48 protein-coding genes (2 of these 48 only partly in view) are annotated in these 57,400 nt (G+C 63.4%); 17 read left to right on the top strand and 31 right to left on the bottom strand.

The genetic code is table 11. The annotated features are described in order from the left end of the window. The 3 genes from BGC09_RS07280 to BGC09_RS07265 form a co-directional block, all read left to right on the top strand. On the top strand, positions 1-113 hold part of the coding region annotated (locus BGC09_RS07280) for a carbohydrate ABC transporter permease (protein ID WP_141727674.1) (this coding region is incomplete at its 5' end). The annotated region extends 305 nt beyond the left edge of the window; 113 of 418 annotated nt are visible. Positions 114-177: 64 nt separating this feature from the next. Further along, entirely contained in the window at positions 178-2,871 is a 2,694-nt protein-coding gene (locus BGC09_RS07275; RefSeq protein ID WP_084658088.1) for a glycoside hydrolase family 78 protein, read from the top strand. 347 nt (positions 2,872-3,218) lie between these two features. Further along, positions 3,219-4,124 (top strand): class I SAM-dependent methyltransferase, encoded by a 906-nt coding sequence (locus BGC09_RS07265; RefSeq protein WP_069803225.1) that lies wholly within the window; start codon positions 3,219-3,221, stop codon positions 4,122-4,124. Positions 4,125-4,203: 79 nt separating this feature from the next. On the opposite strand, the gene uidA is transcribed toward BGC09_RS07265, so the two are convergent. Both uidA and BGC09_RS07255 read right to left on the bottom strand, forming a co-directional pair. Further along, the gene (gene uidA, locus BGC09_RS07260) at positions 4,204-6,036 is read right to left on the bottom strand and encodes a beta-glucuronidase (RefSeq protein ID WP_069803224.1); all 1,833 of its coding nucleotides are present in this window, start codon (positions 6,034-6,036) and stop codon (positions 4,204-4,206) included. A gap of 129 nt (positions 6,037-6,165) precedes the next feature. Further along, entirely contained in the window at positions 6,166-7,044 is an 879-nt protein-coding gene (locus tag BGC09_RS07255) for a class I SAM-dependent methyltransferase (RefSeq protein ID WP_069803223.1), read from the bottom strand. 425 nt (positions 7,045-7,469) lie between these two features. On the opposite strand from BGC09_RS07255, the gene BGC09_RS07250 reads away from it, so the two are divergent. Together BGC09_RS07250 and BGC09_RS07245 are read left to right on the top strand one after the other, a co-directional pair. Beyond that, positions 7,470-8,891, top strand: a complete 1,422-nt coding sequence (locus BGC09_RS07250) for a sensor histidine kinase (RefSeq protein WP_069803222.1) — start codon at positions 7,470-7,472, stop codon at positions 8,889-8,891. Positions 8,892-9,041: 150 nt separating this feature from the next. Then, positions 9,042-9,761, top strand: a complete 720-nt coding sequence (locus tag BGC09_RS07245; RefSeq protein WP_069803221.1) for a response regulator transcription factor — start codon at positions 9,042-9,044, stop codon at positions 9,759-9,761. 125 nt (positions 9,762-9,886) lie between these two features. Here BGC09_RS07245 and BGC09_RS07240 read toward each other — a convergent pair whose 3' ends face one another. After that, complete coding sequence (locus tag BGC09_RS07240) at positions 9,887-10,549, bottom strand: DoxX family membrane protein (protein WP_069803220.1); 663 nt, start codon at positions 10,547-10,549, stop codon at positions 9,887-9,889. A 693-nt stretch (positions 10,550-11,242) separates the two neighbouring features. Here BGC09_RS07240 and BGC09_RS07235 point away from each other — a divergent pair. After that, positions 11,243-12,541 (top strand): multicopper oxidase family protein, encoded by a 1,299-nt coding sequence (locus BGC09_RS07235; RefSeq protein ID WP_084658084.1) that lies wholly within the window; start codon positions 11,243-11,245, stop codon positions 12,539-12,541. A 162-nt stretch (positions 12,542-12,703) separates the two neighbouring features. Here BGC09_RS07235 and BGC09_RS07230 read toward each other — a convergent pair whose 3' ends face one another. The 3 genes from BGC09_RS07230 to BGC09_RS07220 all read right to left on the bottom strand — a co-directional run bounded on the left by BGC09_RS07230 (position 12,704) and on the right by BGC09_RS07220 (position 17,604). Continuing rightward, the gene (locus BGC09_RS07230; protein WP_069803219.1) at positions 12,704-14,785 is read right to left on the bottom strand and encodes a PAS domain-containing sensor histidine kinase; all 2,082 of its coding nucleotides are present in this window, start codon (positions 14,783-14,785) and stop codon (positions 12,704-12,706) included. A gap of 168 nt (positions 14,786-14,953) precedes the next feature. Next, the gene (locus tag BGC09_RS07225) at positions 14,954-16,885 is read right to left on the bottom strand and encodes a chloride channel protein (RefSeq protein WP_069803218.1); all 1,932 of its coding nucleotides are present in this window, start codon (positions 16,883-16,885) and stop codon (positions 14,954-14,956) included. Between the two features lie 89 nt (positions 16,886-16,974). Further along, complete coding sequence (locus BGC09_RS07220; RefSeq protein ID WP_069803217.1) at positions 16,975-17,604, bottom strand: TetR/AcrR family transcriptional regulator; 630 nt, start codon at positions 17,602-17,604, stop codon at positions 16,975-16,977. Between the two features lie 851 nt (positions 17,605-18,455). On the opposite strand from BGC09_RS07220, the gene BGC09_RS07215 reads away from it, so the two are divergent. After that, entirely contained in the window at positions 18,456-19,166 is a 711-nt protein-coding gene (locus tag BGC09_RS07215; RefSeq protein WP_069803216.1) for an HD domain-containing protein, read from the top strand. Between the two features lie 46 nt (positions 19,167-19,212). On the opposite strand, the gene BGC09_RS07210 is transcribed toward BGC09_RS07215, so the two are convergent. Continuing rightward, positions 19,213-19,443, bottom strand: a complete 231-nt coding sequence (locus BGC09_RS07210; protein WP_052889598.1) for a tautomerase family protein — start codon at positions 19,441-19,443, stop codon at positions 19,213-19,215. Between the two features lie 140 nt (positions 19,444-19,583). Here BGC09_RS07210 and BGC09_RS07205 point away from each other — a divergent pair, with 140 nt between their 5' ends. Next, positions 19,584-19,943, top strand: a complete 360-nt coding sequence (locus BGC09_RS07205) for a tautomerase family protein (RefSeq protein WP_439959663.1) — start codon at positions 19,584-19,586, stop codon at positions 19,941-19,943. Between the two features lie 103 nt (positions 19,944-20,046). Here BGC09_RS07205 and BGC09_RS07200 read toward each other — a convergent pair whose 3' ends face one another. Then, the gene (locus BGC09_RS07200; protein ID WP_069803215.1) at positions 20,047-21,102 is read right to left on the bottom strand and encodes a hypothetical protein; all 1,056 of its coding nucleotides are present in this window, start codon (positions 21,100-21,102) and stop codon (positions 20,047-20,049) included. Positions 21,103-21,147: 45 nt separating this feature from the next. Then, positions 21,148-23,301 carry an AfsR/SARP family transcriptional regulator gene (locus BGC09_RS07195; RefSeq protein ID WP_069803214.1) on the bottom strand — a complete coding sequence of 718 codons (2,154 nt, stop codon included), beginning with the start codon at positions 23,299-23,301 and terminating at the stop codon, positions 21,148-21,150. A gap of 582 nt (positions 23,302-23,883) precedes the next feature. Between BGC09_RS07195 and BGC09_RS07190 the strand changes: the two genes are divergently transcribed. From BGC09_RS07190 to BGC09_RS07170, 5 genes are all read left to right on the top strand, one after another. After that, positions 23,884-24,405, top strand: coding sequence for a response regulator (locus BGC09_RS07190; RefSeq protein WP_069803213.1), 522 nt, complete (start codon positions 23,884-23,886; stop codon positions 24,403-24,405). Positions 24,406-24,493: 88 nt separating this feature from the next. Continuing rightward, on the top strand, positions 24,494-24,907 hold the full coding sequence (locus tag BGC09_RS07185) for a response regulator transcription factor (RefSeq protein ID WP_069803212.1): 414 nt from the start codon (positions 24,494-24,496) through the stop codon (positions 24,905-24,907). Positions 24,908-25,139: 232 nt separating this feature from the next. Further along, positions 25,140-26,021 (top strand): class I SAM-dependent methyltransferase, encoded by an 882-nt coding sequence (locus BGC09_RS07180; protein ID WP_069803211.1) that lies wholly within the window; start codon positions 25,140-25,142, stop codon positions 26,019-26,021. 105 nt (positions 26,022-26,126) lie between these two features. Further along, on the top strand, positions 26,127-27,026 hold the full coding sequence (locus BGC09_RS07175; protein ID WP_069803210.1) for a class I SAM-dependent methyltransferase: 900 nt from the start codon (positions 26,127-26,129) through the stop codon (positions 27,024-27,026). A gap of 137 nt (positions 27,027-27,163) precedes the next feature. Then, positions 27,164-28,048 (top strand): class I SAM-dependent methyltransferase, encoded by an 885-nt coding sequence (locus BGC09_RS07170; protein ID WP_069803209.1) that lies wholly within the window; start codon positions 27,164-27,166, stop codon positions 28,046-28,048. 202 nt (positions 28,049-28,250) lie between these two features. On the opposite strand, the gene BGC09_RS07165 is transcribed toward BGC09_RS07170, so the two are convergent. From BGC09_RS07165 to BGC09_RS07140, 7 genes are all read right to left on the bottom strand, one after another. After that, a complete protein-coding gene (locus tag BGC09_RS07165) occupies positions 28,251-29,135 on the bottom strand; it encodes a TIGR03560 family F420-dependent LLM class oxidoreductase (RefSeq protein ID WP_069803208.1) in 885 nt (294 codons plus the stop codon). 21 nt (positions 29,136-29,156) lie between these two features. Further along, positions 29,157-29,315 carry a hypothetical protein gene (locus BGC09_RS22805; RefSeq protein ID WP_176728867.1) on the bottom strand — a complete coding sequence of 53 codons (159 nt, stop codon included), beginning with the start codon at positions 29,313-29,315 and terminating at the stop codon, positions 29,157-29,159. Between the two features lie 159 nt (positions 29,316-29,474). Continuing rightward, on the bottom strand, positions 29,475-30,395 hold the full coding sequence (locus BGC09_RS07160) for a carbohydrate ABC transporter permease (protein WP_084658082.1): 921 nt from the start codon (positions 30,393-30,395) through the stop codon (positions 29,475-29,477). After that, entirely contained in the window at positions 30,392-31,315 is a 924-nt protein-coding gene (locus tag BGC09_RS07155; RefSeq protein WP_084658080.1) for a carbohydrate ABC transporter permease, read from the bottom strand. Before BGC09_RS07155 ends, BGC09_RS07160 begins: the two co-directional genes overlap by 4 nt. Before the next feature lie 399 nt (positions 31,316-31,714). Beyond that, a complete protein-coding gene (locus BGC09_RS07150; protein ID WP_069803207.1) occupies positions 31,715-33,121 on the bottom strand; it encodes an ABC transporter substrate-binding protein in 1,407 nt (468 codons plus the stop codon). A 770-nt stretch (positions 33,122-33,891) separates the two neighbouring features. Beyond that, positions 33,892-35,238, bottom strand: a complete 1,347-nt coding sequence (locus BGC09_RS07145) for an ROK family transcriptional regulator (protein ID WP_069803206.1) — start codon at positions 35,236-35,238, stop codon at positions 33,892-33,894. 237 nt (positions 35,239-35,475) lie between these two features. Further along, positions 35,476-38,811 carry a lectin gene (locus BGC09_RS07140; RefSeq protein ID WP_084658077.1) on the bottom strand — a complete coding sequence of 1,112 codons (3,336 nt, stop codon included), beginning with the start codon at positions 38,809-38,811 and terminating at the stop codon, positions 35,476-35,478. 741 nt (positions 38,812-39,552) lie between these two features. Between BGC09_RS07140 and iolB the strand changes: the two genes are divergently transcribed. Next, the gene (gene iolB, locus BGC09_RS07135) at positions 39,553-40,422 is read left to right on the top strand and encodes a 5-deoxy-glucuronate isomerase (protein ID WP_069803205.1); all 870 of its coding nucleotides are present in this window, start codon (positions 39,553-39,555) and stop codon (positions 40,420-40,422) included. 5 nt (positions 40,423-40,427) lie between these two features. Here iolB and BGC09_RS07130 read toward each other — a convergent pair whose 3' ends face one another. The 12 genes from BGC09_RS07130 to BGC09_RS07080 all read right to left on the bottom strand — a co-directional run bounded on the left by BGC09_RS07130 (position 40,428) and on the right by BGC09_RS07080 (position 53,135). Then, a complete protein-coding gene (locus BGC09_RS07130) occupies positions 40,428-41,315 on the bottom strand; it encodes a class I SAM-dependent methyltransferase (RefSeq protein WP_069803204.1) in 888 nt (295 codons plus the stop codon). 235 nt (positions 41,316-41,550) lie between these two features. Then, positions 41,551-42,600: a branched-chain amino acid ABC transporter permease gene (locus BGC09_RS07125; RefSeq protein ID WP_176728866.1), complete on the bottom strand. Its 1,050-nt coding sequence runs from the start codon at positions 42,598-42,600 to the stop codon at positions 41,551-41,553. Between the two features lie 98 nt (positions 42,601-42,698). Then, positions 42,699-43,589: a branched-chain amino acid ABC transporter permease gene (locus BGC09_RS07120; RefSeq protein ID WP_069803203.1), complete on the bottom strand. Its 891-nt coding sequence runs from the start codon at positions 43,587-43,589 to the stop codon at positions 42,699-42,701. A 30-nt stretch (positions 43,590-43,619) separates the two neighbouring features. After that, positions 43,620-44,411, bottom strand: coding sequence for an ABC transporter ATP-binding protein (locus BGC09_RS07115; protein WP_084658073.1), 792 nt, complete (start codon positions 44,409-44,411; stop codon positions 43,620-43,622). Continuing rightward, positions 44,408-45,217, bottom strand: a complete 810-nt coding sequence (locus tag BGC09_RS07110) for an ABC transporter ATP-binding protein (RefSeq protein ID WP_069803202.1) — start codon at positions 45,215-45,217, stop codon at positions 44,408-44,410. The genes BGC09_RS07115 and BGC09_RS07110 overlap by 4 nt, the downstream gene beginning before the upstream one ends. A 60-nt stretch (positions 45,218-45,277) precedes the next feature. Next, complete coding sequence (locus BGC09_RS07105) at positions 45,278-46,513, bottom strand: amino acid ABC transporter substrate-binding protein (RefSeq protein ID WP_069803201.1); 1,236 nt, start codon at positions 46,511-46,513, stop codon at positions 45,278-45,280. A gap of 403 nt (positions 46,514-46,916) precedes the next feature. After that, a complete protein-coding gene (locus BGC09_RS07100; protein ID WP_069803200.1) occupies positions 46,917-48,356 on the bottom strand; it encodes a dihydrolipoamide acetyltransferase family protein in 1,440 nt (479 codons plus the stop codon). A gap of 172 nt (positions 48,357-48,528) precedes the next feature. Next, positions 48,529-49,881 carry a M24 family metallopeptidase gene (locus BGC09_RS07095; RefSeq protein ID WP_069803199.1) on the bottom strand — a complete coding sequence of 451 codons (1,353 nt, stop codon included), beginning with the start codon at positions 49,879-49,881 and terminating at the stop codon, positions 48,529-48,531. Further along, a complete protein-coding gene (locus BGC09_RS22520) occupies positions 49,871-50,080 on the bottom strand; it encodes a hypothetical protein (protein WP_141727673.1) in 210 nt (69 codons plus the stop codon). Before BGC09_RS22520 ends, BGC09_RS07095 begins: the two co-directional genes overlap by 11 nt. A gap of 39 nt (positions 50,081-50,119) precedes the next feature. Further along, complete coding sequence (locus BGC09_RS07090) at positions 50,120-51,154, bottom strand: alpha-ketoacid dehydrogenase subunit beta (protein ID WP_275935498.1); 1,035 nt, start codon at positions 51,152-51,154, stop codon at positions 50,120-50,122. After that, on the bottom strand, positions 51,141-52,166 hold the full coding sequence (locus BGC09_RS07085) for a thiamine pyrophosphate-dependent dehydrogenase E1 component subunit alpha (RefSeq protein WP_084658071.1): 1,026 nt from the start codon (positions 52,164-52,166) through the stop codon (positions 51,141-51,143). Before BGC09_RS07085 ends, BGC09_RS07090 begins: the two co-directional genes overlap by 14 nt. A 270-nt stretch (positions 52,167-52,436) precedes the next feature. After that, complete coding sequence (locus BGC09_RS07080) at positions 52,437-53,135, bottom strand: FadR/GntR family transcriptional regulator (RefSeq protein WP_069803197.1); 699 nt, start codon at positions 53,133-53,135, stop codon at positions 52,437-52,439. Positions 53,136-53,397: 262 nt separating this feature from the next. On the opposite strand from BGC09_RS07080, the gene BGC09_RS07075 reads away from it, so the two are divergent. After that, entirely contained in the window at positions 53,398-54,351 is a 954-nt protein-coding gene (locus BGC09_RS07075) for an NAD(P)-dependent oxidoreductase (protein ID WP_069803196.1), read from the top strand. 214 nt (positions 54,352-54,565) lie between these two features. Here BGC09_RS07075 and BGC09_RS07070 read toward each other — a convergent pair whose 3' ends face one another. Then, a complete protein-coding gene (locus BGC09_RS07070; RefSeq protein WP_069803195.1) occupies positions 54,566-55,084 on the bottom strand; it encodes a molybdopterin-dependent oxidoreductase in 519 nt (172 codons plus the stop codon). Positions 55,085-55,341: 257 nt separating this feature from the next. On the opposite strand from BGC09_RS07070, the gene BGC09_RS07065 reads away from it, so the two are divergent. Continuing rightward, positions 55,342-56,163, top strand: a complete 822-nt coding sequence (locus BGC09_RS07065; RefSeq protein WP_141727672.1) for a hypothetical protein — start codon at positions 55,342-55,344, stop codon at positions 56,161-56,163. Continuing rightward, positions 56,132-56,323 (top strand): hypothetical protein, encoded by a 192-nt coding sequence (locus BGC09_RS07060; protein ID WP_069803194.1) that lies wholly within the window; start codon positions 56,132-56,134, stop codon positions 56,321-56,323. The genes BGC09_RS07065 and BGC09_RS07060 overlap by 32 nt, the downstream gene beginning before the upstream one ends. A 71-nt stretch (positions 56,324-56,394) precedes the next feature. Here the strand turns inward: BGC09_RS07060 and BGC09_RS07055 are convergent, their stop codons facing one another. Then, a complete protein-coding gene (locus BGC09_RS07055; protein WP_069803193.1) occupies positions 56,395-57,150 on the bottom strand; it encodes a DsbA family oxidoreductase in 756 nt (251 codons plus the stop codon). 105 nt (positions 57,151-57,255) lie between these two features. Further along, positions 57,256-57,400, bottom strand: the 3' end of a protein-coding gene (locus BGC09_RS07050; RefSeq protein WP_069803192.1) for a DoxX family protein. It continues 374 nt past the right edge of the window; only the last 145 of its 519 coding nucleotides appear in the window; the start codon falls outside the window, past its right edge; it ends in the stop codon at positions 57,256-57,258.

The following is a 57,400-nucleotide window of genomic DNA, read 5'->3' as shown; positions in this document are numbered from 1 at the left end:
GGGGACCGACTTTCGCTGCGGTGAGTCTGGCGGTCTTCCCAACCCTGTTGCTCTACCTGCTGCTCAATCAGCGTGTAATCAAGGGGCTGACCGCTGGCGCGCTCAAGGGCTAAGCCGCGAGTGAGCAGGCGAAGAGTTTGCTGGTGGCTGCAGTCTCTCTGTCTCTAAGGAGCAAGCATGACCGATCACGAGGGACATCAGTATGAGCGCGACCAGGTGCTGGCCGCCGGCGCCGAGGTCGGAGCAGAGAGAGGGGCGGTGATAGCTGTCCGCCGCCTCCGTATCGAATATCACCAGGAGGCGGTGGTGCTTGGCCTGGGCGTCGAGCGCCCTCGCCTCAGTTGGATTGTTGAGACGGATCGTTCCGCCTGGCACCAGGCGGGCTATGAGGTCGAGGCCTATGATGCCGCTGGTCAGCTTTGGGCGAGCAGCGGCCTGCTCCGCTCGTCTGAGTCGGTGCTGGTGCCCTGGCCCTTCGCTCCCTTGCATTCGCGGCAGCGTCTGCGCGTGCGGGTGCGCGTCGAGGGGCAGGATGGCAGCCGCTCGCCCTGGAGCACGCCAGTCATGGTCGAGGCCGGCCTGTTGCAGCCCTCCGACTGGGAGGCACGCTTTATTACCCCCGACTGGGATGAGGATACGACACGCCCGCAGCCGGCGCCTTTGCTGCGTCGCGAGTTTATGGTGGCGGCAGGGTTGCAAGCGGCACGTCTCTACATTACGGCTCTCGGCGTTTACGAGGTTCAGCTGAATGGGCGGGTCGTTGGCGACCAGGTGCTGGCCCCCGGCTGGACCAGCTATGATCAGCGCCTGCTTTATCAAACCTTTGATGTGACCGCGCTCTTGCACGAGGGGCGCAATGCCATTGGGGCGATCGTGGGCGACGGCTGGTTTCGCGGACGCCTGGGCTTTCATGGGGGACGGCGCAACCTTTATGGCGAGCGCCTGGGGCTGCTGGCCCAGTTAGAGCTGTTCTACGCTGATGGGCACTGCGAGCGGGTGGTGACCGATCTGAGCTGGCGCGCCAGCACTGGCCCGATCCGCGCCAGCGATCTCTATGATGGCGAGGAGTATGATGCGCGCCTGGAAGAGGATGGCTGGTCTGAGCCGGGCTACGACGATCGCGCCTGGCACGGTGTGCGCCTGGTGGAATGGGACCTGACACGGCTGGCCGCTCCCGAGGCCCCACCAGTGCGGCGCATCGCCCTCATGACTCCGCAGGCTATCCTGACTTCTCCCAGTGGGCGTACGATTCTTGACTTCGGGCAGAATCTGGTTGGGCGCCTGCGCCTGCGGGTGCGCGGCGAGGCGGGGCGGCAGATTACGCTGCGCCATGCCGAGGTGTTGGAGCAGGGCGAGCTGTGTACGCGCCCGCTGCGCACCGCCCGGGCTACTGATCGCTACATCTTGCGTGGCAGCGGTATTGAAACCTGGGAGCCGCGCTTTACTTTCCACGGTTTCCGCTATGCCGAGGTCGAGGGCTGGCCCGGCCCGTTGCAAGCCGACGATATCCAGGCCGTGGTCTGCCAGTCCGATCTGGAGCGCACCGGCTGGTTTAGCTGCTCCGAGCCGTTGCTCAATCGCTTCCACGAGAATGTGGTCTGGAGCATGCGCGGCAACTTCGTGTCTATTCCAACCGACTGCCCTCAGCGCGACGAGCGCCTTGGTTGGACAGGCGACATTCAGGTTTTTGCGCCGACGGCCTGTTTTCTGTATGACTGCGCCGGCTTTCTCTCTTCCTGGTTGCGCGATCTGGCCTGCGAGCAGACACCCGAGGGCGTCGTTCCTTTCGTGGTGCCCGATATTCTGCGGCGCATTGCCGGTCTACCTGGAGAGCAGCCGTTGCCGGCGGCGGCCTGGGGCGACGCTGCTGTGCTGGTGCCGTGGACGCTCTACCAGCGCTATGGCGATGTCGCGCTGCTGGCGCGGCAATTTAGCAGTATGCGGGCCTGGGTCGATCTGCTCGATCGGCTGGCCGGGGAGGAACATCTGTGGCGCGCGGGCTTCCAGTTCGGCGACTGGCTTGATCCTGCAGCGCCTCCGGAAGAGCCGGCAGCAGCGCGCGCAGCGCCGGAGGTTATAGCGACGGCCTATTTTGCTCGTTCGGCAGAGGTTGTCTCGCTGGCAGCGGGTGTGCTGGGCCGCCGTGAGGAGGAGGCCCACTATCGGGATCTGGCCGCCCAGGTACGTGCCGCTTTCCGGCGGGCCTACGTCGGGGCCGATGGGCGCATCTTTAGCGATGCCCCCACCGTCTACGCGCTGGCGCTGCAGTTCAATTTGCTGGAGGAGGAGGAGCTGCGCCAGGCGGCGGGCCGGCGCCTGGTGGAGCTGGTGCAGGCTGAGGGCTATCATCTGTGTACCGGCTTCGTCGGCACGCCCGTGCTCTGCGATGCCCTCTGCAGCGTTGGAGCTTCCGAGGTCGCTTTCCGCCTGCTCCTGCAGCGCGAGTGTCCTTCCTGGCTCTATCCGGTGACAATGGGAGCGACGACCATCTGGGAACGCTGGGACAGCCTGCTGCCCGATGGTTCGGTCAACCCCGGCGAGATGACTTCTTTTAACCACTACGCCCTCGGCTCGGTCGCCGACTGGCTGCAGCGCACGGTGGCCGGTCTGGCACCCGCGGCAGCGGGCTACCGGCGGCTGGCGGTGCGCCCGCTGCCGGGCGGCGGCCTGACCAGGGCCGAGGCCCGCCTGCGGACTCCCTACGGCCTGGCGGCGGTGCATTGGCAGCTTGCCGGGGGCATCTTTGAGCTGACGGTCGTGGTGCCACCGAATACGACGGCCAGCATTGTTTTGCCAGGCAGTGACCAGCCCTACGCCGAGGTGGGGAGCGGTACCCACCGTTGGCGCTGCCCGTACCCCGCCAGCTCCTAGGCTCCTGGATTCCACCCAGACCAGGCCGGATGATGAGGCTGCTGGCGGCCCGGCCCGGCCTGGCCTGGTCCCGCTTCGTCGCTCACTCAAAGGAAGAGACTCTTACCCAGCCTCGTCTCTTTCTTCTTCTGCAGCCAGTGAGAGCCTGCCCACTGCTACGTCATACCCTGCGGCATCTGACGGTCCTTTCGGTAGATAAGAGTCGTCGAGCAGCTCTGCTTGCCAGCCGTGCAGCAGCATGCTACTATGAAGGCATCTCTCGAAAAATCCGCTATCGCCCCTAGAGGATAGCCACTCAGGCTCGTTGACAAACGAGCCTTGTTGGCCCCAGAGGAGGTAAAGCAGAGATGAGCAAGCCCAGCGAGGGTATCCCACCTTCAACCTACGTCATCGATCCCGAGCAGGCCGCCGAACTGGCACGCCTGATGCAACAGGAGCGTGTGGTGACCGAAGGAATGGGGGGTCTCTTTCCCGAAGGACAGGAGTTGCCCGAAGATGGGCGGGTGCTGGATCTCGCGTGCGGCCCCGGCGGCTGGGCGCTGGAACTGGCGTTCGCTTATCCCCAGCTGAGCGTCTACGGTGTCGACATCAGCGCTTCCATTATCGAGTATGCCCAAGCGCAAGCCCAGGCGCGCCGCCTGGAGAACGTACACTTCCGCACGATGAACATCATGCAGCCGCTGGCCTTTCCCGATGGCTTCTTTGACCTGATCAACGCGCGCTTCATCGCCTGGTTTATGACGCCGGCGGCCTGGCCCCGCTTGCTGGCAGAATGCCGGCGCCTGCTCAAGCCCGGCGGGGTGCTCCGCCTGACCGAGGGGGAGCCACCGCTGACGACCAGCGCCGCCTTCGAAGCGCTGATGGACCTGGCGACTCGCGCGCTCCAGCGGGCCGGCCAGAGCTTCTCACCAGACGGGCGCCATGTTGGCATCACGCCCATGCTGCCCCGTCTGCTGCGCCAGGCCGGCTTTGAAGAGGTGCGCCTGCGCGCCAGTGCCATCGAATGGTCGAGCGGTACCCCAGCCCATTACGGCTTTTTCAAGGACTTCTTGATCGCCTTTGAGATCGGGCGTCCCTTCTCGGTGAAACTGGGCCTGGCCACCCTGGAGGAGCTAGAGCGACTGAGCCAGCAGGCCGTGGCCGAGATGCAGCAAGATGAGTTCTGCGCCGTGAGTGTGCTGCTGACGGTCTGGGGCCGCCAACCTGCCACAGCGCCGGCCAGCACCAGCGAGCAGGAGGGGCAGCCTGGCTGAGATGAGGCCAGCCGCTGTGGCGCCCGTCCTGCGCACTCGCCGGGAAGATGGCTGGCGGGACGGGCACCAGGCCATCGCCTCACTCCCGAGAGGAAGGCAGGAGCTTGTAGCCAAAATCGGGAATGGCCCGCCAGCGCTCCCGCAGCAGGTGGGCCGCCAGCTTGGGCCGCCGGTCCCGGGTAAAGATCCCCTTGCGATTGCCCTGCACGCGCGTGATGCCCTGCTCCGTCTGGAAATCGGCAAAGTTCCAGACATGCTCACCGATAACGGCGGGGCAGGCATCCAAGACCTCATGATAGCTCTGCAGCAGCGCCGCCTGGTACTCTTCTGAGAACATGGTCGGCGGCTCGTCATGCATGCCGGCAATAGCATCGGCCCCGTATTCGCTCAAGAGGATTGGCTTGCCCGGCAGACGCTTCATCCACTCCCTCAGCTCGGCCTGCAACAAGGCTCGCGCCGCTTCCAGACGCCCACCGTGGACATACCAGCCATAGTAGCGGTTCAGGGCAATGACGTCGAGCAGGTCAGCCACGGTATCGCTGGCCGGCGTGGCCAGCATTTGTAAGGCGATGGTCAGCGGACGACGTTGCGGATCAAGCTGACGCGCCAGGCGCAGCAACGGCTCAAAGTAGGCACGGGCGCCTTCCTCTTCAGTGGCCGGTTCGTTGGCCACCGACCACATGACAACGCAAGCATGGTTTTTGTCGCGGGCGATCAGCTCGCGCAGGGCCTGCTCATGCTGTGCCGCCGTTGTCAGCTCGCGCCAGGTCTGACGCCGCGCGCCACCCGGGCCAGAACCAAGGTTGAGATGGAGGCCAACCGCCGGCACTTCGTCGATGACGACCAGGCCCAGACGGTCGGCCAGACGCATCAGCTCCTCGGCATAGGGATAGTGCGAGGTGCGGAAAGAATTGGCCCCGAGCCAGCGCAAGAGGTTGAGGTCCTTGACGCACACGGCCTCATCGAGGCCACGCCCGTGAATCGGGAAATCTTCGTGCTTGCCGCAGCCCTTGAAATAAAAGGGCTTGCCGTTGAGCAGGAACTGCCCATCTTCGACGGCCACCGTGCGCACCCCAAACGGCTCCTCATAGCTGTCCAGAGGCTCGCTCCTCCCGCCATCGTCCCAGAGTTCAACCAGGCAGGTGTAGAGATAGGGCTGACCTGGCTCCCACGGCTGCACATCTTTGATGCGTAGCTGGCCTTCCGTTCCTTGACCACTGGCCACCGTTCGGCCCTCGGCATCCAGGAGCCTCACATGCACAGCGACCACCTGGCGCCCAACTCCATCGATGGCCACGCGGTAGGTGACCAGGCCATCGGCACCGTCGAGGGCGCTGGTGAGCACAATGTCGCGGATGTAAGTGGCGGGCGTCGTGTAGAGACGGACCGGGCGATGGATGCCGGCATAGTTGAAGAAGTCGAAGTTGGGGATGTCCGTGACCAGCCGGCTGCCGTCGGGAAGCTGCTCCTCGCGATAGTGGGCGACGGGCAGGGTGCTGTAGTCAAGGGTGTTGTCGACCAGGACGGTCAGGCGGTTCTTGCCCGGTTGGGCCAGAGCATTGATTTCGGCTTCGAAAGGTGTGAAGCCACCGCGGTGGGCGACCAGCGGCTGCCCGTTGAGGTAGACCTGCGCAGCATGGGCTACGGCGCCAAAGCGCAAGACCAGGCGCCGCTCCAGCAGGCGGCGAGGAATGACCAGTTCGCGCTCGTACCAGATCCGCCCGACGTGCTCGCGATCGCCGGCTGCCGTGCTCAGTTCATTAAAGGAGGCCGGCACCGGCATGGGCACGCTTTCGCGCAGAGGCCGCTCATACCAGCGCTCGGCCTGCCCCTGACCTGAGTCGAGACGGAACTGCCAGATGCCGCTGAGGTCAAAGACCTCCCGCGTGGCGGTCATCATCGGATAGAGCATCGCGCGCTTTCATCTCCTTCCCCTTAGCTGCTCACAATCGAGATGGATGACCCTGTCTGCTCGCTGCTTCCCCCTCTATTGTAGTCTCAGAGCAGCCGCAGCCACACCCGGTCAGCAAGCCAGTCGCGTTCACGTTTCCCTCTCGTCTGGCTTGCGTCCCCAGACGGTGAGGAAATTCCAGACAGCGCAGAACTCTTCCTGCTGCATCTCAGCGACCGCCTGCTGATAGAGGCGCGCCAGCTCTTCGCGGGTGGCCACGCCCGCGCGTACCATGAACGGCTGAATGAGTTCCAGAAAGACCAGGTAGTCCTTGAAGAAAGGATAGTGATAGGGGGTATCCGCCGACCACTCGATGGCAGAGGGACGCAGGCGCACATCGACAAAACCGGCCCGACGCACCAGGCGCGGCAGGACAGGCGTGATGCCGAAGTGGCGCCCGTCGGGCGAAAAGCTTAGCCCCGCGCGCTTCATGGCCAGCGCCCCCAGGGCGGCAAAGTGCTCAAAGGCCGGGCTGGTCGTCAGTACTGGCTCCATCTCGGTCAGGCGGATGATTCCACCAGGCTTGAGCAGGCGCCGGCACTCCGCCAGCAGCCGGGGCCAGGCCTCGGGTCGCATGAAGCCGCACATCAGGCGTCCGTTGACCAGATCGAAGGAGGAGTCGGGGAAAGCGAGCGGCTCCATGACATTCATGACGCGAAAGTGGACATTGGCAAGGCGACGCGACCAGGCTTGCGCGTTGGCGTACTCGACAATCGGGGGGCTGATGTCGATCCCGATGATCTCAGCATGGGGATAGGCGAAAGCGACCTCCAGGGTCCAGCCCCCAGGGCCACAGGCCAGATCGAGCAGGCGCCCATCTTCGGCTAGCTGCAGCCCTTCCGGGAAGAGTCCCCCCAGGGCCTCCGTCAAGATGCGATCCTGCTGCATGAGGCGCGCCAGCTCAGCAGCCTGCTCCGAGTCGATGACGTAGGTGTTCTCGCCCGGCTGCGCCTCATTGCGCTCATCCATGCGCTCCCTCCTTCTTCTCATCTCATCTCAGTCGGCTGGCCCACAATCAGCCAACTGGTGTGCGCGCATTGTGCTATCGCGCCTGATGGGCATGGTACCATACCTGTAACAAGGGCGCAAGTCTATTCCAATCTACAGATGCAAGGACAGGAGATAGAGGGCTTCCTGACGCAGAAAGCCGGCCCGGCGGGCGCGACGACGGCGAGCAGCAGCGAGGTTGTGATCTCTTTGTGAGGGTGAAAGCACCGGGCGTGATGAGGTGGTGATTCTCTCTCTGCTAGAATGAAGGAAATCCGCTCTGGACAGGACAGAACAGGAGAGCACTGGGCCGCTTGTTCAACTGGTAGAGGCGCGCCTCCCGCCCCCTGAGCAGAGGGGCAGAGCGCCCAGCGGGGAAGGGAGTCAGGAGAGGGAGAGGAGCCGCTATGAGCTATCGTGATCGCTCTTTGTTTGCTGACGAAACCACGCCGGCGGAGCGGGCCGCGGCTCTGCAGAGGGAGCTGCTGACCCTGCTGCCGGCCCTGACAACGGCGCCACCGGCGGAGGTAGCCGCGGCTTTGCTGCAGGCCCTGCGCGAGGTAACAGCCGCCGAACATGGCGCCTTCTTCTTGCACTGGGATGCCTCCCACCCAGCCAGAGAGGTCCCGGGACTGGTGGAGCGGCTGCAGCTGCTGGCCGCGCAGCGCCTCGACGAGGAACAGGCCCGGGCCCTCGTCAGTGTGGCCGGCGCTGGCAGTCTCCTCACGGCGACCAGCTCCGACGCTGGCGAGCTGCCCCTGCGCCGGAGCCAGGTGCAGACCGCCGAGACCGTCTGGCTGCTGCTGAGTCTACCGCTAGTGCCGGCGCGCCCAGAGACAGGAGCTGGCCACGCTCTGGCCAGTCCAGCCCTGGTGGTGCTGCTAGGGCACGCCAGCCAGCCAGCCTCGTTGGCTGGCTGGCTGGCGAAGAGCACGGCGATTGTCGCCGCCAATCAGCCGCTGCTGGCCGCGCTACTGCGCCAGGCGCTGCTCACGGAGCTGCTGGCCGGGGCTGGGACCGGGGCCGGGCTGGGGCCGCCTGCTTCCGCGAGCCTGGCCGCACCGACTGGCCCTCACAGCGAGCTGCTGGCCACGCTTAGCCATGAGCTGCGCAGCCCTTTGGCGGTGATTCGCACTTCCGTCTCTACCCTGCTGCGCCACGAGCGTCGCCTCCCCCTGGCCGAGCGCCGCCTGCTCTTGGAAAGCGTTCAGGAGGCCGGCGAGCGTCTGATCCAGCTCTGCGACCGCTTTCTGGAGTTGAGCGAGCTGGAGGCCGGGCTGCTGCACCTGGAGCCGACCGCTGTCGACCCGCTCAGCGTGGTGCAGGAGGCCCTGCTGGCTGCTGAGCAGCGGCTGCCCCCCGAACAGGCGGACGCCTTTGCCTTCCAGGTGGTGCAGCTCGACGCCAGCGGCTCGCCAACAGAGGGCGTTCCTCCGGTGCTGGCCGATCGTCGCCGTCTGCGCGAGATCCTCGACCATCTGCTGGAGAACGCTGTCCGCTTCTCTCCCGCGGGCGGCGAGATCCGCGTGATCCTGCGCCCGCAGGCCATCCCTGCGCCTGCGACTGGAGTGGCTCAGCCGGCACCGGCGGTGGAGATCTGCGTCAGTGACCAGGGGCGGGGCATTCCGCCGGAACAGCTTCCGCAGATTTTCCAGCGCTTCTATCGCGGCGATAGCGGCCTGGCACGCCAGACCAGCGGCCTGGGGCTGGGCCTGACGCTCTGCAGGTATCTGGTCGAGTTGCAGGGCGGCCAGATCTGGGCTGAGAGCGAGCCGGAACAGGGCAGTACCTTTCATCTGCTCCTGCCGGCCCTCACGTCGGCAGTCTGAGCTTCCTGGCACGGGGCCGGGCCGGACCCAACCCCGTCAGTCGCGCCAGCACGCCTGACGATCGCCGGCCCCCAGGTCCCTGACTGCAACCCGTTCGACCCGACCCAACCCAACCCGACAACGCGCTCATCAGAGGAGGATGACAGGAGCATGGTGCGTAAGATAACCATCTTGTGCGTCGATGACGATCCCCACCTCTTGCGCCTGGTCTCGCGCAATCTGGAGCTGGAAGGCTACGCCGTCCTGACAGCCAGCGACGGCGAGCAGGCCCTGGCCGTCTTCAAGGAGCAGCAGCCGGACCTGATCCTGCTCGATGTGATGATGCCCCGCCTGGATGGGTTCAGCGTCTGCCAGCGCGTGCGCGAGCATTCCGGCGTGCCCATTATTCTGCTGACGGCTCGCGGCCAGGATCAGGATAAGGTGCGCGGCCTGGACCTGGGTGCCGACGATTACTTGACCAAGCCGTTCAGTATTGAGGAGCTGCTGGCCCGCGTGCGCGCCGTGCTGCGTCGCGCTCAGTTCAGCAGCGGCGAGCGCGTGAGCGGCCTGCGTTCGATCATCACGGTCGGCGATTTGACCATCGATGATACGCGCCATCGGGTGACGCGGGCCGGGCGCGAGATCGCCCTGACGCCAACCGAGTACCGGCTGCTGGCCTACCTGGCCCAGCATGCCGGACGAGTAGTCACCCAGGACCTGCTCTTAGAGCGCGTTTGGGGGGCGGAGTATGTCGGCGAGAGCCATATGCTGCAGGTCAATATCAATCGTCTGCGACGCAAGCTGGAGGATGATCCGGCTCACCCGCGCTATATCCGTACGAAGGTCGGCGTTGGCTACATGCTGGCCGCTCCCGACGACCTCGCTTCGTAACGTACGCCAGCCTCAACACTGGCCGGAGCAGACAAAAAGAGAGAGCCAGGCGTGTTGATGCCTGGCTCCCTTGCCGCAGTACCACCAGCAGCGAGGGCGGCTGCACTGCCTACCATCAGCCCCGGCTAGCGACCACCAGCCCCAGCTTCCAGCGGTTGCGTGCGCTGCGCCCGCAGACGGCTCAGGAGCGAGCCGGTCCAGGGCGTGCCCAGCAGCGGCAGCAGGATGCTATCCAGTCCGTAGTAGCCGGCGATGCGCCAGGCCAGCATCAGGAGCAGGCCAAGGGTGCCCAGCACCGGGTTAATGCTGACTGCCCCAGCAAGCATAAAGTTCAGGTTCATGAAGACGCCGAAGAAGGCGGCGATGCCCGTCAGGGCGCCGAAGATCAGCCCCAGGCCGACCAGGACCTCGCCAAAGGTCACCAGGTAGGCGAAGAGACCGGCGTTCGGCAGGACAACCTGCTGCAGGAAGCCCGCGTACCAGCCCTGCACCGCCGGGTGTGGCCCGCTGCTCAGCGCCAACGCCCCCTTGACAAAGCCTTGCAGGGCGACCCCATCATGGCCGCTCAAGACCCACGGGCTGCTGACACGCTGGCCGAAGCCAGCCCCAATGGCGAAATTGTAGCCGGTGAGCTTCTCCAGTCCGGCGGTCAACCACTCATAGCCGACGTAGAGGCGCACCAGCAGCCACAGCCAGGCCATGCGCGTGTCGGCGAAGAGGAAGCGCGCCAGCGGCGGCTCAGGGATCTGCGTGACGGAACGCGGCTTCAAGACGCTGATGATTTTCATGGATGGTCCTCCCTCCTGTATCCAGACGAATAAGCGATTCTTCTTCATGACTCCAGCGATCTCGCCTGCGCAGCCCCCGCTGCCCGCCCCGTGGGGACGAACAGCGGAAGACATTCGCGACCAGGCTGTCCCCCCTCCTCCCTGCTCCCTCTCCCGCCTTCCCGCCACCCTTACCACCGCTTCCAGGAGGGAATATAGCTCATCCCTCTCACGAGCCGCTCTCGGCCCCTTTCGCTTCCATCACAGGCGCGTCACAGCCCCCTGCATCGGGCTTTCCATTCCTCTTCTCTCTCTACCCGGCGCCTCCCTGAGCATGACTATAAGACTTGCAGCGGCGTCCCTCTCCCTCTGCACCGGCCTGCTCCTCAGCAGCAGGCAACGCCTTGCCCGCACCAGGACCCGGGGTCGGTTCCAGTCAGTTCCAGTCAGTCCCAGTTGGTCCCAGTCAGCCGCCGGGCAGATGGTCAGCGGCGAGCCAGAGCGGAGCTGTGAGGTTTCCGAGAGAACGGCAGCCGGCTTTGTGAGCCGATTGACACCTGGCAGCGCTACTGTTGCTGATGTGACGCGAGCCGAAGCCGTAAGCCGGCGCGGCCCACAGCCCACAGATTGTGCAATCGCTCAGCCTGGACAGGCAAGTCAGAGGAAGAAGAGCAACAACCATCCCTGTTCATAGATAGGATAGGAGGCAGCAGAATGGCATCGCCAGAAGAGGGAAAGACTGCTCTCGAAGAGCAAGAGCAGAGACCGCAGCCGCAAGCCACCGCGGCGGCTCCGGCCAGGGATGAACAGCCCTCAGCACAAGGTCCCATCATTCTGGAAGCGGGCAGCTATCGCCCGGAGACCTATCGCCGACTGGCAGTCGGCAACGGCAACGTCGTCTTTGTGCGCCGCCATCAGCCGGGGTCTGCCTACCCCTGGCGCCGCATCATGGCGCCCCTGGCCGTCCTGGTCGCCGCCCTGCTCATCATGGTGGCCGTCCTCAGCTTCGGCCTCGGCAGTACGCTGGCCAGCGGCAGTGGCTTCACCAGCAGCACCAGCCAGGATCAGGGGAGCACCACGATGAGCGGCATGAGCAGCATGAACACCAGCGGGCAGGATGCTAATGCCACCGCCACAGTCGCGGCCCTGCCACGGGCTACCCAGAGCCAGGGCAACCAGCTCGCCACGTACGTGCGTGACCCCGACGGCGCCAAGCATTTCACCCTGGTCGCCGAGCAAGTACTTTGGGAGGTCGTCAAAGGGACCTGGGTACCGGCCTATACCATCAATGGCACGGTGCCAGGACCGATGATTCGCGTCACCGCCGGCGACCATGTGCGCATTACGGTGATCAACCACTTCCATGAGGCGACAAGCATCCACTGGCACGGTCTGGAGGTGCCCAGCCAACAGGATGGCGTGCCCGGCCTCGGCCAGCAGCCAATTCAGCCAGGTCAGCGCTACGTCTACGACTTCACGGTCCACGACCAGGATGTCGGCACCCACTGGTACCATAGCCACTATAACGACCTGAATGAAGTGGCCGGCGGCTGCTATGGGGCCTTCATCGTTGACCCGCGTCCCGGCTCGCCCCAGGCCCGCGCGGAGGTCCATGCCGACGTCGACTACACGGCCTTCATCGGTACCCTGCCCGGCGGCTACTATGTCATCAATGGTAAGAGTTTTCCCGATACCCAGCCGCTGCACGTCAGGCACGGCCAGACTGTGCGCCTGCGCCTGATCGGGGCCGATACGCTGGGCATCCACCCGATGCACCTGCACGGTCACATCTTCACGGTGGTCGCTCAGGATGGCCACCCCTTATCTCAGCCGTACCAGCGCGATACCCTGCAGGTGGCCCCCGGCGAGACCTACGACCTGGTCTTCACGGCCTGGGCCGCCCCGGGCAGCAGCTACCCCTTCCATTGCCATATCCTCTCGCACCTGATGAACCCAGGGCAAAATGAGAGCGAGATGGGCGGCCTGGTCATGCTGGTGATCTACGACCGCTAGCAGATGGCTGCTCGCGTGCCGCTGAGGCACAGGTTCCTGTGAAGCCCCACCCAAAGGAGCAAGCGCCTGGATCAGAGGATGATCCAGGCGCTTCCTTTCGTCTGTGAAGGCTGTGAAGGCAAGATGACAGCACAAGGCTGCTCTTTGTTGGGCCAGTCAGAATCAGGCACCGGCCTCCCTCACGGGGGGCGCCGCCGGTGTGGTCTCTTCATCTTCCGGCAGCTCACAGCCTTCCTCACTCTCCTCGCCCAGGAGCGGCAGGCGTACAAAGAAGGTCGAGCCTTGCCCCTCTTCTGACTCAAACCACAGGCGACCGCCGTGCTGCTCCACCAGGGCACGGGCCAGATAGAGGCCGAGGCCCGTTCCTTCGATGCCCCAGGCGCGCGCATTCTCGGCCCGCATGAAACGCCCGCCGATCTGCCCCTGCTGATGGCGGGGGATGCCAATACCGTGATCTTGCACGCTGATCAGCACCGCCTGCCCGTCGCCCTCGCGCCCTATTCTGACCTGAACCGGACCCCCTTGGGGGCTGTATTTCATGGCATTCTCGACAAGATTGGTCAGGACCTGCTCCAGGCGATGGGGATCGATCAGGGCCACCAGTGGCTCCGCCGGCGCCTGCACCTCTAGCTGATGGCGTTCGCTCGTTGGCTGCAGGCGCCGCACCACCTGGCGCACAAGGGGGACAATGTCGGCTGGCAGGCGCTGGAGCTGCAGACGCCCGGCCTGCAGGCGGCTGAGGTCGAGCAGCTCCTCGGTCAGGCCGGCCAGGCGCTTCGTGCCCTGCTGAATCTCTTCCAGGGCCTCGCGCTGCCAGGGGGCCAGCGGGGGACCGTGTCCGCGCTCGGTCTGGCGCAGGAGCATCTCGGCATAGCCGGTCAGAGCCGCCAGCGGCGTGCGCAGCTCGTGGGCGGCGATGCTGATGAACTCGTCCTTCAGCTCCTCCGCCTCTTTGAGCGGCGTCACATCTTGATGAATGACCAGGGCCAGCGGCTCCCCAGGCGCTAGTTGCCGCAACAGCTCGCCTTGCAGGGCCTCCGGCGGCACGTGCAGCGGGAGGGCGCTCACCAGGACCGGCAGAGGCGAGCCGTCGGCACGGCGGATCTGCTCTTGATAGAGCGCGATGGCTCGCTGCTCGCGGAGTACGCGCAGGGTGACCAGCTCCTCGGGCGCCAGGGTCTTGCCCCGCATATCGCTGATGATAATGCGATGGGCCTGCAGAAATTCGAGAAAAGGCTGCCCGAACGGCCAGTCCACTCCCCACACCCGGCGCACCGCCTGATTGGCCAGCACAAGACGGGCCGTGGCGCCAGCCACCAGGGCGACCGCCAGGGGCAACGCCTCAAAGAGCTGCTCCAGCAGCGAGAGATGGCCGGCCAGCATGGCCCGCGCCTCCCGTTCGCGCTGGCGCCGCTCGCTGATGTCGCGATTGATCTCCAGGGTGGCCAGAACCAGGCCCTGCTGGTCGCGTACCAGGGCCTGGCGGCTCTCGACCACCAGCAGGCGCCCATCGCGAGCGAGCTGGGTCAGCTCACCTTCCCACTGGCCATCACGCTCCAGGGCAGTGCGTACCGCCCCCTCTCCGCCGGGGAAGTCGGTCCTGAGCAGGCGCGTGCTGATACGCCCCAGGGCCTCCTGCGCCGGCCAGCCGTAGAGGCGCTCGGCTCCGCGATTCCAGAGCAGAATACGGTCGAGGGAATCACGCACAATGATGGCATCGTAGGCCTGGTTGAGCAGCTCCCCCTGAACGCTCAGGTTCTGTAGCAGAAGGGTACGCTCGCGCTCAGCCCGGCGCTGGGCCGTCATGTCGCGCACGGCAGCAATGACGTACAGGCGGTCGCCGACGTGCAAGGGGCTGAGGCTGATCTCTACCGGGAACTCGCCCCCGTCTTTGTGGCGGGCAAAGAGATGTAAGCCAATGCCCATCGGACGCAGACGCGGGGCTTGGAAGTATTGAGCCGCATGCCGGCGGTGGATCTCGCGAAAGCGCTCCGGGAGAAGGAGATCCAGCGTCTGGCCAAGGAGTTCCTCACGGCTATAGCCAAAGACCGCCGTGGCCTGGGCGTTGGCCTGGACCAGGTGCCCTTGCTCGTCTACAACGATGAGGGCATCAGGCAGGAGGTCGAGAAACTGGCGAAAGAGCGCAGAGGTGACGTCAGCAATGCCTGGGGGAAAGGTCGAGGACGCGGGCACTGGCTGCCCCGGCGTCTGCTCCGGCGCTCCTTGAGGATCGTGCGCTGTCATGACTCCTCCGCTTCCCACGCAAGCAGGCCGCCAGACCGCTCAGGGAAGGGATCAGACGGCTGCTCTCAGGTTGCGTTGCTGCCTGTCAATGCTGCTAGCTCTCGTCAGAAGGATTATAGCATCGCCGCTCGCCAGCGACAAGCGCGACTCTCGCCTTCTCTTCTCGCCTCAGCCCTCTCCCGAGAGGCCCTGGCCGCTTTCCCTCCCTGTCCCAGCCTGCACCAGAAGGGAGGAAGCAAACGGTTCAGGCTCAGGCCCAGGCTCAGCGGACGGAACAGGAGCCGTGCGCGCCGCCTGATAGGCCCGCAGGATCGAACGAGCGGAAACGTAGCCAAGCAGGCGCCGGGAGCCAGCGCGCTCCTCCACAACCGGTAACCAGTCGTAGCGCTGGTCCACCAGCATGGCCAGCACCTGATCCAGCGGGTCTGTAGGCGCAACCGCCAGGGCTTGCCGCGACTCAAGCAGTTCCGTCACGCGCCTCCGCTCCCGCTCGCTGGCTTCCACGGCCAGCACCTGCGCCAGCGTCAGCCTGCCCAGCCAGGCCCCTTGCTCATCGATGACCGCCGCACTGTCGATCTTCCACTCCCTCAGCAACGACTCGGCCTGGGAGAGCGATAGGTCACTGCTTAGCACAGGCTCAGGAGGCAGCAGGGCCTGACGAACCCGGAGCAGCGAGAGCAGCGGAAAGGCCCAGCGCCGGCGATGGGCCGGCGAATCGGCGCGCGTCTTCAACTGACTGCTGTAGATCGATTGCTCGCCGACGGTCAGCACGGCTACCCCCACAGCCAGCATGGCCGGAGCCAGGAGCGAGAGATTGCCTGTCATCTCAGCCACCATCAGCATGACCGCCAGCGGGGCGTGAGCAATCCCGCCGAAAAGCGCCATCATCGCCACGATCACAAACGGAGCAGGCACCGCCGGTATGCCTGGCACCAGGGGACTAAGCAGGCGCCAAAACGCTGCCCCCACGGCAGCCCCGATCACCATGCCGGGGCCGAAGATGCCCCCCGAGCCACCGGAGCCGATGGAGAGGCCGGTCGCCAGGATCTTGAGGAAGGGGAGCGCGAGCAACACCCAGAGCGGCCAGGCGCTCAGGCCCGCTTGCATCCAGAGCTGCACCCAGCCATAGCCCATGCCCAGTACCTGGGGAACCGCCAGGCCGATGAGACCCACCAGCAGACCGCCCAGAGCCGGTTTGAGCCAGCGCGGGAGCGGCAGACGGTGAAAGAGGGCCGTCAGTCCGTAGAAGCCCGTGGCATAGGCCCGCCCAACCAGGCCGCAGCCTACTCCCAGCAGGCCATACCAGAGGAGCTGCAGGGGCGAGCTGAAGGCCAGGTTGGCAGGAACGGCAAAGATGGGACTCCAGCCCGAGAAGGCCCCAAAGACACTATAGCCGACAATGGAGGCGATCAGCGCCGGCAGAAGCGCCTCAACCTCTAGATCGTCCTTGTAGAGGATCTCGGCAGCCAGCACGGCCCCCCCAAGCGGCGCCCGAAAGATGGCGCCAATACCGGCGCCGATCCCTGTGGCAATCGCCAGACGGCGCTCGTGGGCCTCAAGATGTAGCAGCGTCGCCAGGAGGGAGCCGAAGCCAGCGCTGATCTGGGCGGCAGGCCCCTCACGCCCGCCAGAACCACCGGAGCCAATGGTGATGGCCGAGGCAACGAGCTTGATGAGGGGAACACGCGCCCGGATCGGCCTGCCCTGATGAAAGGCCGCGATGGCCGCATCGGTCCCGTGCCCTTCAGCCTCGGGCGCCCAGAGAAAAACGATGAGGCCGGCCAGCAGACCACCACCGGTCGTCACCAGCGGCAGCAGCCAGGGACGAGCTGCACCCCACAATGGCGCCCAGACCGTACTGCCTTCACCAGTCGGATCAGGCGGTCGATAGCCAATCAGTACGCCAAGGAAAAAGGCGCTCGCCAGGTGAATGGCCTCGAAAAAGGCGATGGCCCCCAGACCAGCTACCAGACCAATGGCACTGCTGAGTAGCAGCCATTTCCAGAGCAGATAAGGACGCTCTACTCCTTTCTCGCGACGCTCCCGGCCCCCACGACGCTCCCAGCGCCGAAGGCCGACGATCAGTCTCTCGCTCAGCATGCGGTATCTGCCTCCTCTGTATGATGATGGGTGGGTGGTCAGTCAAAATCAGCGCCAAAAAGCGAGCAGGGAGGGCGCGCCACCGCGCTTTATTCCTGCCGATCAGGGGAGCGGCGGGCTGAGGGCGCGAGACCATGCAGGATGAAGTCGGCCACCGCCCCGGCCTGGTCCGCGAGCACAGAGGCCGGGTAGCCCAGGACGCGCGCCGCCAGGACGTAGGATTCGGTCACCGAGAGCACCATCAGGGCGCTGGCCTCTAGCTGCTGGACGCTCAGCTCGCCCCGCTCCTGACCCTCGGCGAGCAGACGGGCAATGGCCGCGACGTACTCCCTCAGTAGGGCCGTCGCCTCTTGTTGGAAGAGGCGGTTGACGCCATAGAGCGCGCTCATGAAGACGTGGAAGCTATCGCTCTCTTGCTCCGCTAGCCTGACAAAGGCGAGAAAGAGACCCTCCAGGCGCTGCTGCACGGTCTCCCCCGCCGCCAGAGCGGCACGGATCTCTTGCAGGTGGGCCTGAGCAATGAAGCGCAGCATCTCTAGAAATAAGGCTCTCTTGCTCTCAAAGTAGAGATAGATGGTCCCCTTGCCAATCCCGGCCTGCTCCGCAATGAGGTTGATGTTGGCCTGCTCAAAGCCCAGGCGCGCGAACTCCCGGGCCGCTATGCGCAGGATACGCTGGCGCGTGGCTTCGCGCGTCTGCTCGTCGACGATCTTCGGCATGGTCTGGCTCCTTGACAGCGGCTGCCTCCGCTTGAGGGTCCACCGTTTTTGGTGAGTGACCGGTCACCCATATTCAGGGTACGCCCAGGCCACACCACTTGTCAAGGGCAGGCAGAGGGGAACCAGGAGAAGAGCCAGGAAGCCACTCCAAAGGAGGGGAGACAGGCAGGCCAAAAAGAGCGGTGCCGCGACTGAATCAGAGAGTCAGCCACGGCACCCGCCTCTGACCGAACGAGGAGTCCCCGGGAGAAAGAGGTTGTGTCTGTGCCCCTCCTCTCCCGGGCCGGGTCCTTCCCTTCGCTTGCTTCATGCCCGGCTTGCTGGCCACGTCAGGTACGGCGGCACCCCCTTTGCCCTGCTGTCTCCACCGCCGCTCCCTTTCTTGACGGCAAGCCTCTTTGCGCTTCTCTCTCCCAGGTCACCGCTCCTCGCCCTGCAGAACCCGCCAGGCAGGTTCTGCAGGCTGGGGGAGGGAGCGAAAGCATCCTTGCATTTCTGTTGGTGACGAAATCGGTACCGCAAACGATTACGTAAGCGGTTTCAAATAGAATATAGTCGGGGAATGGGCTTTTGTCAAGGCCCCGGCGAAAATTTTCAGGGGGAGAGATGGGTGAGGTGGCGCGAGGAGCGCGAGGAGATGGGTGCGGAAGGAAGGCCCGGGCTTCGGGCAGAATGGCCGGCGATGGTGTAGAATGGATCTGCTTAGGCTGAGTGACGCTGACCAGGGTGGGTCGGTCGAGCCAGGAGGGGCGGCGGCGCTGTCGCCCTGGCCAGGCGGCTCGCATGGGTGGGGACCGATGCCATCAAGTGCGAGCGGAAAGACAGTGTAGAAAGGACGATGTTGCACGTCAATGACAGAGGCTTTCGATAGAGATGCTGTGTTGGGGCAGGTGTACCGCGAGGTGGAGGAACGTTTTCTGAGGTCGGGGAGGGTCGATCTGGCGCACGGCTGGGATCATATTGAGCGTGTCTATCGGCTGGCGCTGGCCATTGCGCAGCGCGAGGGGGCGGATCGCTTTGTGGTGGGGACGGCAGCCCTGCTGCACGATCTGGGACGGGTGGCGCCAGAGGAGAGGGCGCTCACTGCTCAGGCGCCTGCTGCTCAAGGGCGGCATCATGCTGATCTGTCGCAGGAGTTGGCCGCTGAGCTGCTGGCCGCTTATGGGGTGCCGACAGCGGAGCGCGAGGCGATTCTGCATGCGGTGCTGGCCCACAGCTTTAGTCGCGGGATCGAGCCGCAGACGCTGGAGGCGCGCGTGGTGCGCGATGCAGACCGCCTGGACGGACTGGGGGCGATCGGGGTGATGCGTTGGGCGATCACGGGGACGCTGCGGGCAACGGCGGAGACGCGCCCGTATGATCCGGCTGATCCGTTTGCGGAACGGCATACGCCCGATGATCGGCGCTATCTGCTGGATCATTTTTATACGAAGTTGTTGCACCTGGGAAAGACGATGAGTACGGCTACGGGGCGGGCGCTGGCTCAGGAGCGCCTGGCGTTTATGCAGCGCTATCTTGAGGAGTTTCGGCGAGAGCTGACGCTGGCTGGCCTGCCCGGCTGAGATGAGACCCGGCCTTCGGGAAGGCCGGGCGGCTTGCGACGGGCGTTTAGTCTTTCTTCTCGCCGCCACCGTCGGGCTGCTCGTCGCTGGCAGCGGGCGGTCGTTCGTACAGCCCTTCCAGGCCCTCGGATGGGGTGTCGAGGAAGAAGAGGCGCAGGCGCCCGGGCGGGGTGCCGAGGACTTCGTGGAAGATTCTGGTGGCTTCACGGGCGAAGGCCCGTTTCTGGTCGGCGCTGAGCGGCCTGTCGTCGGCGCGCAGTACTTCGAGCATGGGCATCGGCGTCCTGGCTCCTTTCTGGTTTGGTCTGGCCTGATCTGGCGCTGCGTTGCTACCTGTTGGCCCCACCAGGCAAGGCGCTGGCGGGCCAGGGCTGGCGAGCGCGCACCGGCGCTCATCTGCGGCGCTGGCTGTATTGTATGTCGCCGGCCACGGTTCTGGCAAGCCAGGCAGAGAGCAGGCAGGACCAGGGAAACTGCGACGCGACGGCTGGCGTCTGTGCCAGACTGAGAGGAGAGGGGTGGACAGCAATCTGCTGCTATGCTATGGCCGAAGCGGAGAGTGAAAGGAGATGCGCGATGCTTGTTCTCAAGGTGACTATTATGGAGGGCCGCAGCGCAGAGCAGAAGGAGCGTTTGATCCGGCTGCTCTCGGAGGCGGCAGGGCGCGAGTTGGGCTATCCGGTGGAGGAGGTGCGCGTCATTATTTATGAGGTACCAAAGCGCAATTGGGGGATCGGCGGTCGTTCGGTGGCCAGCCGCGAGGAGGGCGGCGGCTAGGGCCGGCGCCGTGCCGATCCGGCGGCTCGTTATGTGCGGATGATGGGGACCAATTTGGGCCGCTCCTTTGCATCTCTGGGGGAGTGGTGGCAGGCGTTTCTGTTCACCCTGAGAGCACCAGCTCCCCCAGCTCCCTCACTCGCTTCTCCCCCGGCCACCGCTCTAGCGCCCTCTTCCAGTTGCTCACCAGCTCCTGCCTCCTCTTGCCGCTCCCCAGCCTCCTCGCCCCTTCCGCTCCCTCTACCGTGTAGCTCACGTACTCCTCTAGCTCCCCCCTCCCTATCGCCGCCTCCCCTCTCCTGTTCACAATCTCCAGACGCAACCGTACAGGGACCGGTCTCCGCCAGCCATCAAGCTCGCCTAAAGCCTGCTCTGCCGATCGGCAATGTTCCAACATCCTGCCATACCTGCCCAGCTCTAGATGCACAAAGCCCGCGTAGAGCATGTGCATATGGTACCCTTCCTGAGCGGCCAAAAAGATAGGCGTCTCCTCAGTATACGAGTCCTCAACGGCATACAGCCGCGCTGCACTGAGCATCTTCAGAGCTTCCCGCTCTTGCCCCTGCTGAGCATAGGCACGCGCTAAACCGCGCAGCACAATATTCTTCGAGAGCGCAGGCAATGGCTCCATCAAGCTTTCAGCCTCTAGATAAGCTTCCAGCATCTGTGCAGGAAGACCACACCAGTAAGAGGCCACCCCTAGCTCTGTCAACGTCTCTACCAGAAGCAAACGATGAGCAGAGAGACGACTGAGCACAACAGCCTCTTGAGTAAGACGCCAGCGTTGCTGGAAACGCAGGCGATGATGTTCTACCAGTGAATACAATAAGCACGCCTGCGCCGCCAGATAGGCCGCTTCTCGCTGCACCCCCGACGGCTCATATGCCCACCTCCTCAGCAGCGGCAGATAGCTCCCTACCGTCCTCTCGACCGCCTCTAACTCCCCCTCATTGAGCAGATGCCAGCAGGCTGTGATGCTCCCCGCCACCACCGGCAGCACCTCCTCTCTCACCCTCCCCTCCTTCATCCCCTCCCACTCCCAGCCCCAACCTCCTCCTCCGCTCCCCAGCCCCAGCAGCACCTGCGGCATCCCCGCCAGCAGCAACAGCGCTTGCCTCCTCGGCAGCCTCCTGCCTCCTTCTCCCTCTCCTTCCTTCATCGCTCCCTCTCCTCTCTCTTCCCGCTCGCCTGCCTCTCTCTACCTCTACACCCCTAGCACCAGCTCCCCCAGCTCCCTCACTCGCTTCTCCCACGGCCACCTCTCTAGCGCCCTCTTCCAGTTGCTCACCAGCTCCTGCCTCCTCTTGCCGCTCCCCAGCCTCCTCGCCCCTTCCGCTCCCTCTACCGTGTAGCTCACGTACTCCTCTAGCTCCCCTCTCCCTATCGCCGCTTCCCCCCTCAGATTAAGAGCTTCCAACCTAATACGTCCTGGCACACTGACCACGCTCACCATCTCCTCAACGCCTGCTAGCCGTCGTTCCGCTTCGAGGAGATGACTCTTCTGCTCTCCATATTCACCGAGACGTAGGTGAATATATCCCCCGTAGAGAGGTTCCCTGTAAGCGCCTTCGTCGAGCAACACACACACTGGTAAAGACTTGGTCCCTTCCCATCCCTGGAAGTGCTCTCGAGCCATCTCGAAAGCTTTCAAGGCTTCTCCAGCCATCCCCCGATCTGCATAGGCCCGTGCTAGGCTCATGAAAGCCCTCCCGCGTAAAGGAGCGGGCACAGTTTCGGCCAGACTACACGCCTCCTGAAAGCTCTCCAGCATCGACTCACTCTGGCCAAGCCAGTAGCAGGCCGTCCCTCGGTCGATCAGCGCTTTTACAAGCAACACAGGCCCACTAGCAAGACGACTTAAACTGACTGCTTCTTCACAAAGGTACTTTCTTCGCTGGAACTGTAGCCGATGGTAGGCAATTAAGCCCTCTAGCAAGCACGCCTGTGCCGCCAGATAGGCCGCTTCTCGCTGCACCCCCGACGGCTCATACGCCCACCTCCTCAGCAGCGGCAGATAGCTCCCTACCGTCCTCTCGACCGCCTCTAACTCCCCCTCATTGAGCAGATGCCAGCAGGCTGTGATACTCCCCGCCACCACCGGCAGCACCTCCTCTCTCACCCTCCCCTCCTTCATCCCCTCCCACTCCCAGCCCCAACCTCCTCCTCCGCTCCCCAGCCCCAGCAGCACCTGCGGCATCCCCGCCAGCAGCAAGAGCGCTTGCCTCCTCGGCAGCCGCTGCCCCTGCGCAGCCCTTGTCTCTGCCTCGTGCTCCCTGCGCTCGCTCATCTTCAGCTCCTCCTGGATCTCTCTCTCCAGTTCCTGCAGGCTCCCTCGCCGCTCCCTCCCCCACACCAGCGGCCAGACCAGCACCCTCACCCCACACTCCCCCTCCTCCTGCTCCCTACCCAACGGCAGCAGCCTCCCCTGCAGCTCAGGCTCCCCCTGCGGAACCTCCTTCCTGCATCTCTCCTCTCGCCGCTCCTCCGCGCTCGCTCCCTTACTTCCCTCCCAGTATACCACAGCCTCCCCCTGCACCACCACCAAGGTCCTTCCCTCACCCTGCTCCCTCAGCCTTCTCACCTGCTCCTTCCCCTCCGCCGTCAGCGGCACCCCCTTCTGCTCCAACCTCTTCAGCCCCGCCTCTAATACTCTCTCCGCCCTCTCCCTCTCTCCCCGTCTCATCCACCAGCCATACACCTCTAACAGCGCCTCCTCCCTAAACGGCTCCTCCTCATACAACTGCCGATACTGCTCCCCCGCCTCGCTCGCCATCCCCGCCCTCTCATAGAGCCTTCCCAGGGCCAGCCCTGCTCTCCAGCGCTCACCCGCCACCCACTCCCGATACGCCACCGCCCACAGCGCCCCCTGCCCCTCCAACAGCCGACCCCGCCGAAACAGCCTCTCCGCCTCCTGCAAGCACGGCAAGGCCTCCAGGCTCTCCAGTCCCCTTCCCCTCGCCTCCCTCACCAGCCTCAGAGCCTCATCCACATCCGTCCAGATCCAGCCCTGATCAGCCAACTGATACCCCTGGCCACACGTCTGCAACAACTCCCTTCGCCCCAACAGCTTCCGCACCTGCCCGGCCCCCGTCAACGGATAGCGCTCCATCGCCTCACTCGGCTCCTCCCTTGGCCACAAATCCGCCAGCAACTGCTGCCGCTCCACCCTGCGCCCATGCGCGCACAGCAAGCGCTGCAACAGCGGGCGTGCATAAAAATACGTTCGCCACACACTCCCCGGCAGCGCCCGCCACGCCCCATCGGTCCCCCTCAGCTCCACCACAAACGGCCCCAACATCCACACTCGCACCAGCGGCAAGGAATCACCCATCTTCAGAAGCAGCTCTTTTCCGGCCATAGTCGTCTCACCGCCTTCTCAGTCCCAGCCGACGCCCCAGCCCAGGTTCGCGGCAGGCAAGCCAGCGCGTCCCCGGCCAGGTTGCGGCAAGCATCACGCGCCACATCGCGCGCCACCTTCGCCGCAGAGTCCATAACGTGCCAGGTTCAACACCGTGCGCTTTGATTATAGCAGATACATCTGCACATTGAAAAGTAGTTTCCATCATCAATCGTCCAAATTACACAAGAGCAAAAGAGAAGCGAGCGGGCGGCTTTAGTTGGACAAGAAGAACCATCACCGTCTGCGATCGACGTCAGGAGTGCCACCTCTACTTTTGCTGCAAGCTCGTCCTGCTATAGCAATAAGCGGCGGTCTGGCGCTCGCCCGCAGGAGGCCCGCAGGCTCCTCGCCTCTCCCCGGGTGATTAGCTGCCTGGCGGGCGCCAGCCGTAGCTGACTGACTGACTGAGCGAGCGACTGAGGCAGGCCCCAGCGGGCAAGCCGCGCCAGAGAGTGGGCGGGCTGCTGATCAAACAGACAAACACGCGAGCAGAGCGACAGAGTACCCGCCAGAGAGAAACAGCCAGAAAGGAGCAGTGCCATGTCAGGAACAGTAGACATCATTGACGACTCAGCCGTCTGTCGTCTCATCATCGCCCTGGCCCTACGGCGAGCCGGCTTTCAAGTACGCTGTCACAGCGACAGCCTGGCCGCCCTGCAAACCATCGCCCGAGCCGAAGAGCCGCCGGCCCTCCTCCTCATCGACCTCATGCTCCCCAAGCTTGACGGCTACGAACTGACCCTTCTCATCCGCAAGCAGCCGCGGCTCGCGACCGTCCCCATCGTCCTCATGAGCGCGCGCCACGGCCTGCGCGAGCGCCTGCGTGCGCGGCTCGTGGGAGCCAGCGCCTTCCTGGCCAAGCCCTTCAACGTCGGGCACCTGGTCGCCCTCGTGCGCCGTCTCACCGCTGCCAGCGCCCCGCCGGGCGGCCCCGCGGCGCCCCCCATGCCCTCACCAGCGCCGCAGGTTTCGCCTCTCCTGCACGCGCCTTTCATCGTTGGCAGTCAGACCCTACCCACCCCTGTGCCCATGCCAGACGGCGGTCACCGGCCATACAGCTAGCGGACAGAGAAGCCTCAAGCCGAACGCGACCCGACAGGTCGCATCAGTGCAGAGGCCAGAAAGAAGAAGAGGAGGAGCTAGCCAGGACATGGGCCAGCGCCAAGGCTATCATCGCCAATGGGGACCGCGCGAGCCAGGGCCGCCGCGGCCTCGCGAATGGGAGGTCCTGCTCCTGCTGCGTCAGGGGCTGGAGGACGAAGAGATTGCCAGGCGCATGGGCATCACCGCCAGCACCGTGCGTGGTCACATCTATCGCCTGCGCGATCGACTCGGAGCCAACACACGCGCCGAGCTGCTGCGGCGCATCCCCTGGGAGCAATGCCCGCCCGAGCTACTCGCCAGCCTGGGCCAGACCATACCAGACCAGCAACAACATCGAGCTGCGTCCTTCAGCCAGCCGGGCAAGGAACAGCGAGCAGACAGAGAGGCAGAGGACAGCAGGAGCGCCACCTGTGCAACAGCCCCCATAGAGAGGAGAGAACCGTCTCATTCTGAACCGTGATCCACTGGCCCACAAGGTAGCAGGGGACGAAAGAAACACGCTTGCCAGGCGTGACACAGGCTGGTATGCTTTTGGCAGAAAAGAGCAAGATAGGCGAGACCTTCCCCCGCGGGCCGGTGACGACTGCAGCGGACGCCGCAGGCACGGAAGGATGAGCACGCCCTGGCTTGCTCTCTTCTCTCCCAAGCACCACCAGATGAGCTGAACAGAAGAAGAGGAGATCTGCTAGCATATGTCTGCTGCTGAAGAATCTGCGACCCCCAGCCAGCCCGCCAGCGAGGGGGGGACCTACTTCATCAATGCCGAAGAGGCGGCAGAGCTAGCCCGCCTGATGCAACAGGATCGCCTGGTCACCGAAGCAATGGGGGGCCTCCTGCCCGAAGTGGAGACGCTACCAGCCAGCGCCCAGGTGCTTGACCTGGCCTGCGGCCCCGGTGGCTGGGCCCTGGAGCTGGCCTTTCACTATCCCGAGGCCGAGATCATCGGCGTCGACCTCAGCCCGAGCGTCGTCGAATACGCCAACGCGCAGGCCCGCTCGCGCGGCCTCAGTAACGCCCACTTCGCCGTGATGAACATCACCCGGCCCCTCGCTTTCTCCGACGCCTCCTTTGACCTGATCAACGCCCGCTTTCTGGCCGGCTTCATGCGGCCCCAGGACTGGCCCCACCTGCTGACCGAGTGTCGCCGTCTCCTCAAGCCCGGCGGCCTCCTCCGCCTCACCGAAAGCGAGTGGGGCCTGACCACCAGCCCGGCCACCCAGCGCTACTACGCGCTCTGCTCCTCGGCCCTTAAGCGAGCCGGACAAAGCTTCTCCCCCGACGGGCACCTCCTGGGAATCACCCCCGTCCTGGCCCCCCTGCTGCGCCAGGCCGGCTTCAACGACGTCCGCCTGCGTGGCGGCGTGCTGGAGTGGTCCAGCGGGACCCCCTACCACTACAGCACCTTCAAAAATATATTCGTCATGTTCGATCTACTGAAGCCATTCCTCGTGAAGACGGGCGTGGCTCAGGCCGAGGAAGTGGACACGCTCTATCAGCAGGCGGTGGCAGAAATGCAGGCCGACGACTTCTTTGCGGTCTGGTTTTGGGTGACCGCCTGGGGACGTCAGCCATGAAGAATCAGGCCGAGCGCCTGTCATCAGCCTCAATCAACAGGTCCTTCTTCTTGCCTGTCTGACAGCAAGACAAGAGCGGAAAGGAATAGAGGGAGAAACCAAACCATGACCGACACACGAGAAAACGAGGGGCTTGCGCAAGCCGGAGCGTCTCAGACCGACCTCACCTATCCTATTGATACCGAGAAGGTTGACGAATTAGCTCGCCTGATCCAGCAAGACCGTCTTGTGAACGAAGCGATGGGCGGCCTCTTCCCTGAAGGCCAGACCCTGCCCGAGGGTGGGCGCCTGCTTGACCTGGCCTGCGGTCCTGGCGGCTGGGCCTGCGAAGTCGCTTTTCAGCATCCTTCCGTCGAAGTGATCGGCGTCGACATCAGTCCCAGCACCGTCGAGTACGCCAACACGTACGCCCGCTCGCGCGGCCTCTCCAACGCCCAATTCCAGGTGATGAACGTCAAGGAGCCGCTGGCCTTCCCCGACGCCTCCTTCGACCTCATCAACGGGCGCGCGCTCTTCAGCTTCATGCAGCCCCAGGACTGGCGGCGCCTGCTGGCTGAATGTCGCCGTCTCCTCAAACCCGGCGGCATCATCCGCCTCACCGAAAGCGAGTTCCCTCTAACGAGCAGCCCGGCCACCGAGCGCTATTTCGCCCTGATCGCCGCCGCCCTCCAGCGCGTCGGTCAGAGCTTCTCGCCCGACGGGCGCCACGTCGGCATCACCCCCGTCCTGCCCCGCCTGCTGCGCCAGGCCGGCTTCAACGACGTCCGCCTGCGCGCCGGCGCCGTCGAGTGGTCCAGCCATACTCCCATGCACTACGCCTTTTTTAAAGATCTCTTCGTCCTCTTCCAACTGATCCAGCCCTTCCTGCTCAAGACCGGCGTCATCGCTCAGGAAGAGCTGGAGCCACTCTATCAGCAGGCCATCGCCGAGATGCAAGCCGACGACTTCCACGCCATTGCCACCGGTCTCACCGTCTGGGGGCAACAGCCCCAAGCCAGCGCCTGAGCAGGCGAAGAGTCTGCCCTGTCCGCGTGGCAACCAGCAGGATCAGACGCCAGCTACGGGCGGCGTTCAGTCAGCAAGTCAAGAGAAAGGAAAGGAAAGGAAAGGAAAGGAAAGGAAAGGAAAGGAGCACCAGGAACATGACAGCATTTGAGCCAGAATCTCAACCCCAGCCTCAGACCAGCACTTACCCCATCGACGCAGGTCAGGCCGAAGAGCTGGCCCGCCTCTTGCAACAGGACCGCCTCATCACCGAAGCGATGGGCGGCCTCTTCCCCGAAGGCCAGACCCTGCCCGAAGGCGGGCGCCTGCTTGATCTGGCCTGCGGTCCCGGCGGCTGGGCCTGCGAAGTCGCCTTCCAGTACCCTCACGTCGAAGTGATCGGCGTCGACATCAACCCCAGCACCATCGAATATGCCAGCACCCAGGCCCAGGCCCGTGGCCTCCCGAACATCTCCTTTGAGATCATGGATATCACCCAGCCCCTGGCCTTCCCGGATGCCTCCTTCGACCTCATCAACGGGCGCTCACTCTTCAGCTTCATGCGGCCCCAGGACTGGCGGCACCTGCTGGCTGAATGTCGCCGTCTCCTCAAACCCGGCGGCATCATCCGCCTCACCGAAACCGAATTCGGCCTGACCAGCAGCCCGGCCACCGAGCGCTATTTCGCCCTGATCGCCGCCGCCCTCAAACGGGCCGGTCAGAGCTTCTCGCCCGACGGGCGCCACGTCGGCATCACCCCCGTCCTGCCCCGCCTGCTGCGCCAGGCCGGCTTCAACGACGTCCGCCTGCGCGCCGGCGCCGTCGAGTGGTCCAGCGACAGCCCCATGCACTACGCCTTTTTTAAAGATCTCTTCGTCCTCTTCCAACTGATCCAGCCCTTCTTGCTCAAGACCGGCGTCATCAGTCGCGAAGAGCTGGAGCCACTCTATCAGCAGGCCATCGCCGAGGCTCAGGGCGAGGACTTCTGCGCCATCTGGCCCTGGCTCACCGTCTGGGGGCAGCAGCCCAACGCTACCGCTTAAGCAGGCTTGCCAGCCCTCTTCACAGCTAGCCGGGCCAGACTGCGGGTCAGGGCCCAGCCAGACCCAGACCCAGCCAGGAACAGCACTGCGAGCAGAAGGGGAAGGAGTCCCCAACAGGCATACCATGAATGAGCCGCGGCGGCCTCCTTCTCCCCTGCCTTCCCCCTGACCCTGAACCAGCCCTTCTGCGCCAGCCTCCTGCCTAGAACTCAGCCACTGCCGGAATAATCTCCTTCGCAAAGACTTCCAGCGGCCTCAACTCGTACAGATCCGGCAGATTGACAATGGCATGAGTGAACCCCATCGCAGCCAGATCCTTCAAACGCGCGCGCACGCTCGCCGCCGTATCGCTGCCCGAAAGATGGACGGTCGACAGAGACGTCTTCTCGACCGTAGCATAGTCGCGGCCCACGCTCTCGCAATGCCCCTTAAGCGCATCGAGGGCCTGCTGCATCCTCTCCCGACCGAAGCGCTCACTAATATTACAGGCATCGGCATACTGAGCCACCAGACGCATCGTCTTCTTGGGACCCGAACCGCCGACCATCACGCGCGGATGCGGCTGAGAAAGCGGGCGAGGATTATTCGTAATGGCGGGCGCCACAACATGCTTCCCCTCAAAGGCGGTCTGATCGCTCGCCCACAGCGCCTTTGCCAGCTTCAGCGTATCCTCCAGCAGCTCAAAGCGCTCCCCCAGCGGCGGGTAGGGAACACCCCAACCGCGAGCCTCCTCCTCGTACCAGGCGGCCCCCACACCGAAGTAGGCCCGTCCACCAGAGAGAATATCGAGCGTATTCACCGTCTTCAGCAGCACCGAAGGATAGCGATAAATTACCCCCGTGACCAACACCCCAAGATAGGCCCGCTCAGTCAGCCCGGCTAAATAACCGAGCGTGGTATAGCACTCCAGCATGGGATCGGTATACGTTTCCCCGAACAAACCCTGAATCTGGTAGAAATGATCCATGACCCAGAAGCTATAGAAACCCGCCTCCTCCGCCCTCGTCACCACCTCCTTCAACAGAGGTCGGATCGCAGCCGTCCCACCAGGGCACTTGAACGAAGGAATCTGCAGTCCAACGTACATCAAAAAAACCTCCTCTAAGAGTTACCCTTTGGCAGTCAGCGAGCAGACGTCGTGCAGCTCCAGCCCAGCCCTCCCAACAGCGCCGGAAGCTCCGCCACCCTCCAGCGAGCGAACCAGACCTGTCGCCCGGTAGACGCTCCATTGTACACCCGCCCCGACTGCCAGCGTTAGGCCAATCATAGCGATTCTTTGGCGGATTCTCCAAGGTTCTCCCCCCAAAGCCGAAGCGCCGGCCCCCAGCCAGCAGCAGACAACAAGAGAGCAGGCCAAGAGTGGTCAGCACCACTACACCGCCTGCTCCCTTCTCTCCCCGGATCTTCCGAAGGCAGGGCGGCCAGACTAGCCCTTGACCGAGCCAGCCAGAATGCCGCGGATAAAGTAGCGCTGCAGCGCAAAGAAGACCACCAACGGCAGCGCCATCGACAGGAAGGCCGCCGCCGTCAGGATCTGGTCATTCTCGCCGTAGGAGCCAACCAGACTGGCCACCGTCAGCGTCATCGGCGCACTCTGCGGATTGCCACCCAAGAAAATCAAGGCCACCAACAGATCGTTCCAGACCCACAGGAATTGAAAGATCACCAGCGAGGCCAGGGCTGGCAGCGACAGCGGCAAGACAATCGTCCAAAACAGGCGGAAATTCGAAGCCCCATCGACATAGGCCGCCTCCAGCAGATCTCGCGGCAACGCGGCGAAGAAATTGCGCAGCAGGAAAATGGCAAAAGGCAGCCCAAAAGCCGTATGAGCCAGCCAGACCGCCGCATACTGTCCCGTCAGCCCGATATTCGTAAAGATCTGCAACAGCGGCACCAGGGCAATCTGCAAAGGAATAATCTGCAGCGTAATGACCCCGAAAAAGAGCGTCTTGCGCGCCGGCAAGCGCATCCAGGCGAAAGCAAAGGCAGCAAACGAGCCGATCAGAGCAGGCAAGATCGTACTCGGCACCGCGATCATCACGCTATTGATAAAGGCGCGGCCCAGGCCCTGCGCCGTGATCACCTGGACATAGTTCTCCAGGGTAAAATGCCACGGCGGCAGCAGCGCCGTCCACCAGCCGCTCGTCGAAATCAAGCCAGGAGGACGGAACGAGCTAATCAACAGGCCCAGCGTCGGCAACGACCAAACCAGCGCGATCAACAAAGCGAGCACCGTCATCGCCTGCTCGCCCAGGCGGCGCAGCCAGGTCCGGCGCCTGGGCAACGAGCGACGCTGGCCCGCCGCCAGCGCCGGGATCAGCGGGTGCCGTACCTGCTCTCCGATCATGCCTGGCCTCCTTCCTCCAGCCGAATACGGCGAATATTGAGGTACATCACCGGCATAATCGCCAGCGTCAGCAAGACCGCCAGCGCGCTGGCCAGGCCATAATTGCCGAAAGTAAAGAGCTGGCGATAAAACTCGACGGCCACCACATCGGTGTTGTAATTGCCCCCTGTCATCACGTAGACAATATCGAACGTCTTTAAAATGTTGATGATCATGGTGGTCGTCACCACAGCGATGGTCGGACTAATCATCGGCACAATCACCCGCCAGAAGAGGACCCAGCGATTGGCCCCATCGATGAGCGCCGCCTCGATGATCTCATCGGGCAGCCCCTTGAGCGCCGCCGAAAAGACCACCACGCAGAAGCCGGTCCACATCCACACATAGACAGCGATCAAGGCAAAAGTGTTGACGCTCGTATTGACCAGCCACGGCTGCGGGGGCAGCTTAAAGAGCGCCAGGATGGCGTTCAGCAGACCGATTTGCGTCTGATCAGGGGCGCGATAGAGGTAGACCAGGCGCCAGATGATGCTGGCGCTCACCATCGAGATGGCCATCGGAATAAAGAGCGCCGATTTGACCAGGCCCTCGACCTTGACCCGATCCACCAGAACCGCAATGACCAGGCCCAGCCCCACCGTCAAGAGGGTGCCAAAGAGCAACCAGAGCAGGTTATTCTTGAGCACAGCCAGCATCTCAGGATCGGTAAAGATCGCCTGGTAGTTTTTGAGGCCCACAAAGCGCGTCGAATCGGCATCCTCGAAGCTGAGCTGAACGGTGTTGATGAAGGGATAGACAAAAAAGAGCAGCAACAACAAGATCGCTGGGGCCACCCAGGCCCACGCCTCTACCGGTAGGCGCAGCCGGCGCCGGCGCGGGCGCAGCGCAACGGGAACAGCCTTCTCAACAGAGAGATCCATAGCAGTCACTCACTCCCTTCGTCCCAGGCTGCTAAGCTCACAAAGCCTGACAACAAGGCAACTAACCAAGCAAGCAAGCAAGTGCAGTGACCCAACCCAGTCGGACCGTGGACCTGGCTTTCCCATGCAATTGGCCCTCCTTCCCACCCTTATCCCCCCCGCTCTCCCCCTGCTCCGAGAAGGAGACGCCCGACCGGGTCAGAGCGAGTCATAGCGAGCGAAGCCGCCAGAGCCAACAATGGCGAGAGGGACCGGCCCCATGCAGTGGTGGTGCAGGAAGCGATCCCTCTCTTTTTCTACTCCTTCTCCCTCAGCGCTGCCCGGCTTCCTTCAAGCAACCTTCATCAGCCATGCCCGGCTTCCCTCTCTCGCAGGTCTGCCCCCAGACGCTCCGCGCATTCAAGAAGGATAGAGACGTGTCGCAGCATCCTCTAGCGAGCGAAGGATGCTATCGAGCTGCGAAGGATTCTGAATATAGGACAGCAGCCCCTTCCAATACTCCTGCTCCATCGACGAAGGCAGCAGGTCGTCCTGGCCCACGCTGAAGTACTTCGCGTTGAGCAGCAGCTCGGCAGTGCGGCGCGAGACCGGGTCAGGATAGACGCTAAGGGGGACCTGCTTATTCACCGAGACCGCGCCCCCCTGCTTCGGCCAGATGCTCTGGCCTTCAGGCGAGGCCAGAAACTCCATATACTGGCGCGTCCCATCATTATCGCGGAAGGCCGACAGGATATTGACAATCCCTGTCACCGAGTTCGCATACTGAGGATTGATCGTCGGGAACGGGAAAAAGTCGAAATCGACGCCCGGCTGGATGCCGGGGAACTGGGTCTTGAGGAAGCTCGCCGTGAAATCGCCGAGGAAGTACATATAGGCCTTCGGCGGACTCTCAAAAGGCAGATAGGCGGCATCCTGGAAATTGGTGGCCAGAACCGACTGCGGCGCCCCGCTGATATAGTGCTTACCGTTGACGATCTCACCAAAAAGCTGGAACGCCTGCTTGACGCTTGGATGAGTCCAGGGGATCTTATGATTGACCCACTGTTGCGACAACTCGGGGCCATTGAGGCTCAGATAGATCTGGTCCACCCAGTCCGCCGCCGGCCAGCCAGTGGAAGAACCACCTTCCACCCCCAGCGACCAGGGATACCTGCCGCTGCTGGCGATCCTGTTCGAGAGGGCGATCATCTCATCCCAGGTCTTAGGCGGCGTGTACCCATTGGCCTTGAACTGCTTCGGGTTGTACCAGACCGTGCTCTTGGTGTTGACACGCGGGATGACCGCGTAGAGGTGCCCATTATAGGAAGAGACATCGAGCCAGATGCGCGCGTACTGCTGCTCCATCTGGCCCATATTGAAAAACCTGTCGAGCTGGAGCAGCTTACCCTGAGCCGCGTACTGCTGGAACTCAGGGACGCTCGACATACCAGCCACATCGGGGGGATTGTTGCCACGCACGCGCGTGCTGAGCACGGCTCGCAGATCGCTGGTCGGCTCTACATTGACCTTGATGCCCGTTTTCTGGGTGAAGGCCGTGTTGATGGCATTGAAGGCCGCCAGCTCGGCGCCACTGAGCTGAGTGAGGACATCGATCGAGCTGACCCTGGGCACATTGCCGCTGCTTGTGTTCAAGGTGCCCGTGTTCGTGCCACCGCAGGCCGCCAGAAGCGCCGTCGCCGCGCCCAGGCTCAGCCCCGCCGCTGTCGCCCGTTGCAGAAATTGGCGCCGATTGATGGTGCTGGTAGTCAGATACTCCTCAACCAGCTGGTCTAACTCCTTCCGTGCACGCCGATCATAGATGTTCATCACTCACCGACCTCCTCGTGCTGCAGGAGTAGAGTGCGACCACAGAGAAGCCCCGTCGCTACGCTGTCGGCGTCAGTTGGAGACCAGGTCTGTACTGCCTGCCGCTCGTTCGCATTGGACCGGGCTGACGCGCCGCGGCCTCTCCTCACTCGCCGCGCTCAGAGCGAAGCGCGCTCCCTGCTGAGCCACGAGCGGGCAAGGAAAGATCGACTGACTCGACCACCCCAGATCGCAGCCGTAAAGCCCCCTCTTGCCAGACTCCCACGATGCGAGGATCGGCTCTTGCTGCGACGAGCTGGCGACGAAGGAATAGAAGGAGAGGGGAGGCACAGCCAACCACAACCACAACAACAAGCAAGGTTCTACTCAAGCTCAAAGGCGCTGTCTCAACCAGCCATTCGACAGGGACAGGCAACAACGACCAGCGGCGAAGGGCGCTTCTCCCCGGTCACAGAAGGTGAAACAGGGAGCCTGCTCTGCCTCCCCTACCCACTGCTCAAGAGCGCTAAAACCTGAATATGTCCTGCATCTCCCCTTGTTCCCTTCTCTTCACGAGAATGAGGATACCATACCCGGCTCCAGTTGTCCAGAGTATTTGCCCGTCACGCCGTCATAACCAGTCTCAGCAAGCTTGTACTTTTCTAATAGGGTGCATCTTCTTCAAAAGATCAGCGTATCTGTCGATCGTTCTCCATGTGTCTGTCATTCAGATCAGCGGCTGGCACACCAGGCATCTGAGGCTCGATCTCAGGAGTGTTCAGCCCCGCCCATCAGGGCGCAGCAAGGAAGGCTGAAGCGGGGAGCGAGAAGGCGGCATCCAGCACAGTCAGAACGGAGCCGAGGGCAATGGCATTGCCCTCCAGAGCGCTGGGCAGAATCTGCGTGCCTTTCCAGGCCGCGGGCAGACTGACCGTCGCCGCGACGCGACGCAGCGGCGTCAGCAACAGCTCACCGGCACGCGCCACCCCACCATCCAGCACAATGGCTGCGGGATTGAGCAGGTTCACCAGACCGGCCAGGGCCAGCCCGAGCCGCTCGCCGGCGCGCTCAATGGCGGCCATGCTGGCAGCATCCCCCTGGCGGGCGGCCTCGATCACATCGGCAATATCGACCGTTCCATCCGCCGCGCGCGCTGCCAGTGCTGGCTCAGGGAAGGTCGCATCCTGGCCTGCTCCCTCCAGCTTGCGCCGCAGCGACTCCCCACGGCAGGCATCGGCAACGATCGCCCGCGCTCCCGCCAGCGTCTCCAGGCAGCCGCGATTGCCACAGACGCAAGGCGGACCATTCTCGTCGATACTCAGGTGGCCCAGCTCGCCAGCGCTGCCAGTATGGCCACGATAGATGCGCCCATCGATGATCAGGCCGCCGCCGATGCCAGTGCCTACCTTGATATAGGCCATCTGGCCCACACCACGCCCGGCACCACAGCGGCTCTCGCCGAGCGCCCCCATGTTGGCATCATTATCGATATAGAGGGGACAGGGAAACTCAGCCTGCAACCGCTGCCAGAGATCAAGGTTCTCCCAGCCGGGCATATGGGGCGGCGAGCTGAGGCGGTGCAGGTCCGGCGAGAGCGGCCCCGGAATACCCAGCCCGATGCCAAGCAGCTCCTGCCAGCCAACCCCCTGCTCTTCAAGGAAACGCCGCACCTCGGCCACCAGCAGCCTCAGACACTCCTCCGGCCCGCGCCCGGTATCGAAAGGCAGCGCGCGCTGCGCCACAATCTCCGGTGCCAGGTTGGTCAGGATCATCTTCACATGGGTCCGGCCCACGTCGAGGCCAAGGATGCGCCCCGCGTCCGTGTTAAAATGCACCAGAATGGCGCGCCGGCCACCACGCGGCGTGGCATCCAGCAGATGCCCCTCGCGCACCAGCCCCTCACGCAGCAGAGCATCGACGATGCTGCTCACGGTCGTGCGCGACAGCCCAAGACGCTGGGCCAACATGACGCGCGCCAGCGGCCCATGCTCGCGAATATAGTTGAGCACCAGCAGACGATTGAATTGACGAATGCGATGCAGATCAGCCCCCCTCAGCGCCGAGGCGCTGACCATCTCCTCCGCGCGCCCCTCCCGCGCACGCATATCAGCTAACAGAGAATGAAGAGTTTGCTCCACAGCCTTATCGGCACCTTCCTTACCCTTGTTCCCCCGCTCGCCCGCTTCTACCACTGGCAGCCCGCAGCGCGGAAGAAACAACGTTCCACGCACTGATGGTGGGGATTGTAGCATCTGCCATCTTAGTTTGTCAAGCGTCGCAACTAAGCTAAGCAGGAGAAGAGCAGGCGAGGAGGGCGCTGGCTGCCCCCAAGGTGACCAGCGCCCTCCCCGGCATCGAGCTGACAGAGATCGGTCTTAGCTCAGAGCATAAGCAAAGAGATGCAAGTGGCCCTGACTCACCGTCGCCGGTAGAGTAATGCTGGCCACGGTCTTGCCGGCCTCCAGACTGATCGGGGCGCTGGCGAAGAGGTAGGTCTCGATTTCCTGGGGCGTACCCGAGCCGCTATTGCGATAGGGCATCTGGGCGGCCACCACATTGCCGTAGGCGGGCGAGCTGGCACCAGCGTTGAGCGTCCAATCGCTGAAGCCGAGCTGGGCCGTCTGGGTACTCCCATCGGTGTAGGTAATGGTCACCGTACCGACCGATGGACCATTGGTAGCGCTGCCCAGGAAGGTCAGCCGGGTTGCACCGGGTTTGGGCGCGACCTGGAGAGTCTGGCCGGAGCACTGGACATTATCCTGCATTTCAACCGGGACGTTGGGCCAGGTATAACTGACGCCATTGACCGTGACAGTGGCGCCGGGCTTGTAACCCAGGCCGGCCAGAAGCTGGGCCGAGTAGCTAAAATGCGAGCCATCGAAATCGGCGATGGTCGGCGTATGATCGTCGGAGATGCCAATGTTGTTAACAAGCGGCAGCAGGCTGCCCGTGGGGGCGACCAGCACCGGCAAGGTGACAGTGGGCAGCGCGGAGCCATTGGCGGTCTGCACTTGAACGGTCACAGTTCCATATCCCTCTGGCTGATCCGCCACGGCGCTGATAGTCAGCGTCTGGCTGGCGGAGCCATAGGCCGGCACGCTGAAACTGCCGCTGGTTGGCGAGACGCTCAGGCCGGCAGAGGGGTGAGCGCTCCAGTTGACACTCTGCGTGTTGCCGAGCAGGTCGCGAGCGATCAGACTGACCTGGGTGCTGGCGCCGGGGGCGAGACTGGCGCGCGCAGGCGAGAAGCTGATACGGGCCGCCATCTGGCCAGTAGCGTAAGAAGGAGGGGCATCGGCGGGGTCGCTGCCCCAGGTGGTATCAGGCGCCGTGTCCAGCACAAAGTCGAGGGTGCCCCCCTGGGCAATGAAGGAGGGCGGCAGCCAGGGGCGCGTCGTGCTCTGGCCGTTGACACGCAGGCTCTGCACGTAGGGCACGTTCTCGGCGGCCTGGGGCGCGTTGATCTGGATGACCTGGCCACTCGGGCGCGTCACTTTGATGCTCGGGAAGAGAGGACTGGCCAGGACCAGGTCGGCGGTGCCGGGCACGATGGGAAAGAAGCCCAGGGCTGCAAAGACGTACCAGGAGGACATTTCTCCGAGATCGTCGTTGCCGGCCAGGCCGCCCGGTCCGGGCGCGTAGAGCGTATTGACCACCTGGCGCACCACCTGCTGGGTCTTGTAGGGAGCGCCGGCGTAGTCGTACTCCCAGGGCGTTTCAAGCGTCGGCTCATTGCCCAGAAAAGCGTAGGGCTGGTCCGGTCCAGCGTTGAGCTGGGAGAAAAAGGTGTCCAGCCGTGGCAGTACTTTGGCGTTGCCGCCGAGGGCGTCGAAGAGGCCGCGCAGGTTGAAAGGCACCATCCAGTTATACTGCGCCCCGTTGCCCTCGACCCAGCCCGCTTGACTGGCCGGATTGTAAGCAGAGGGGAAAGAGCCATCGGCATTGCGCGGCTCCAGGTAGCCATCGGCGGGATTGAGCAGGTTCTCCCAGTCCTGGGCGCGGGCCATGAACTTCTGTCCATCAGCCTGGTCGCCCAGGGCCTGGGCCAAGGCCCCAACAGCAAAATCGGCGCTGTCGTACTCGAGCTGCGTGGCCGCCGGCCCATAGAAGCTACAGCAACCATAGCCGCCGTCCTGGGGCAAGTAGCCCAGCTCGTCCAGGTAGCGCAGACCAGGCCGAATGCCGTTCGGCTGCGTCGCCTCCTGGATCATCGCCGCCAGAGCAGCCTGCGTATCGAAGTCGTGGGCGCCGAAGGCGTAGGCACCGGCGATGATCGGATCAGCCGGATCACCGACCATGACATAGGTTTCGCCGTTGGCCAGACTCCATTTGGGCAACTGGCCGCTCTGCTGGTAGGCCAGGACCATTGACTGAATGATATCGCTGGTCTCCTGGGGCGCCAGCAGGGCCAGGAGCTGGATCTCCGAGCGGTAGATGTCCCAGCCCGAGTAGTTGGCATAGAAAGCGTGGCCGCGCGGCAGCGTGTGAACCTGGCCGTCGAAGCCGATGTACTGCCCGTTGACATCCGAAAAGACGTTGGGCTGCAGCAGGACATGGTAGAGAGCAGTGTAGAAGGTGGTGAGCTGGGTAGAGGTACCGCCGCTGACCTGAACCTCGCCTAGCCAGCGATTCCAGGTTGCCTGAGCCTGCTGGCGCACCTGGTCGAAGTTGCCATCGGGGTCCTCGCTGTCGACATTGAGGCGAGCATTGTCGCCGCTGACGAAGGAGAGGCCGACACGGACGATGACGACGTTGTCGCGCGCTGTGTCGAAGGTGACAAAGGCCCCCGAGCCGGGACCGGAGACGGTGACATCTGGGTGCTGACGGGCCGCCTGCACCAGGGCGGGCGAAGGCCGGGCCCCACGGGCAAGCTGGGCCTGGGCCGCCTGGACCGCGCTGACCTGAGAGGGCACCTGACTGCCACCACGCGCGCTGCGGCTGCCGGTGCTGACAGCGTTGTTATGCCAGGTGCCGATACTGGCGAAGGGCTGGCTAAAGCTGGCCCAGAAGTAGAGGCGGTAGACATCGCTGGCCCCGCAGAAATGGCCGCTGCTGACCCAGCCCGAGATGCTGTGGCTCGCCGGATCGATGGTCACCTCAGCGTCAAAGGCCCCGTTGGCGGAGCCAGAGACATTGACGAGCATGGTCGCGGTCTGCCCGCGCGGATAGGTGAAGCGCCCAATGCCGCTGCGCTGGGTGACGCTCAACTCCACTTTGACGCCGCTGTCAAGGGTGACGGCATAGTAGCCGGCGCTGGCTTGCTCGTTGCTGTGGGAGAAGGGAGCAACGTAGCGCATGGGGTCCGCCGCCGGCGAGTCGCTGACCGTGCCGAGGTAGGGCAGGAAGGGAATGTCTCCATAGACGCTACAGCCGGCACCGCTGAGATGGGTCAGGCTGAAGCCGCGCAGGCGATTATCGTTGTACCAGTAGCCGCCGGGCACGTAGCTGACGGTGTCGGGACTCCATTGCACCATGCCAAAGGGGAGGTCGGCCCCGGGAAAGGTGTCCCCGCCGCCGAAGGGTGCACCCTGTTGAATACCCGTGCCGGTGAAAGGATCAACCAGATCGGCCAGGTTGGTGTCGTGGACCGGCGTCGGCGCCCGCTGCACCGCCAGCGCTGACCCAGGTAAACCGGCCAATGGGATGACTAGCAGTACGGTCAAGATGATGATAGGAAAGAGCCAGAATCTTGCGCTCGTGACGTACCTCATCGTGGCGTTCTCCTCATCTCTCGTTCGTGGAGCGGCAACCACGTCCTTCGTCGATAGGCCGTCTGACTGCTGCACTATCTCCCCCGAGCGCAGCCACAGTAAGTACTGCGACAGCACAGCACTGCGAGGGCGCCGTGAGCTACATGAGCTGCGCGCAGCCACGACGATGGAGCCGCAACTGCTCCGGCAACGCTGCGGACGAACCAGATCAACGGTGGAAAGGCAGTCTTCGGGCCATGTTCCCCCAGCTGGCCCTCAGATCATGGCAACGATCGCTTGCAGGAAGGGCACCCCGCCAGCCAGATCTGTCTCCGAGGTTGTTGCTTCTCTAGCTGGCGCTTCCCAGATTAATTGGCACATTTGACTATCTTACTTCCACAGGAGTAATGATACACCGCCCCTGTAAGATAGTCAAGTGTACCAACCAACTGCTGCGCTTGCGGCGCAGCCCAGACAGCTGTAGCGACGAGAAGCGCAGGCGCACGGAGCAATCGCCTGATTCGTCCGCGTCCTGCGGGTCGGCAGTATCAGCACTCGCCCGAGGCGGGGTGAGAGCGCTTCCTGCTTGCTCGTCGTGCCCCTATTCAAGAGCCGTGGCCTTCGATTATCATGGTAGGAGGAAGAAGAGGAGCGGAGAGCGCGCGGCTGAAAAGCGAGTAAGGGGGTAAGCCAGAGCAAAGAGAAGCTGGCTGATTGGCAAGGGCAGCGCTCTCCATTACAACAGCTATGAGGGAGTCTGGTATGGGTTTGCTCATTCGTCCAAGGCCAGGGCCGGCCCTGGCCGAGGGGCCGCAGGAGAGGCTTGTGGTGACGCCGTCCTCGGCTGGCTGGCACTATGTAGCGTTCACGGTTTATCACCTACGTGCAGGCCAGCGGCTCAGGGGAGCGGCGAAAGGGCAGGAGAGCCTGGTGATGATTCTGACGGGTGTAGGCGAAGCCTGGCTGAATGGCCAGGCGCTGGGGGAAGTGGGCGAGCGCCTGAGCGTCTTCGACGACCGCTCTCCCTATGCCCTCTATCTCTCCGTCGATGGGCATTACGAGATCGTCTGTCGCTCCGAGGAAATGGAGATCGCCGTGGCCGCGGCGCCCGCGACCGAGCAGCATCTGCCAGCGCGCCTGATCGGGCCGCCCGCTATCAGTCTGGAGATTCGCGGCTCCGGCCAGACCGAGCGCCGCATCCGTCATATTCTGGACACCGACCAGGAGGCTGAGCGTCTGATCGTCGTCGAGGTGATCACTCCGGGCGGCAACTGGTCGTCATTTCCGCCGCACAAGCACGATACCGAGAATCCGCCGCAGGAGTCTTATCTTGAGGAGACCTACTATCACCATATCCAGCCCGCGGATGGTTTTGCCATTCAGCGTGTCTATACCGATGATGGGCTGGACGAAACCATGACGGTACACGATGGTGAGCTGGTGCTGGTGCCGCGCGGCTACCATACGGTGGCGGCAGTGCCGGGTTGCGACCTGTACTATCTGAACGTCATGGCCGGTCCGCGCCGGGCCTGGCAGTACCAGGTTGATGCCGCCTTCCGGCGCCTGCTGCCACCTTCCGGCTCGATTATGGGCACCGTACGACGCCCCGGCGCTTCGAGCGCGGGCCGCTGATGCGGTCAGGCCGGCTTGCGCCCCCAGGCGGTCACAGCCACGGCCAGGCCGCGGAAATCTCCGGCCTGCATCTCGGCCAGAGCCTGCTGGGCCAGTCGCTCCAGCTCTTCTTTGGTGGCCAGGCCCAGGTGAATCAGGAAGGGGCGCGAGACCTCGAGCAAAATCATGACGTCCTTGAAGAAACTGTAGTGGGCCGGCGCTTCGCTGGACCAGTCCAGGGCGCTGGCCCGCAGACGCACCTGCTCGAAGCCACCCTGGCGCAGGAAGGGGGCCAGCTGCGGGGTGATGCCAATATGGCGCCCATCCGGGGAAAAGCTCTGGCCAGCACGCTTGAGAGCCTGAAAGCTTAAGGCAAAGAAGCGCTCGGTCGCCTCGCTATTGGTCAGCGGCCCCTCGGTATCCGTGAGACAGAGCACACCGCCTGGCTTGAGCAGGCGCCAGCACTCTTTGAGGAGTTCGGGCCAGGCCATCGGCAGCATAAAGCTGCTCAGCAAGCGCCCATTGATGACATCAAAGGAGGCGTCGGGAAACGCCAGCGGCTTCATGACATCCATGACCAGAAAGCTGGCGTTTTCCAGACGCCGCGCCTGGGCCTGGGCGCGCGCGTACTCGATCATGCTCGGGCTGATATCGACGCCAATGAAGTCGGCCTGGGGATAGAGAAAGGCCGCTTCCAGAATCCAGCCCCCTGGCCCACAGGCCAGGTCAAGGACACGCCCCTCCTTCGGAAGCGTCAGCTCTTCGGGAAAGACGCCTCCCATTGCCTCGATCGCCAGGCGATTCTGCTGCATGAGACGCGCCAGTTCGGCGGCCTGCTCGGTATCAATATGATAGGTTGAGCCTGCGCCGGCCTCTGTCCCGGCCCTGTTGTCCTGCTCATCAGGGGAAGCCATGACTTTGCTCTCCTCGTCGCTGCACTGACAGCATTTCGCTCAGAAGATAAGACCAACCGCAGCAGAGCTAGCGGCATGCCAATTTTGTGTCATGTCACACAAGATCTCATCGGAGCTAGCCCGCTGGGCGGTCTCGCACGTTTTGCCTCTTTGCTTGAGCATAGCAGAGCAAGGCAGCACCTGGCAAGCCCCCACTCCCTTTGTCTCTTGTCTGGGCCTGGGGATCGAGCAAAACCTAGACCGTCAAGCGGCGTCCGCGCACCCGGCGCACCCGGCGCACCCGGCGCACCCGGCGCACCCGGCGCATCAGGCCCATGAGGCCATAGGGAGCCAGGAGTGCCACCAGAATCAGGATGATTCCAAAGACCACACGGTCAAACTCCGGTGAGATGGTGGACCCGAAAAATGGCAGTTCGCCGGCCAGAATGCGCAGCACCTGGGCCGTCACCAGCATCAGCGGCACCCCGATGACCGGCCCCTGCCAGGTGCCCAGGCCCCCGACCAGGCTCATCAGCACCACATCGATCGAAATATCCAGGCTGAACGTCCCTTGCGGCTCAATATAGCTCGTATGAAAGGCATAGATCGCCCCCGCGATGCCAGCGATACAGGCGCCCAACAGCAGAGCCTGCGTCTTCAGCCAGGTTGTACGCACCCCCAGGATCTCCGCCGGGTCCTCATCCTCACGAATAGCCACCAGGGCATAGCCAAAGCGTGAGTGCTCGATGATGAAGGCCAGCAGCACCGTCAACGCCATCAGACCCAGAAAAGCATAATAGAATATTTGTTCGTTCGTGAAGGAATCGAACGGCAAAGAGGGCATATAGATCCCACTGGCGCCGCCAGTGATCCCGAGATTCGTGACCAGCACCTGCGTTAGAAAGCTGATGACCAGGGTCAGAATAGCGAAGTAGACGCCACGCAAGCGCAGGGCTGGTACCCCCACCAGCAGCGCCACCAGCGTAGCGCCGATTCCCGCCAGAGGAATGGTCAGCAAAGGATGGACATTGTCCTGGGTACAGAGGACGCCGGCGGTATAGGCGCCGACGCCAAAGAAGGTCACCATGCCGAAATTGAGATAGCCGGCGTAGCCCCCCAGAATATTCCAGCCCTCTGCCAACATGATGTACATAAAGACCGAAGACAGGGTCGTCACCCAGTCCAGAGGGATCAAGACGCCGAGCAACGCCAGCAAGCCCAGCGCCGCCGCCGCCCCCAGCCCGCGATAGAGCCACGCCCGCCAACGTGCTCCGGTCGCCACTCGCTCAAGCAGAGCACTACTCATAGTGATCATCCTCCCGCTCGCCCCCTGCTACTGCGTCCAGCCGCAGCGCAGCAGCCGGACAGCCACTTCACCGCGCGCTCACCCCATCTCAGCGCTCGTCAGAGCGTGCGGCTCTGGCTCCCGGCCAGCCCCTGGCCGCGCACCAGCAGCGCGACCACCAGCAGCAGGTAGACGATGAAGTAGACATACTGAAAAGGAAAGAGGACACTACTCACGGTCTCGATCAGGCCAATGAGCAGGCCGGCCAGCAGCGTATTACGGATGCTGCCCAGGCCGCCGATGACCACTACGAGGAAGGCCCAGGCCAGCCAACGATAGTGGTCCTGTGGATCAAAAGGAAAGATCATAGCCAGTGCCACGCCCCCAACGCCGGCAGTTGCCGTAGCCAGGCCAAAGACCAGCAGTGAGAGACGATCGGTATCAATGCCCGAGATACGGGCCGCATCGCGGTTCTGGGCCATGGCGCGGATGGCCTTGCCATAGAGCGTTGAGCGCAGAAAGGTATCGAGAAGCCCCACAAGAACCAGGGCGATAACGGCGGTAATCAGGCGCGGTACAGCAATGGCGATGCCATCGAGGGTCAGGGAGGCATTGGTATAGCTCACCGAGAGCACCTGCGTATCGGTCGTCCAGCGCAGGATTGCCGCCCCCTCAATCACCACCAGGACCCCAAAGAGCACCAGCAAGCCCGTCGTCTGCGAGGTACGCGCCACGCGGCTGATCAGCAAGCGCTCCAGGAGGACCCCGATCAGGAAAAAGACTGGCACAGCAACGACGGCACTGATGATAGGATCAAGGCCCAGGCGCTGCAGCAGCTCTAAGGCCAGATAGGAGCCAAGCATGATGAGCGTGCTGTGAGCGACGTTGACCACCCCCATGATCCCCAGCGTCAGGCTCAGGCCGAGCGAAATCAGGGTATAGACCAGGCCGAGCAGCAAGCCATTGATCAGCGCCTGCACCAGCAGCGACAGGCTGATCGTTGTCAGCATCGCGCCTCTCCTTTTTCTCTTCTGCCCAAACTAAAAGCGCAGCCAGCTCTTGATCAGAGCTTCCAGGCGGTCCTCGAAGGCGCCACGCTCGCCCTCCAGATTGTTGCGGCCATACTCCAGCGTGTAGACATAATCGGCCAGGGCCACGGCGGCGCGCACATTCTGATCGACCAGGAGAATGGTCCGCCGCTCCTCCTTGAGACGTGCCACTTCCTCATAGAGCTGGTCGACGATGACCGGCGCCAGCCCCACCGAAGGCTCGTCGATCAAGATGACACGCGGCTCGGCCATCATCATGCGCCCGATCTCGACCAGACGTTGCTGGCCGCCGCTCAAGCTGCCGGCCTGCTTCTGGCGCCATTCTTTGAGCAAGGGATAGCGCGCGTAGATCGCCTCCAGGGCCGCACTCAGGCGGCGACGGTCGCGCACCAGGAGCCAGCCGCCGATCTCCAGGTTCTCCTGCACGGTCAGCTCGGGAAAGACCGAGCGGCCCTGCGGTAGCAGCGCCATACCCAGCTCCAGACGCCGATGAGGCGGCACTGCAGTGATCTCGCGTCCGTCGAGCAGGATTTGCCCGCTGCGCGGCCTGAGCAGACCATAGAGGACGCGCAAGGCCGTCGATTTGCCCGAGCCATTCGGTCCCAGCAGTACGGTCACTTTCCCTGGACGGGCCAGGAGGCTGACGTTGTTCAGGACCAGGTCGTGACTGTAGTAGCCGGCAGTGACCCCGCGCATACTCAAGCCAGCGCTCGCACCTGCCGCCAGCCCATTAGGCGACGGCGCGCCAGAGCCTGCCGGCACGTCAGCAGGGTGCCTCATCATGACGGTTGCCCTCCTGCCTGCTCCAAAGCGGAAGAAGAAGACAATGACGATGAGGACGAAGGCAAGGTCTGGGCCTGGCCTCGCCCTCCAGCATGGCCCAGATAGGCGGCGATCACGTCAGGGTGCTCGCTGACCTCCTGGGGGGTACCGCGGGCGATAATCTGGCCGTAGCTCATGCAGATGATGGTCTGCGCCAGGCTCATCAGGTCAGGAATCTCATGGCTGACGATAATAAAGGAGACCTGGCGATCTTGCTGCGCCTCGCGGATGCGCTCCAGCAACAGGGCCTTGATCTCGGGATGGACGCCTCCGAACGGCTCGTCCATCAGCACCAGTCGTGGCTCGGTCATTAAGGCCCGAGCGAACTCTAACAGCTTCTGCTGACCACCAGACAGCTCGCTGGCCGGCAGGGCTTGATAGCGCTCCAGGCCGACAAAGGTCAGTAGCTGGCGAGCCCGCTCTCGGGCAACGGAACCTGGAAGATGGGCATGCACCAGCGGCACCAGCATATTCTGAGAGACGGTGAGCGTGTGGAAGACGCGCGCATTCTGGAAAGTGCGACTGACGCCCAACAAGGCCAGCTGATGGGGGCGCAGATTACGTGTAGAACGGCCACGATAGCGAATTTCTCCGCTATCGGGTCGATAGAGGCCATTCAAGGTATTGAGCAGGGTAGTCTTGCCGGAGCCGTTGGGTCCAATGAGACCCATGAGAGAGCCAGCCTCCAGCGAAAACGAGACGCGCTCTAGCGCCACAATGCTCCCGAAGCGTTTCGAGAGGGAGTCGACCTGCAAGACAGGTTCCATCGTTGCTCTCCCATGTCGAAGACGTGCCAGAGGGAGGGTGGCCTCCCTCTGTGCGCGTCGCTACTGCAGTTGTGGCCTGGCGGTAGCCCGGCTGGAAGGCCAGACTACCTCATTTTTGCCGTTGAGATATTGCACGAGCACGGCATTGTAGTGGGGCATACCGTATTGATCAAAGGTCAGCGGTCCATTGACAGTGTTGAAGCGATGGCTCAGGACATAGGCCCGCAGTTGCTGCTGATCGAGGGTGCGCGCGCCCTCGACCGCTTGCTGCATGACCTGCAGAATGGTCATGGCCACGGCGGCATATTGGCTGAAGACAGCCTCATGCCGTACCTGCTGCAGCATGGTGAAGAGATCCTTGATGCCATCGTAGTTGTCGCTGGGTACAGCCATCGCCGTCGAGAAAATACCCTCGCCAGCAGGCCCCAACTGGGCCCAGTAGGGGAGCGAGGTCACTAGCGAGCCACAGGCGCAGTAGATCTTTGGCTTGAAGCCGAGCGAGTAGGCGGTACGCGCGATGAGGGCCGCCGGGTTGGGTAGTGAGAGCGCGAAGAAGAGATCGACCTTGGCCGCCTTGGCCCGCTGGATCAGGCCACTGACATCGGTGGCCGTGGGTGGATATTCTTCATTGAGGACGATTTGCATCCCGCGCTGCCTGGCAAAGTTGATGACGCCGCCCTGACCCTGGTAGCCGTCGCGCACGGCCAGCGTAAAGGGATTCTGCTCGGTGACGATACCGACGCGCGTGGGCCGCTCGCTGGCGGGCAGGGAGTCGATCATCTCGAAGACGCCGCGACTGTAGTCAGGCTCCTGGTAGGTGTAGGAGCCAATCATCCACTCTGTGCTTTTGAAGAGCTTGATGCCTACAAAGCCGCCGTTCCAGAGGATCATGTGGTTGGCGGCAGCAATGGGCAGCACGGCCCCGCCAATGGCTGTCGTATAGGGCGAGAGCAGGAGGTTGACTTTGTCTTGATGGATGAGCCGCTGGTAGAGGCTCTGGGCCGTGGCCGGGTTACTCTCGTCGTCGTAAATAATCATTTTGACGGGATGACCAAGCAGGCCGCCGTGGCTGTTGACTTGCTGGAGCCAGTAATCATAAGTGGCCTTGTAGTCCGCCGAGGGGCCTGCATAGGCCCCGGTCAGGCCAAGGGTGCCGCCGATGACAATCGGCTGACCTGCCGGCGGCAGCTCGTTCGCTGAGCTGGAGCTGCTGCCAGTGCTTTGGGCAGCGCTGCAAGCGGTCAGCACCAGGATCAGCAGCACGGTTATCGTGATGAAGAGACGAAAAGACTTCATGTCGTCCTCCTTACGCGACGCCTCGCGACAGAACAGACGGGCAAGCCTGTCTCCGGTGGGAAGTCACCGTCCTCCCGTGCAGGTGGGCGCTCCTGCTTCCTGCTCTCTGTCCGTGTGGACGGCCCGCAATCCACTGGGAACGACAGCCCACCCGGCCCGGTCTTGCTCTGCCCGACTGTGGACCTGCCACAGAACGACGCTGTTCGTGTCGCTACTCTGCAGTGCCCTGCTTCAGTGAAGCGCCTACAAGGGCAACAAAGGCACTTTTTCAGACTTTCGTCAGCTTCGTCAGCTCTTCCTCTCTCCTATCCCTGAGCCATTGATGCGAGTGAGTAAGCGTGGGCAGGTATGCAGGTATGGATATACGATCGCGATCACCCTGCCAGAGGGCTCCAGCTTTACTTCAGGAGAGCAGCCCCAGCGGTTCTTCTAGCAGCTCAACCAGGGTGGCCAGGAACTGTGCGCCGCTGGCCCCATCGATGGCGCGATGGTCGCAGGAAAGACTCAGCAACATGGTAGGCGCAACGACCGGCTGACCGGCGACGGCAATGACGCGCTCGCTGATGCGTCCGACGGCCAGGATGGCAGCCTGGGGCGCATTGATGATGGCGTTGAAGGCATCGACGCCGTACATGCCCAGGTTGCTGATGGTGAAGGTGCCTCCCTGCAGATCCTGGGGACGCAGACGCCGGCTGCGCGCCCGCTCAACCAGCTCTTTGCGCATCTCGACCAGGGCGCGCAAACTCAACTGATCAGCTTCATGGATGACTGGCACGACCAGCCCCTCAGCCGTGGCAACGGCCAGGCCGATGTTGATCGCCTCACGACGGACCAGGCGCCCATCTTGCCAGGAGGCATTGATCTGGGGGTGGGCGTGCAGAGCCGCAGCCACCACGCGCACGAGCAGATCGGTATAGGTGACCTCGGATGAACAGCGCCGCCGCATGGCTTGATGCCAGGCGAGCAGTCGCTCCGCCCGGGCCTCACGCAGCAGGAAGAAATGTGGCACCTGCTGCCAGCTTTGGGTGGTGCGCTCAGCCATGAGGCGCCAGACTTGACTCAGCGTGGGGGTCTCTGCCGTTTCACCAGCGACTGCCGCTGGCTGAGGGGCGGCTGATGGCACTGCTCCCTCCGCCTGGGGGGAGGCGGCGGCCAAGACGTCAGCAGCCAGGATGGCCCCCTCGGGGCCTCTGCCGAGACCAGCACGGGCGAGGGCCTCCAGATCCTGCCCCAACTCAGCCGCCAGGCGCCTGGCCTTGGGTGAGGCCGCCAGCAGGCGTGCCCTACCTGACCAGCGAGCAGTGGACCCGGTGACTGTCGGTCCCTGGTCAACAGCGACAGCCTGCCTCTTATCCGGCTCTGGCACCTGCTCCTGACGACTGGCCAGATAAGCCAGAACATCCGCTTTGTGAATGCGCCGCCCCTGGGGCTGGAGCTGACGCAGATCAATCTGATGGTCGGCGGCGATGCGCGCAGCCAGAGGAGAAACCAGCCTCCCCGGGCTGCGCACATACTCGTCCGTGGGCATAGGGGGAAAGGGTTCCACCGTCTTGTCTGGCCGCCCCGGGACGGCTGCCGCCGGGCTAGAAGAGGCAGGCTGCTCTCCGGGGGCCAGAATCAGGGCAATCTGCTGCCCAACGGGAATGTCCTCCCCTTCCCTGGCAGAGACCGCACTCAGCAGACCCGAGGCTGGCGCCTCCAGTTCGACGGTCGCCTTGTCTGTCTCGACCTCGGCCAGCGCTTCACCCTGGGTCACTGGCTCGCCCTCCCGCTTGAGCCAGCGCAGAATCTTCCCTGTCTCCTGGGCCATTCCTAACGCGGGCATGATGACCCTGGTCGCCATCAGTGCACTCCTCTCCTCTTCTTTTGCTCTGGTAGTTGGTGGCTTTAGCTCGGACACCACGCTCGGGCCAGGGCCTGGCCTGCCTCGACCTGCCCCCGGACACCTGGCAGAGCCAGCCAGGGCCGGCAAGAGTGGCGAGCAGGCCAGGCCGGAACGGACCAGCGGGCAAGAGCTAGAGTGTATGACCTGCTGAGGTCGCTGCTGGCGCCGGCATCCGTGGCCCGCTCTGGCCAGCAGCCGTGTTCAGATGTGACTGCACCTCGCGAATGGGAGAGAGCGGTCCGTTGACGGTGTAGTAGCGTGTTCCGGCCACGAGCAGCTCTTCGGCGGGGAAGCGCGTTATGACCTCGCAGCCGTCCTTTGTTACCACAAGCTGCTCCTCAATGCGGGCTGCCGTCCAGCCATCGCTGGCGGGCCAGAAGGTCTCGAGCGCGAAGACCATCCCCTCTTCGATGACCTCGGGGTGATCGAAGGAGACCAGGCGGCTGAAGACCGGCTTCTCCCAGATCGTCAGGCCCACGCCGTGGCCGAACTGCAGCGCGAAAGCTGCCTCTTCATTGGGGAAACCAAACTCCTCAGCGCGCGGCCAGAGCTTGACGACCTCGGCAGTAGTCACGCCCGGCTTAATGGCGTTGATGGCTACATCGAGGATCTCGCGGCAACGCTTGTAGGCGTCGACCATCGCCGGCGAGGCGCTGCCCACAGCAAAGGTGCGGTAGTAGCAGGTGCGATAGCCATTGAAACTGTGGAGAATGTCAAAATAGGCGGGGTCTCCCGGACGCAGCACGCGGTCGCTGAAGACATGCGGGTGGGGACTGCAGCGCTCGCCCGAAATAGCGTTGACGCCCTCGACGTGCTCCGAGCCGAGATCATAGAGGACCTTGCTGACCAGGGCCACGCACTCGTTCTCGCGCACACCTGGACGCATCCAGCGATACAGCTCTTCGTAGGCCGCATCGACCATCATGCAGGCGGTGCTCAAGAGAGTGATCTCGTCCTGGGTCTTGATCATACGTGCCGTCTGCATGAGATTTTGCCCGTCGGCAATGGTGATGCCCTCTTTCTGAAGAGCAAAGAGGACCTGCGGCTCGATGACATCCACTCCCAATGGCTCATGGAGCAGCCCACGCTCCTCTAGCTCAATGCGAACCTTGCGGGCGACATCTTCGGCTCGTCCCGAGCCGGGAGCCATCGCCCCGCGCATCGTCGAGATGCCTGCCCGCGCGCGCTCACCCATCCAGGGTGCATAGAGCTGATCATGGCGCGCCGCCGAGCCAAAGGTCCACAAGATCGGCTCGTCATCCCGCGGCAGCAAGGTAAAGCGGAAGAGCTTGTCCATCGCCCAGGTGCCAATATGGGTCGACGTAATATAGCGAATGTTGCTCATGTCGAAGCAGAGCAAGGCCCCTAGCTCAGACTCCTTGAGCACCTTCTGCACCCGCGCCAACCGCTCGCGGCGCAGCCGCTCGTAGTCGACGCGCACCTCCCAGTCAACGGCCATCGGTCCATAGGTCTTAATCGCCATAGCTGGTCTCTCCTCCCTCAGAGTCGCAGCGCTGCGCCAGGCGCGTGCTACCGGCCCCTCCTGGCGCCAGGCGCTGACCGATCACCATCGATCGTGTTGACACGATGTGACGACAACAGTGATGATGAGACGACGAACAAGCTCCCTGATTGAGCGCTTCCTGGCCATTGACCGCGGGCCTCCCTGCCAGCGAGGACAAGCCTCTCCTTTTCAGCAGATAGACGAGGGCCGCAGAGCCTCAAGCTCGCCCGCAGAGGGTCCGGGCCATCTCCACGACGGCGTCAGGCGTTGGCACGGTCAGATCCTCAAGCACGGGCGAGAACGGGACCGGCACATCGAGGGCCCCAAGCCGCTTGACCGGTGCATCGAGATAGTAAAAAGCCCCTTCGTTAATGACGGCAGCGATCTCAGCAGTTACGCCGTAGCTCTGATAGCCCTCGTCGACTACAATGACGCGACTCGTCTTCCTGGCCGACTCGATCAGCGTCTGCTTGTCCAGCGGCGAAGTCGTGCGCGGATCGATGACTTCGGCGCTGATCCCGAGCTGCTCCAGTGCTGAAGCGGCGGCCAGGGCCACCTGGACCATGCTGCTCGTGGCCACAATGGTCAGATCGCTGCCCTCACGCTTGATATCGGCCACGCCAAAGGGAATGGTATACTCCCCTGCGGGCACCAGCCCCTTGAGCTGATACATCATCTTGTCCTCGAAGAAGAGGACCGGGTTATCGTCGCGAATGGCCGTCTTCAGCAGGCCCTTGGCGTCATAGGGTGTCGAGGGGAGCACCACTTTCAGCCCGGGGACGTGGCTAAACCAGGCGTGCAGACTCTGGCTATGCTGGGCAGCCGAGCGGCGCGTGGCCCCAAGCGTCGTGCGCACCACCAGGGGCACCTTGAGCTTGCCACCAGACATATAGTGCACCTTGGCCGCCTGGTTGACGATCTGATCCATTGCCAGCGTCAGAAAGTCACCGAACATGATGTCGACGACGGGCCGCATGCCGGTCATGGCCAGACCCACACCGATCCCTGTAAAGCCGGCCTCCGAGATGGGCGTGTCGATGACGCGCTCGGGTCCAAACTCCTCGACCAGGCCGCTGAGCACCTTGAAGGGGGTGCCGGCCTCAGCGACATCTTCTCCCAAGAGGAGCACACGCGGGTCGCGGCGCATCTCCTCGGCCAGCGCCTCGCGAATCGCTTGTCCCAGGGTAATTTCGCGCCAGCCTTCTGGAGCCTGCGGCGCACTGGCAGCACTAGAGACACTAGGCATAGACATGCTGGGCCACCTCTTGCGGATCAGGATAGGGAGCCTCCAGAGCAAAGCGCACCCCTGCCTCGATCAGGGCACGCACGCGCCGCTCGATCTCGGCAAAGTGGCGCTCCTCGGCCAGCCCTTGCTCACGCAGCCAGGAGCTGAGAATCTTGAGAGGATCGCGCTGCGCCTTCCACCATTCCTCTTCTTCGCGGGCACGATAGTAGCTGCGCTGAATGTCGCCAACATGATGACCATAGAAACGGTAGGTGTTGCACTGGAGATAAGCCGGACCCTCGCCGCGCCGCGCGCGCTCGACAAGGCGCACAGCAGCCGCGTAAACGGCGCGTACATCCTGTCCATCGACTTCCTCGGTCTGGATGCCGAAGGCCCGGGGCCGAGCCAGCATATCACCGGCAGTCGTCTCGCGGTTGGGCGTGTACTCGTTGTAGAGGTTGTTTTCGCAGACGTAGATGACTGGCAGCTGCCAGAGCGCCGCCATGTTCATGGCCTCATAGAGCAGGCCCTGCCCCAAGGCGCCATCGCCAAAGAAGCAGGCCACGACCTGGCCGCTGCCCCGGCGCTTGCAGGAGAGAGCAGCCCCTGTGGCAATACCAGCGCTACCGCCGACGATGGCATTGGCCCCCAGATTGCCGCTTTCCTGATCGGCGATGTGCATCGAGCCGCCCTTGCCGCGACAGTAGCCGGGCTGCTTACCGAGCAACTCGGCAAACATACGGTCGACGGCGGCGCCTTTGGCAAGACAGTGCCCATGACCACGGTGGGTGCTGGTGATGTAGTCGTCGCGGCGCAGGGCCGCGCAGACCCCGACAGCTACCGCCTCTTCGCCGCTGTACAAATGGGCCAGGCCCGGCATTTTGGCGCTCATATACAGCTCGTTGACTTGCTCCTCGAAGAGGCGTATGGTGAGCATCTGCTCGTAGAGACCCAGCCAAAATTGTCGTTCGCGCGTCCGCGTGGCTTCGTCAAAGGCCAGGGGACGCTCCCCGGATGAGGTGATGTGCTCTGAGACCATCGTTGTGCTTCTCCCGCTCCTGACTGCTGCGACATTCTCACGCAGTGCCCCGGCTGCTCTGCCGACCGACCACCGGGTCAGCTATTGTAGCCTGATGAAAGGACAATAGGATGAGCATATCTCACCAACCTTGGCCCACGGGGGAGCAATCAATAGCTCAGCCGTCCCGCCCCCTCCGGCAGTCTGAGAGAGCGACTGAGGCCCGCTGGACTGCCGGCTGGCTCACTAACCGCTGGGCCCGACTGGAGGGCGGGCGCGCGGGCGCTGCTCCTAGCCGCGGTTGGCCGTCTCCAGATCCTGACGGACCTGGTGCAGGTGCTCCTGCATGGCCAGACGGGCGGCTTCGGCATCGCGGCAGCTCACCGCTTCTAGAATGCGCTTGTGATGGTATTGGGCCCGCTCCATTGCTCCGCTGATACGCGAGATATGTTTGCGCTGCTCGCTGAGCAGATCGACGATCGAGTCAACAAAGGTGAGGATCAGGCGATTGCCCGAAGCCGTGGCGAGCGTACGATGGAAGTCGTTGTCGGCGGCAATGTAGGCCTCGACATCGTGGAGGCTGGCATCCATCTGCTCCACGACCGCGCGCAGGCGCGCAAGGTGTTCTTCGCTGGCCCGCGCCGCAGCCAGGGCCGCAATGCCCGGCTCCAGTAGCTCCCGTAGCTCGACCAGATTGGCGTAGCCATCCTCGCGACCAACACGCACCATTAGCTCTAAGGTCTGTTGCATGGCGCGCGAGGTGGCATTGATGACGATGGTGCCACGTCCCGGTCGCATATCGACCAGCCCTCGCTGAGCCAGCGTCTTCATGGCCTCCCGGACCGCCGTCCGGCTCGCCCCAAATTGCTCACTTAATTCACGCTCGCTCGGCAGACGATCGCCGCTGCGCAGTTCGCCTCGCAGAATACGCTCTTCGATCTGTTCCGCAATCTGTTCGAACAGCTTGCTGGATTGAATAGGTGAGTACAATCCTTTCTCCGCTGCAGCCAGGATCTTTCCCCGGTCAGAGACCAGATGGTATGTTTATCATACCAATGATTATAGTATAATCAGACCGCCTGCCTTTGGCAAGACTCCCACTCGCCTGTTGGCTGCGCGCTCAGTCTGGACAGGCGACGCTTCTCACGGCCAGTCAGTAGCACTGGAGCGAGAGGTTGGAGTAGAACTATCTAGGAAGCAGGGCGCGGAGCGCGCTCTACCAACTCTACCGTAGAGGAGGGTATTGACAGCGATGGCAAATCTGGGTTTCGTTGGCCTTGGAGCGATGGGTGGGCGCATCGCCTACCGTTTGCTGCAAGCCGGGCATACACTCACTGGCTACAATCGTACCCGTGAGAAGGCGCGCTGGTTGCTGGAAGCCGGCATGCACTGGGGAGAGAGTCCGGCAGCGGTGGCTCAGGCCGCCGACATTATTTTCAGCATGGTGGCTGATACAGCGGCCCTGCAGGCCATTACCGAGGGACCACAGGGCCTGTTGGCCGGCCTGGGTCCAGGCAAAATCTATATTGATATGAGCACGGTCAGCCCTGGGATCAGTCGCGCCCTGGCGGCTCGCGTCGCTGAGCGCGGCGCCCACATGCTCGACGCGCCCGTTTCGGGGAGCACGGTGACGGTCGAGCAGGGCCGGCTGGCGATTATGGTCGGCGGCGATCAGGCCGTTTTCGAACAGGTGCGGCCTGTGCTGCTCGACATTGGCCCGAAAGTCAACTATGTTGGTTCCAACGGACAGGCCGTGCTGATGAAAATCGCCATTAACCTCAGCCTGCCGGTGCAGTTCCTGGCCTTCAGCGAGGGCTTGCTGCTGGCCGAGAAAGGGGGTATCCCTCGCGAGACAGCTTTTCGGGTCTGGATGGAAAGCGTTGTGGCCTCGCCGGCCATGCAATACCGCGGTCCGTTCGTGCTTGAGCGTCCAGCGGAGGCGCTCTTCTCCGTCAACATGATGCAGAAGGACCTGCTGCTGGCTCAGGAGCTGGGGCGCGAGGTCGATGTGCCGCTGCCGTCGGTCGCTCTCACCAACGAGTTGCTCACGGCGGCGCGAGCTTTGGGACTGGGCCAGGAGGATTTCGCGGTGCTCTTCGATGTGCTGGCCCAGATGGCTGGTGTCCCTGGCTCTCCCAGTGCTGGCCAGCCACCGTCGTCGAGCGAGCAGGGCGACACCGAGGCGGGGAGAGCAGAACAGGGCTGAACTGATCAGGCCAGGCCACACCCGGGCGGCGCCACAGGGTAGAGCAAACCTGGCTCGCTCATGTGCCTGGGCGAGGCTCAGGGGAAAGGCGCCGCGGGCCGGGTTGGGACTTGCTCCGGCTGGGCTAATCGCCGGAGCGCGAGCTGCCAGGGCCAGCCTCGCCCCTTCCGGCCAGGCTCTGCCACAAGTCAGGGCAGCGGTTTGCTTTCGCGCTCTAGCGAGCCAGTAGACGCTGACGGGCGATCTCCTCGGCGGTGGAGACACCAGCTGTCTCGCCCACAAGCAGAGTATCGACCCACTTCACACTTGTGTAACATCTGCCACCAGGAACGAGCAGCCGCCACGGGGCCCCATGCTCGAGCGTCAGGGGAGCGCCGTTCAGACGATCACAGAGCAGGGCCTGCCCGGCCTCTTCGAGGGTCAGCCAGACCGCATAGCTGCCGGCGCAGACGGCCACTGCGCGCGCCGTGGGCAAGGGCCGGGCCAGATCGAGCAGGCTGTGCAAACGCCAGCCTTCCCAGATCAGGGCGGGCACGGTCCAGCCCTCCTCACACGAGAAAGGGGCCTGCCAGGTCTGGCGAGGGAGATGGGCCAGGTCCGCCGCCTCTAACTCCAGGGTATGAGCGACGCAGCCGCAGATACGCAAGCGCCTCCTGATGGCTCCGGCTGCTCCATCCAGCGGGTGAGGCGGCAGGGCGGAAAGCTGCCGCGGCTCCTCTTTTTTTTGTGGCATCGTTCTGCTCCTGAACAGTGGAGAGCTGTGCTCTTACGAGTTATAGCATGCGGCAGGATAGCAGGGCAAGGTTATCCTCGTCTTCCGGCCAGAAGTAGGCTGGGGCAGCTAGCAACCAGGCATTATTTTTCAATGGAGTGAAACATTGATACCAGTTGATATCTCTTGACAATAAGCATCGATAATTGTACACTCTTCTACAGAAAAACATCGATTTCCAGTGCGTCAGGGCGAGTCAATTTTTTAGTGCAAAAATAATGGTGCACCACTATGGGCGGCATGGTCCCCGAGCCTGGTTACGCCGCTGGCGGCGTCGCTACTGGCGGCCTCCGCCGCCGACGCCAGCCAGGGAGGAGAGACAGGCCCTACCAGCAGTCAAGTCACAGCAACTGGCGAACGTGCGTGTCTGGCAACTCACAGAAAGGATCATCGTCATCATGGTCGGCAACGATCTTTATCCCGAGCCTGATAATGTGACGCTCTTCTCGGCCTTTGGGCAGCACCCGCTTTCAACCAGCGAGAGCCATGAAATCCCCTCAGCGCTGAGAAGCCAGCTCAACATCAAGCTCTCCACTCTTACTGACGAGATTCAAGAGATGGCCGGGTCAGGTGATCTCATCACCATTCATCAAGAAAGGCTCAACAGGATACTGCGTCGATTTATTAAAAACCAACTCAACACGCTCAACCTGCCCATCCCTACTAGAAAAGCTGTCGACGAGATCGTTGAGTCTGGCCTGGCCTACTCATCTAAAGAGCTGGAGCAGGCACTCACAGAGAAGGCCCTCAACTACCGCATACTGGCCACTGAGGCCGATCAACAACTGGCCGCCAAGGCCCGAGCGGATCGCCAGCGCTATGGGCCTCTCTCAGCTTCTATGAGGCACGCCCTGGCCGTTCTGGCCGCGCTCGAAGTGCGAGGCCTGCGCGATACTTCTGAGATCAGCGAAGAGCAGCTCAAGCAATTGGATGCAGACGCAAGCTGGTACGAGGAGGTCTTTCACAAGGGGAAGGAGATCATCGAGTGGCCTCCGGAGGAATCTTTTCGTGGCCAGCACAACAACGACATGGGGGACTGAGATCGCCGGCAGGATCAGCCGCCAGCTTGGGCGCCTTTCTGGTGCTCTGCCCGGTTTCGAGGAGAGCAGGCAGCAGCGCCTCTTGATAGCGCTGCTGATCCTGGTGCTCCTGATCTTGCTCATCCTGATTGTGCTTGCCTGTTATCTGATTCTGCGCTAGGCGCTGCGCGCCGGGCAGGAGCTGGGCCGCGCTGGCGACAGTGGATGGCCTGGCCCAGTCCCCCCAGTGCCTCAGCCAGCGCGCTCGCTGCCTGGCAAGGCACAGCTCCCATCGGTGCAAGCCTCGTCCTGGTTCTGATCCTGCTCGCTTCCTGAGCTGACAGCAGTCATCACCTGTGGCGTTGCCTCACGAGCGGTCTCGCGCCAGGCCCGTTCCAATACCTGACGCAGTAGCGAGACTGGCTGTGCCCCCGAGACCGCATAGCGACCTGCGAAGAGGAAGAAAGGCACACCCTGCACGCCCAGCTCCTGGGCGCGTCGCTCATCCTCATGCACCGCCTCAGCGTAGGCCGAGCTGTGCAGCACAAGCTCTATCTCTTCCGCCGGCAGGCCCACCTCGCCAGCCAGGCGCCGGAGCGTCTCCGGCTCACTTAAGGCCACCCCCTCGCTGAAGTAGGCGCGAAAGAAGCGTTCCGCCAGCGCCTGAGTCAGATCATGGGCGGCGGCCAGATGGAGCAAGCGATGGGCATCGAAAGTATTGCCATAGCGCGCCTGCTCCAGATGGAAAGTCAGCCCCTCCTGGGCGGCCAGGGCACTGACGCGCGCATTCATGGCCTCGGCCTCGGCCAGGGAGACACCATACTTACGCGCCAGCATCGCACTGACGCTCTCACGTGCCTCATGCGGCGCCTGCGGATCAAGCTGAAAGCTACGCCAGGCCAGCCTGATGCGCTCGCGCTGGGGAAAGCCCGCCAGCGCCTTCTCCAGACGCCGCTTGCCGATATAGCACCAGGGACAAACAAGGTCCGACCAGATCTCAATCTCCATGACACTCGCCTCGCTCCGCGCTGGCCGGCTGGCCCCCCGGCTCCAGTCCCAGACCGAACTGTCCGACAGGGCGCCGCGAGCCAGCCAGCTTTTAAGCAGACAGGCTCAGGCATCCTGCGAGGCTGTCTGCGGCCTGCGACTAATGACAATCCCAATTGCTACCACGATGAGTGCAGCCAGGGCCAGCCCAATAAAGAGCGCTGTCTCTCGCTGGCCAATGCCAAGCAGGGCATCGAGCGCATAGTTGCCC

The sequence above is a fragment of the Thermogemmatispora onikobensis genome, from assembly GCF_001748285.1.
Lineage (GTDB): Bacteria > Chloroflexota > Ktedonobacteria > Ktedonobacterales > Ktedonobacteraceae > Thermogemmatispora > Thermogemmatispora onikobensis.
This window is presented reverse-complemented; position numbering and strand designations above follow the sequence as displayed.

Bases quoted from the DNA above. Each gene is read 5' to 3' on its own strand.
- BGC09_RS07275 (WP_084658088.1), top strand. From the start codon at position 178: ATGACCGATCACGAGGGACATCAGTATGAGCGCGACCAGGTGCTGGCC.
- BGC09_RS07265 (WP_069803225.1), top strand. From the start codon at position 3,219: ATGAGCAAGCCCAGCGAGGGTATCCCACCTTCAACCTACGTCATCGAT.
- uidA (WP_069803224.1), bottom strand. From the start codon at position 6,036: ATGCTCTATCCGATGATGACCGCCACGCGGGAGGTCTTTGACCTCAGC.
- BGC09_RS07255 (WP_069803223.1), bottom strand. From the start codon at position 7,044: ATGGATGAGCGCAATGAGGCGCAGCCGGGCGAGAACACCTACGTCATC.
- BGC09_RS07250 (WP_069803222.1), top strand. From the start codon at position 7,470: ATGAGCTATCGTGATCGCTCTTTGTTTGCTGACGAAACCACGCCGGCG.
- BGC09_RS07245 (WP_069803221.1), top strand. From the start codon at position 9,042: ATGGTGCGTAAGATAACCATCTTGTGCGTCGATGACGATCCCCACCTC.
- BGC09_RS07240 (WP_069803220.1), bottom strand. From the start codon at position 10,549: ATGAAAATCATCAGCGTCTTGAAGCCGCGTTCCGTCACGCAGATCCCT.
- BGC09_RS07235 (WP_084658084.1), top strand. From the start codon at position 11,243: ATGGCATCGCCAGAAGAGGGAAAGACTGCTCTCGAAGAGCAAGAGCAG.
- BGC09_RS07230 (WP_069803219.1), bottom strand. From the start codon at position 14,785: ATGACAGCGCACGATCCTCAAGGAGCGCCGGAGCAGACGCCGGGGCAG.
- BGC09_RS07225 (WP_069803218.1), bottom strand. From the start codon at position 16,885: ATGCTGAGCGAGAGACTGATCGTCGGCCTTCGGCGCTGGGAGCGTCGT.
- BGC09_RS07220 (WP_069803217.1), bottom strand. From the start codon at position 17,604: ATGCCGAAGATCGTCGACGAGCAGACGCGCGAAGCCACGCGCCAGCGT.
- BGC09_RS07215 (WP_069803216.1), top strand. From the start codon at position 18,456: ATGACAGAGGCTTTCGATAGAGATGCTGTGTTGGGGCAGGTGTACCGC.
- BGC09_RS07210 (WP_052889598.1), bottom strand. From the start codon at position 19,443: ATGCCCATGCTCGAAGTACTGCGCGCCGACGACAGGCCGCTCAGCGCC.
- BGC09_RS07205 (WP_439959663.1), top strand. From the start codon at position 19,584: ATGTCGCCGGCCACGGTTCTGGCAAGCCAGGCAGAGAGCAGGCAGGAC.
- BGC09_RS07200 (WP_069803215.1), bottom strand. From the start codon at position 21,102: ATGAAGGAAGGAGAGGGAGAAGGAGGCAGGAGGCTGCCGAGGAGGCAA.
- BGC09_RS07195 (WP_069803214.1), bottom strand. From the start codon at position 23,301: ATGGCCGGAAAAGAGCTGCTTCTGAAGATGGGTGATTCCTTGCCGCTG.
- BGC09_RS07190 (WP_069803213.1), top strand. From the start codon at position 23,884: ATGTCAGGAACAGTAGACATCATTGACGACTCAGCCGTCTGTCGTCTC.
- BGC09_RS07185 (WP_069803212.1), top strand. From the start codon at position 24,494: ATGGGCCAGCGCCAAGGCTATCATCGCCAATGGGGACCGCGCGAGCCA.
- BGC09_RS07180 (WP_069803211.1), top strand. From the start codon at position 25,140: ATGTCTGCTGCTGAAGAATCTGCGACCCCCAGCCAGCCCGCCAGCGAG.
- BGC09_RS07175 (WP_069803210.1), top strand. From the start codon at position 26,127: ATGACCGACACACGAGAAAACGAGGGGCTTGCGCAAGCCGGAGCGTCT.
- BGC09_RS07170 (WP_069803209.1), top strand. From the start codon at position 27,164: ATGACAGCATTTGAGCCAGAATCTCAACCCCAGCCTCAGACCAGCACT.
- BGC09_RS07165 (WP_069803208.1), bottom strand. From the start codon at position 29,135: ATGTACGTTGGACTGCAGATTCCTTCGTTCAAGTGCCCTGGTGGGACG.
- BGC09_RS22805 (WP_176728867.1), bottom strand. From the start codon at position 29,315: ATGATTGGCCTAACGCTGGCAGTCGGGGCGGGTGTACAATGGAGCGTC.
- BGC09_RS07160 (WP_084658082.1), bottom strand. From the start codon at position 30,395: ATGATCGGAGAGCAGGTACGGCACCCGCTGATCCCGGCGCTGGCGGCG.
- BGC09_RS07155 (WP_084658080.1), bottom strand. From the start codon at position 31,315: ATGGATCTCTCTGTTGAGAAGGCTGTTCCCGTTGCGCTGCGCCCGCGC.
- BGC09_RS07150 (WP_069803207.1), bottom strand. From the start codon at position 33,121: ATGAACATCTATGATCGGCGTGCACGGAAGGAGTTAGACCAGCTGGTT.
- BGC09_RS07140 (WP_084658077.1), bottom strand. From the start codon at position 38,811: ATGAGGTACGTCACGAGCGCAAGATTCTGGCTCTTTCCTATCATCATC.
- iolB (WP_069803205.1), top strand. From the start codon at position 39,553: ATGGGTTTGCTCATTCGTCCAAGGCCAGGGCCGGCCCTGGCCGAGGGG.
- BGC09_RS07130 (WP_069803204.1), bottom strand. From the start codon at position 41,315: ATGGCTTCCCCTGATGAGCAGGACAACAGGGCCGGGACAGAGGCCGGC.
- BGC09_RS07125 (WP_176728866.1), bottom strand. From the start codon at position 42,600: ATGAGTAGTGCTCTGCTTGAGCGAGTGGCGACCGGAGCACGTTGGCGG.
- BGC09_RS07120 (WP_069803203.1), bottom strand. From the start codon at position 43,589: ATGCTGACAACGATCAGCCTGTCGCTGCTGGTGCAGGCGCTGATCAAT.
- BGC09_RS07115 (WP_084658073.1), bottom strand. From the start codon at position 44,411: ATGATGAGGCACCCTGCTGACGTGCCGGCAGGCTCTGGCGCGCCGTCG.
- BGC09_RS07110 (WP_069803202.1), bottom strand. From the start codon at position 45,217: ATGGAACCTGTCTTGCAGGTCGACTCCCTCTCGAAACGCTTCGGGAGC.
- BGC09_RS07105 (WP_069803201.1), bottom strand. From the start codon at position 46,513: ATGAAGTCTTTTCGTCTCTTCATCACGATAACCGTGCTGCTGATCCTG.
- BGC09_RS07100 (WP_069803200.1), bottom strand. From the start codon at position 48,356: ATGGCGACCAGGGTCATCATGCCCGCGTTAGGAATGGCCCAGGAGACA.
- BGC09_RS07095 (WP_069803199.1), bottom strand. From the start codon at position 49,881: ATGGCGATTAAGACCTATGGACCGATGGCCGTTGACTGGGAGGTGCGC.
- BGC09_RS07090 (WP_275935498.1), bottom strand. From the start codon at position 51,154: ATGTCTATGCCTAGTGTCTCTAGTGCTGCCAGTGCGCCGCAGGCTCCA.
- BGC09_RS07085 (WP_084658071.1), bottom strand. From the start codon at position 52,166: ATGGTCTCAGAGCACATCACCTCATCCGGGGAGCGTCCCCTGGCCTTT.
- BGC09_RS07075 (WP_069803196.1), top strand. From the start codon at position 53,398: ATGGCAAATCTGGGTTTCGTTGGCCTTGGAGCGATGGGTGGGCGCATC.
- BGC09_RS07070 (WP_069803195.1), bottom strand. From the start codon at position 55,084: ATGCCACAAAAAAAAGAGGAGCCGCGGCAGCTTTCCGCCCTGCCGCCT.
- BGC09_RS07065 (WP_141727672.1), top strand. From the start codon at position 55,342: ATGGTGCACCACTATGGGCGGCATGGTCCCCGAGCCTGGTTACGCCGC.
- BGC09_RS07055 (WP_069803193.1), bottom strand. From the start codon at position 57,150: ATGGAGATTGAGATCTGGTCGGACCTTGTTTGTCCCTGGTGCTATATC.